A 53,963-nucleotide genomic window follows, 5' to 3' on the forward strand; every position below is an offset into this window, starting at 1 on the left:
GGCCGATGCCGCGCTGCTGCTCGGCGCTGCAAGCGAGAGCGAGCGGCCGCGTCTGCTCGACGATCTCGCGCGCGCGTTCCCGAAGCTCAACATCGAGACGCACGCGCCCGGCACGGTGAGCGTCGCCGCGGAGAGCGAGGGCCAGCATCTGCACGGGATGCGCCGTCATCTCGGCCGCGGCTACAGGGTGGTGCAGCTTGCGTCCGCCGACGGCGGCCCGCACCGCATCGGCGTGGAATTACCCGACGGCACCGTGATCGCGGGCCAGGTCGGCAACGGCTCGCGCCCGTGGTTCTGGGGCGCGCCGTGGCTGACGGCGCTGATGTCCGCTTTCATCTGCGTCAGCGTGCTCGGCCTGTGGGCCGCGCGGGCGCTGGCGGCGCCGCTGTCGTCCTTCGCCACGGCCGCCGAGAATTTCAGCCTCGACGGCGCCGCCGATCCGCTGCCGGAACGCGGCCCGGAAGAGATCCGCTCGGTCGCGCGCGCGCTCAACCGCATGCATGAACGGATCGCGGGGCTGATGTCGGATCGCACCAGGATGCTGGCGGCGATCAGCCACGATCTGCGCACGCCCATCACGCGGCTGCGCCTGCGCGCCGAGTTCATCGAGGACGAAGGCAACCGCAAGCGCATGCTGATCGATCTCGACCAGATGCGCTCGATGCTGGAATCCGTGCTGTCGCTGTTGCGCAACGATCGCAAGATCGAAGCCGTGACGCTGGTCGACATCGCAAGCTCGCTGCAGCTCGTCGCCGACCAGTTCGGCGACATGGGCCATGTCGTGCACTATGACGGCCCGCTGTCGGCGACCGCCGCCGCGCGTCCCGACGATCTGCACCGCGGCATCACCAACCTCGTCGAGAACGCGGTGCGCTTCGGCGCCGAGGTGACGATCCGCCTCGCTATCGCGGGCACCAAACTGATCATCGACGTCGAGGACGACGGCCCCGGCATTTCCGACGCGCGCAAGCAGGCGATGCTGGAGCCGTTCGTGCGCGGCGACGATGCCCGTACCATGGACGAGTCCACCGGCTTCGGCCTCGGCCTGTCGATCGCGCGCGCGATCGCGATCGCGCATGGCGGCGAGCTGTCGCTCCACGACCGCGCGCCGCACGGTCTCATCGTGCGGATGCAATTGCCGGTATCGCAGCAGCCGCGGCTGGCGGCGTAATCTTAAGCCGCGAGCGGCGGGTGCACGATGGGAACCTCGTCAAAAATCGCCACCGCCTCGAAGCGATATCCGCAGGCGCGGCAATTCCAGAGATAGGAAATGCGCCCCTCGCCCGGCTCGATCCAGTCGGGCTGTGCGATCGGTGTGCCGCATTGGGCACAGGGGTTCTGCCTGGGAATGTCGCCGGTGCGTGCTGTGGCCATGCTGGTTTTTGTCATGGCACCTCTCCCGATTTTGCGGTGTTTTCTTACTCGCTTTCGCGCTCGCGCGCGAATGGACAGGCGTGCTGCCGCGAGCGGGGTTCGTTCGCCCAACGGGACCGGTACGCCAACATTGAGACGTAACCGCGGCTCGGCACCGCAAAATCCTCACGAGCGGCGTCTCGCCACATCATCGCCGTGTTCCCCGGGCCTAACGGCAGCCGGGCGCAGGTCACCCAGGACCCGGGATTTCTGATGAAAATTTTACGCATTGCCGCGCTGCTCGCGGCTGGACTGACGTTGCCGCAGGCCGCATTCGCGGGCCAAGCCGAATATGCCGAGATGGTCGCCGCCCATGCGCGCGCCAACGGCGTGCCGGAGGCGCTGGTGCATCGGGTCATCATGCGCGAGAGCCGCTATCAGCCCGGCCTCGTCGGCCATGGCGGCACCATCGGGCTGATGCAGATCAAGCTCGCGACGGCCCGCGGCCTCGGCTACACCGGCGATGCCGCCGGACTGCGCGACCCCGACACCAATCTCACCTACGCGGTCAAATACCTCGCCGGCGCCTATCACGCTGCCAATGGCGACCACGCCCGGGCCGTGCGTTATTTCGCGGGCGGTTATTACTACGCCGCAAAGCGGCAGCGCCAGGAGATGGTGCAGCAGGCGAGCTTCGAACCCCAGCTGGAGCCGAACGGCAACCCGCAGCCGATGTTCGGCGCAGCCCCGCATCGCAAGCTGGCGCAGCAGCTCCGCAACGCCCGGGCGCAGGTTCCGCGCTAACCGTCGTTCCGGGGCGATGCGTGAGCATCGAACCCGGAATCTCGAGATTCCGGGCTCGGTCCTGCGGACCGCCCCGGAATGACAAGGTCTGCGGCTAACGCGTTGACCACCCCGTCCCACTGGCCTACATTAGAGCCGTTCCGAGGGGTGCTCCGAGGAGGAGCTGAGATACCGCTAAATGGGCAAAGGAGCCTAGGACCGCGGTGACCCTTTGAACCTGATCCGGGTCATGCCGGCGAAGGGACAGGGATGTTGCAGACGACCAAACGACCGGATTCCCCGGTATCCATCATCGGCGCAGGCATCGCCGGAGCCTGGCAGGCGCTGCTGTTCGCGCAGGCCGGCCATTGCGTGACGCTGCACGAGCGCGGCGACGCCGCCATGACCGATGCCACCAGCCATTGGGCCGGCGGCATGCTCGCGCCCTATTGCGAGGCGGAAGTCTCCGAACCCATCATCTCCAGGCTCGGCCTGCGCTCGCTCGACATCTGGCGGCGCGAATTGCCGGACACCCCGTTCAACGGCTCCCTCGTGGTCGCCCACCCGCGCGAGCGCAACGATTTCGAGCGCTTTGCCCGCATGACAGAGGGCCACCGCCGGCTCGATGCCGCGGCTTTGGCGCAGCTCGAGCCGTCGCTGGAGGGCCGCTTCCGCGATGCGCTGTTCTTCCCGACTGAAGGCCATGTCGAGCCGCGCCGCGTGCTGCCGAAACTGCACGAGCGCATCAAAGCTGCCGGCGGCACCATCAAGTTCGACAGCGACGTCACGGCGGCCGATCTCGCGAATCTCAATCCTAAAAACCTCGTGATCGACTGCCGCGGCCTCGGCGCGCGCGACGAGCAACCGCAGCTGCGCGGCGTCAAGGGCGAGATGATTTTGATCGAGACCGACGAGGTGCAGCTGGCGCGCCCGGTGCGGCTGATCCACCCGCGCTGGCCGCTCTACGTGATTCCGCGCGCAGACAATCTGTTCATGCTGGGCGCGACCTCGATCGAGGCCGAGGACACCGGCGTCAGCGTGCGCTCGGCGCTGGAGCTCCTGGGTGCGGCCTATGCCGTGCATCCCGCTTTCGGCGAGGCGCGCATCGTCGAGTTCGGCTCCGGCCTTCGCCCCGCCTACCCTGATAATTTGCCGCGCATCGGCGTTCGCGGCGACAGCATCGCCGTCAACGGCCTCTACCGCCACGGCTTCCTGATCGCGCCGGCGCTCGCCGAGCTGACGCTTGCCTATGTCGAGCGCGGCCAGATCGACAATGAGGTGATGCAATGCGGGTGATCGTGCAATGCGTTTGATCATCAACGGCGAGCAGCGCGAGGTCAATTCCGCCAGCGTCGACGCGCTGCTGAGCGAGCTCGACTACGAAGGCACCCATTTCGCCATCGCGCTCAACTACGACGTGGTGCCGAAAAGCCGCTGGGCCGAGACGCATCTCAAGGCCGGCGACGAAATCGAGATCATCACCCCGCGGCAGGGAGGGTGAGGATGATCGCACACTCTTTCCCCTCGTCGTCCTGGCCTAGTGCGCAAGTTGCGCACGGGGGGCCGGGACCCATAACCACAAATCTTCATTGTGGTGAAAGGTCTCTGCCAAAGTGCCCCAAGAGAAATCACGCAGTATGGGTCCCGGCCTTCGCCGGGACGACGGCCTTGTTGTTCGTGCCGTCACCACACACTCCGCTGTCATCGCCCGGCTTGACCGGGCGATCCAGTACGCCGCGGCTTCTCGGCTCTAGCCGCGCGGCCGCGGCGTGCTGGATCCCCGCCGGAGCCTGTCATCGGGCTCGCCGAAGGCGAGACCCGGTGGCGGGGATGACAGTGTCAATCACGGAGACACCTCCCACATGGTGACCTTCTACAGCAAATCCTTCCCCTCCCGCCTCCTGATCGGCAGCGCGCTGTATCCCTCGCCTGCGATCATGCAAGGCGCGATCCGGGCCTCCGGCGCCAACATCGTCACGGTGTCGCTGCGCCGCGAATCCGCCGGCGGCAAGACCGGCGATGCGTTCTGGAACCTGATCCGCGAGCTCGACGTCACCGTGCTGCCGAACACCGCCGGCTGCCGCAGCGTGCGCGAGGCGGTGACCACGGCCAAGCTCGCGCGCGAATTGTTCGCGACCTCCTGGATCAAGCTGGAAGTGATCGCCGACAACGACACGCTGCAGCCCGACGTGGTCGGCCTGGTCGAAGCAGCAAGCCTCCTGATCAAGGACGGTTTTGAAGTGTTCCCCTATTGCACCGAGGATCTTTCGGTCGCCAACCGCCTGGTCGATGCCGGCTGCAAGGTGGTGATGCCGTGGGCGGCCCCGATCGGCAGCGCCAAGGGCATCACCAACCGGGATGCGCTCAAGCTGATGCGCGAGCGGCTGCCCGATATCACGCTGGTGGTCGACGCCGGCATCGGCGCGCCCTCGCACGCGGCCGAAGCCCTCGAGCTCGGCTATGACGCCGTGCTGCTCAACACCGCGATCGCGAAAGCCGCCGATCCTATCGCCATGGCCAACGCCTTCCGCCTCGGGATCGAGGCCGGCCGCACCGCATACGAAGCCGGGCTGATGAACGCCCGCGATTTCGCCTCTCCTTCCACCCCTGTCGTTGGGACCCCGTTCTGGCATGCCGTATCCTGATCGCAACGCGTATCCTGATCGATTTTATCCCGTCGTCGACAGCCTCGCCTGGGTCGAGCGCCTGAGCAAGCTCGGCGTCGGCACGATCCAGCTGCGCGCAAAGGACCTCAACGACGCCGAGGCGCTGCAGATCGTCACCGACGCGCTGGAGATCACCAAGGGCACGCCGGCAAAACTCGTGGTGAACGACTATTGGCGCGCGGCGATCGTCGCCGGCGCAAAGTACCTGCATCTCGGCCAGGAGGATCTCGCCGACGCCGACCTCAAGGCCATCCGCGACGCCGGCCTGTCGCTCGGCATCTCCACCCATGACGACACCGAGCTTGAGACGGCGCTCGCAGCCCGGCCCGACTACGTCGCGCTCGGCCCGATCTTTTTCACCACGCTCAAGTCGATGCGCTTCGAGCCGCAGGGCGTCCCGAAGATCACGCAATGGAAGAGCCGCATCGGCCCCATCCCGCTGGTCGCGATCGGCGGCATCAAATTCGAGCACGCCGCGGAGATCTTCGCCGCGGGCGCGGATTCCATCGCCGTCGTCAGCGATGTGACGCAAAACGCCGATCCGGATGCGCGGGTGCGGCAATGGCTCGGCCTATCCGCGGAGGCCGCGTGATGCACGCTATCGCCACACACTCCGCCGTCATCGCCCGGCTTGACCGGGCGATCCAGTACGCCGCGGCCTCTCCGTATCTCACGACAGCCTCTGGAATACTGGATCCCCGCCTTCGCGGGGATGACAGCGGAATTTGTCTCTCGCGCAGCGACGCCAACGAACTGAATTAAGGAGGATCCCCATGAACATCCGCTCCAATCCCGACAAGACCATCCCCGCCGTCACCACCGGCCCGCTGCCCTCCTCGCGAAAGATCTTCGCGTCCCCTGACGCCGCGCCCGATTTGCGCGTGCCGTTGCGCGAGATCATGCTGTCCGAAGGCGCGGGCGAGCCGAACCTGCCGGTGTACGACACCTCCGGCCCCTACACCGACCCGTCCGTCACCATCGACGTCAACGCAGGGCTCGCGCGCAACCGCAAATCATGGGTGCTGGAGCGCGGCGGCGTCGAGGAATATGCGGGCCGCCAGATCAAGCCGGAGGACAATGGCAGCCTCTCCACCGACAAGGCCGCGCGTGCCTTCTCGGCCTATCACCAGCCGCTGCGCGGCCTCGACGGCCACAAGATCACTCAGCTCGAATTCGCCCGCGCCGGCATCATCACCAAGGAGATGATCTACGTCGCCGAGCGCGAAAACCTCGGCCGCAAGCAGCAGCTCGAGCGCGCGGAAGCAGCGCTTGCCGACGGCGAAAGCTTTGGCGCTTCCGTGCCGGCCTTCATCACCCCGGAATTCGTGCGCTCCGAGATCGCGCGCGGCCGCGCCATCATCCCCTGCAACATCAACCACTCAGAACTCGAGCCGATGATCATCGGCCGCAACTTCCTCACGAAAATCAACGCCAATATCGGCAACTCGGCGGTGACGTCGTCGGTCGAGGAAGAGGTCGAGAAGATGGTGTGGGCGATCCGCTGGGGCGCCGACACCGTGATGGACCTCTCCACCGGCCGCAACATCCACACCACCCGCGAATGGATCTTGCGCAACGCGCCGGTGCCGATCGGCACCGTTCCGATCTATCAGGCGCTGGAGAAGTGCAACGGCGATCCGGTGCAGCTGACCTGGGAGCTCTACAAGGACACCTTGATCGAGCAGTGCGAGCAGGGCGTCGACTATTTCACCATTCACGCCGGCGTGCGCCTGCAATACATCCACCTCACCGCCAACCGCGTCACCGGCATCGTCAGCCGCGGCGGCTCGATCATGGCCAAGTGGTGCCTGGCGCACCACAAGGAGAGCTTCCTCTATACCCATTTCGACGAGATCTGCGACCTCATGCGCAAATATGACGTCTCGTTCTCGCTCGGCGACGGCCTGCGCCCGGGCTCGATTGCGGATGCCAACGACCGCGCCCAGTTTGCCGAGCTGGAGACACTCGGCGAGCTCACCAAGATCGCGTGGGACAAGGGCTGCCAGGTCATGATTGAAGGCCCCGGCCACGTGCCGATGCACAAGATCAAGATCAACATGGACAAGCAGCTCAAGGAGTGCGGCGAAGCGCCGTTCTACACCCTCGGGCCCCTGACCACCGACATCGCGCCGGGCTACGACCACATCACCTCGGGCATTGGTGCCGCCATGATCGGCTGGTTCGGCTGCGCCATGCTCTGCTACGTCACGCCGAAGGAGCATCTGGGTCTCCCCGACCGCAACGACGTCAAGGTCGGCGTCATCACCTACAAGATCGCCGCGCACGCGTCCGATCTCGCCAAGGGCCATCCGGCAGCCCAACTGCGCGACGATGCGCTGTCCCGCGCGCGGTTCGACTTCCGCTGGAGCGACCAGTTCAACCTCGGCCTCGACCCCGACACCGCGAAGAACTTCCACGACGAGACCCTGCCCAAGGAAGCCCACAAGGTCGCCCATTTCTGCTCGATGTGCGGCCCGAAGTTCTGCTCGATGAAGATCACCCAGGACGTCCGGGATTATGCGGCAACGCTGAACGATCCGGCGGCGGTCGGCATGTCGATGAGCGGCACGGCTGAGGACGGCATGGCCAGGATGAGCGCGAAGTTCAAGGAGATGGGCTCAAGCGTTTATCTGGATGCGGAGAAGGTGAAGGAGAGTAATCGGGTGTTGTGAGGGCAACCTAATTCTGTCAGCGTGGGCTTCGGCCCGGTCGCATTTGAGGGGGCGAAGCAAGGCTTCGCCCCCTTATACGTTTGGCGCATTTACAAGTAACTACCTGTAGTAGAGCTTTACCCGCCTTCTCATTTTGTTCAGTCATTCCACGAGAATTTATATGCCTTGGTCCGATGGGCTCGTCGCCGGAACCCCCGCGCACAGCATTGCCTCATCTGCGAATGCTCGCATTCGGGTTGTCGCTGGACCGGGCACCGGAAAATCATTCGCAATGAAGCGTCGCGTCGCCCGCCTCCTAGAGGCAGGGGTCGATCCGACTACTATACTTCCTGTAACGTTCACTCGCGTAGCTGCGGAGGACCTACATCGCGAGCTAGTCGGAATGAATGTTCCTGGATGTGATGAGTTGAACGGGGTCACTCTTCACAGCCTTTCGCTGAAGATTCTGATGAGGAATCACGTCTTGCAGGCGACTGGCCGAACTGCCCGCCCGCTTAATGAATTTGAAATCGCCCCGCTTGTCAGCGACTTGATGCAGGCCCATGGCGGCAAAAGAGGCGTCGAGCGTCTTAGAATGGCGTACGAGGCCGCATGGGCCCGACTGCAACACGAACAACCTGGGTATGTCCAGTCTCCGGCGGACGCGGCCTTTACAACCGACCTCCGGTCTTGGCTGCTGTTTCATGAGGCGATGTTGATCGGGGAGGTAATTCCTCAACTTTACGAGTATTTGAGGTCAAATCCCGCAGCCCCCGAGCGCACTGAGTTCAATCACATTCTAGTCGATGAATTCCAAGATCTGAACAAGGCGGAACAAGGCGTTCTTCATTTGCTATCGAACAACGCGGACGTTTGTATCGTCGGTGACGACGATCAATCGATATACAGTTTCAAACACGCTCACCCAGAAGGCATCCGAGATTGGATTACAATTAACGCAAACGCGGACGACCTCCAGCTAAGCGAATGTCGCCGATGTCCCACAACCGTGGTGCACATGGCAAATAGCCTTAAGCGCGGACACATTGGTGACTTTCAGCCTATCGAGATGCCCCTCCACCGCCTCCCCGACCAGCTCCGCCCCGACCTCCGCCTCGTCTTCGTCGGCACCGCCGCCAGCACCCGCTCGGCCGAGCTCGGGCACTATTACGCCCATCCCGGCAACCGCTTCTGGGGCGCGATCCATGAAGCCGGGATCACGCCGCGGCGTTATCAGCCGGGCGAGTTCGCCGCGCTGATCGAGCTCGGGATCGGATTCACCGATCTCTCCAAGTCCGGCGCCGGGATGGATCACCAGATCGCGGCGGAGACGATCGACGTGGCGGGGTTCAGGGCCAAAATCGAAAAGTATCGGCCGAGGACGATTGCGTTCACGAGCAAGAAGGCTGCGAGCTTGTTTTACGGCAGGCCGTCAGCTGCGATTTCGCTGGAGCGGCAACCGCGCGATGCGAGCTTGCCGGAGATATTCGTGCTGCCATCGCCGTCGGGTGCTGCGTCCGGCCATTGGACGATCGAGCCGTGGCGGGAGCTTGCGAAGTGGATCGCGTCGTAGTGTGAGTTAACGATAGCGCGCCCAGTCGTCGTCCCGGCGAAGGCCGGGACCCATAGCCCCAGGCAGCGGTTTGGCGAAGACTCATCGTTCCGTACTTCTACCGGCCGCAACCGATACATCACGCGGTATGGTCCTGGCTTTCGCCAGGACGACACCGAGGAATTGACTCGCGGTCTCACTCAAATACGCAGTTTCGTAGGGTGGGCAAAGGCGCTCTTGCGCCGTGCCCACCATCTCGCCGCGAAACCGGAAGGACGGTGGGCACGGCGCGCGAAGGGCGCGCCTTTGCCCACCCTACGGCACCGTCGGCCACTCATCCCGCATACGCCCGATCCAACTCCGCAATCACGATCTTCCTCATCCCCATCATCGCCTGCATGACACGGTTCGCCCTGGTGCGGTCCGCGTCGCCGAGATAGCGGCCGAGCGCTGATGGGATCACCTGCCAGGACAGGCCGAACTTGTCCTTGAGCCAGCCGCATTTGGATTCCGCGCCGCCGTCGGCGGTCAGCGCTTTCCAAAAATAATCCACCTCGACTTGCGTCTCCACGCTGATGAAGAACGACACCGCCTCGTTGAAGCGGTACATCGGCCCGCCATTGAGCGCGTTGAAGCGCTGGCCTTCGAGTTCGAACACCGCCATGAAATCGCTGACGCTCTCCACCTTGGCATTGGGAAACACCGATTTGTAGAAGGCGACGGCTTCGGGGACGTTGTTGTCGAACCAGAGAAACGGCGTGATGGAGGTCATGGGCGGATATCCCGGGATGTGAAACGAGACGCGCCCGACACGAGCGGCCGCTCGAAGGACGAACGGGCGAGCGGCGATCCGACAGAGGGGGTCGCATTTTTCGCAAGGATCGGCCCATTCGGTGAGACCCACCCGGATTGTCGCGCAGACCAGGCTCCAGATCGCCCCCAATCGCCCGCTGATCGAACGACCCCGCGCACCAAGGTCATCGCTGTTGCAAGCCCGGCGCGGGAGCGATAACAACTTTGGGTGGAACAGCCGGGCGCAACCGGCATGATCTTTCCGGAAAACCGCGTCACACTTTGCGCCAGCGCGGCCCTTCGGGTCCGGATCATGCGCGTAAGGGAGCAACCATGCTGACCCTCTATTCCTACCCGGAACTGTTCGGCGTCCCCGACAACAATGGCTACGGCCTCAAGGTCTATGCCTTCCTGAAGCTCGCGCGCATGCCCTTCGTGCACGAGCATGTGTTCGATGCCTCGGCCGCGCCGCGCGGGCAGTTGCCCTATATCGTCGACGACGGCGAGACCATCGGCGACAGCGAGACGATCATCGCGCACGCGATCGCGAAATATCATCTCACCATCGATGCCGCGCTGTCACCCGAGCAGCGCCGCACCAATCATCTCGTCACCCGCATGCTGGATGATCTCTACTGGGTGATGTCGTATTCGCGCTGGAAGGACGAGCGCTATTATCCCGCGTTCCGCGACGGCTTCATCGCGCAGCATCCGCAGATCGACGCTGCCGGCTTCGAGAAGGCCAAGGCCTACAATGCGCAGCGTTATCAGTTCCAGGGTATCGGCCGCTACACGCCGGAACAGGCCTACGCGCGGGGGCTTGCCGATTTGCAGGTGCTGGCCGAGATCGTGCCCGCGGCGGCCTTCGTGCACGGCGAGCGGCCGACCAGCTGTGATGCCGGCATCTACGGCTTCATCGCGAATATCCATTACTTTCCGATCCCGACGCCGCTGAAAGCGTTTGTCGAGGCGCACAAGAATCTGGTCGCACATTGCGATCGGATTCATGCGATGGTGAGCGCGTAATCCGCAGGTCTCGTAGGGTGGGCAAAGCGAAGCGTGCCCACCAACTTTTCGTATGCCGCTTGCACCATGGTGGGCACGGCGCTTGCGCGCCTTTGCCCACCCTACGGCACCGAGTCCTCCGGCACCCGCCCCTACCGCATCGTGATCGCAAGCCCGCTCAGATCCGCGTTCGCCATCAAGCCGACCTGCGTGCCGCTCAGCTCCAGCACCGCGCCCTTCTGGTTGGTCAGCACGATGGCGCGGGCGCCGCGGCCGACCGCAAGGCCGGCACCGGCGGCGCCGTAGACGCCGGCGACATCCGAGGGACGGTTGATGTTGGAGACGCGGCCGCGCAGCACGGTCTTGGAGCCGCCGAACACGAGGCCGTAATCGAGCCCGCCGGTGGAGAGCGAATAGGAGCGGCCGCGGAAGCTGAGCACGCCGCCGCCGCCCGAGCCGCCGATGATCCAGCCGGCCTTGTAGATCGTCAGCACCACCGTGCCGCCGTCGGCGCGCGCCGCGGTCGAGAGGCCGGCCAGGGCCGCAATGGCAACGAGCGCGGCGCGCAAGGTGGTAGCGATCTTCATGGGGCGTCTCCGGGGGCTATGGTTCAAGGATGAAATCGAATCAGCTGCGGCAAATCTATCCGATCGATCGCGGCGGCAACATGATCGCGCGGGCGCGAGTCGTAGCGCTCGTCATGCCCGGGCTTGTCCCGCCTGCGCGGCCGAAGCCGCTTCGGCGAGGCGAAGGCCCGGGCATCCACGTTCTTGTGTGCCGTGGATCAAGGCGTGGATGCCGGGACAGGCCCGGCCATGACGGTGCGGATGCCTGGTGCGCCACCGAAAATGCCATCGCGATCATGCCATTCTGCTCCTGTTTTGCCCGACGGAGCAAACGAATATTTTGCTTTTCCCGAACTCAGAAAAAGATCAATGATTTCTGCTTGATGTCTACTGTGCATGGGGTTGTTTTCGTATATTTCGTTGGAGCGACCCTGACGGGCCGCTACGCTCAACCAAGCCGGGCTGACATATCCGTGATCGGCCATGGAGCGGCTTGCAAGCTGTGCAATTTTGACGCACCAGTTTCCTTCTCGCATTCCCATCAGGAGATTTTCATGCATCGCGTTCTCGCCCTTTGTGCCGTTGCCGGCATCGCCTCGTCCGCATTTGCCGTGCCGGCCTCGGCGGCAGCCGGCTATTACGTGATCCGCTGGGACAACACCGGCATCTGCCAGGTCTGGAACGAGGACCTGCGCTACAAGCCGTTGCAGTGGGGCGTGTCGACCTACAAGGTCGTCAGCAAACCGCTGCCGACCTTCACCGCGGCCTCCGATCTCCAGATCAAGCTGCGCGCGGAGCGCCGCTGCACGCTCTGAGCAGGCTCACAGCCGATCGAATTCGAGGGCGGGTTGCGCGAGCGGCCCGCCCTTCATCTTGACGACCACGACGGCCGCTCACGCGTCCTTGTGGACGCCTGGGTGGATGAGGATGTCGCGCGCGGCGGCGAGCTCGATGAAGGCTTGCGCGCTGCCGCCCTGGTCGGGATGCTTGCCCTTGGCAGCGCGGCGATAGGCCTGGTTGATATCATCACAGGTCAGTTGCACGGCGAGCGGCAGGCCGAGCATCCTGCGCGCGCGGTCTTCGCTCGACAGCTTCTTCGGCATGACGTTGCGGCGGCCGAAGCGCGGCGCGGTCAGATCGTGGAGGACCTCGAGGATCACGCCGATCCGGCGCTGAGCGGCCAGGATGATGGTGGGATCGTCGTTGATCACGGCCTGGCGCAGCACGGGCAGCGCCTGGTCGGCGGCCTGCCGCAGCGTCGCCTCGGAGCTGACGCGGGCGATCTCGGCCACGAGCCGGCCCGCCTCGGCCCAATCGGCGGCGTCGGCCGACCGCAGGCGCTCCAGCGCCAGTTTCCAGGATTCAACTCGTTCCATCATGCGCGCAACGTTTAGCAATCAACATCAGTATGCCAAGGCCGCCGTTTCCGACCGCTTAATTTCGAGTTAGCCTTTCATGAAACTTCGAAATGAATCCGGGAGGAAATGTCATGGCCTTGCTCGCAGATCACCTCGCCGTCGTTACGGGCGCCGGTTCCGGCATCGGCCGGGCGATCGCGGCCGGCTACGCGCGCGAGGGCGCGCAAGTGGTGCTACTCGACGTCAACCCCGATACGGTCGCGGAGGCAACCCAGGAGATCCGCAAGGCCGGCGGCAAGGCCGAGAGCTTTGCGCTCGACGTCACCAAACGCGACGATTGCTTTGCGCTGGCCAAGCAGGTCGCCGACAAGGTCGGACAGGTCTCCATCCTGGTCAACAATGCCGGCATCACCCGCCGCAATGCCTTCACCGCCGACATCGAGACGGTCGCGAAGGACTGGAACGACATCATCGCGCTCAATCTCAACGGCGTCTTCAACGTGACGCAGGCCTTCCTCGCCCCGTTGCGCGCAGCCAAGGGCCGCATCGTCAATATCGGCTCGATCCAGTCCTTCATGCATCTGCGCACGCCGAGCTCGGCGGCGTATACGACCTCGAAGCACGGCGTGCTCGGCTTCACCAAGGCGCTCGCGGTCGAGCTCGGCAAGGAGGGCGTGCGCGTCAACGCGATCGGGCCGGGCTTCATCGAGACCAACCTCAACGCCAATGTGCGCGCCACCAATCCGGCGCTGGTGCAGGCCTTCGTCGATCACACCCCGCTCGCGCGGGCGGGCAAGCCGGAGGACATCGTCGGCCCCGCGATCTTCCTCGCGTCCGATCTGTCGGCTTACGTCACCGGCACGATCGTGATGGTCGATGGCGGATATCGGACGGTGTGAGCGCGCGGCGCGACGCCCGGCTGCGGGTTGTGCGATCGGCATCGGTCCGCATCGCCATGCATCCTGTGCCAATCGCGGCGGCGCTGCGGCATTCCCAAGGTCAATTGGTGCGAACACCCGGCAATTAACCTTTCATTAACCAAACCCGCCCACCGTAGATCTACGGCTTGGGGGTCGTTTGTTCTCGATCCGCTTCCAACGATGGAAGCGGGCGTTGATCGGGGAGTATGTTGATGACCACTGTTCATGTCGCGGTGCCCGACCAGGGCGCGCAATTCCTTGCCCCTCACCAGATCGTTCCGCTGCTGATCGGCGCGACCGTCGACGAGGTCGAGCGCGAGCTCGTGCTCCAGACGCTCGCGCGCTGCGACGGCAACCGTACGCGCGCATCGCGCGTGCTCGGCCTGTCGGTGCGCACGCTGCGCAACAAGATCAGGATCTATGCTGCCTCCGGCATCGACGTGCCCGCCTATCACGATTGACGCGCGAGGCCGCGTGCCGCAGCGCCGATTGATGTTGATCACGCCCCGCGGCATGCGCGGGCGGAATTGCTGCTGTCGTCAAACGCCGCTAAGTAGCTTGCGTCCGTAAAGGGAGCAGTGGCGTGGCAGACGATCAGGGACGGCAGGGACCTCCGGGTCCGCGCGGGCGGCAGGGCGAGCCGGGACGGCCGGGGCCGCAGGGTCACCCGGGCAAGCGCGGGCCGGACGGCACGCGCGGCAAGCCCGGACCGCAGGGCAAGCCTGGGCCGGCCGGAAAGGCCGGAGCGCAGGGCAAGGCCGGTCCGCCGGGCGAGGCCGGCCCGCGCGGACCTGCCGGACCGCAGGGCCCCGCCGGGATGCAAGGTCCCGCCGGTCCACAAGGCCCGCGCGGCGAGGCCGGTCCGCCCGGCCAATTGCCCTCGATCGAGCAAGTGCTGCCCTGGCTCGATCAGCTGTTCGACGCCTGGGACGAACGCCGCCGCCAGCGCGAGCAGGAAGCCGCCGAGCGCGCCGCGCTCGAGGCCGCCGTGCATGAGACCGACGAGGCGATCGTCGATGACGACGGCGACGAGAGCGAAGGCGATGAGCACAGGAAAAAGAAGAAAAAGAAAAAGCACGGCCAGAAGGAGTAGCGGTTAGTTCGCCTGATCGTCGCGCCGCGGTAGCATGCCCATGCGCTCGAACTGCCAGCGCATGGCGCGGTACCAGAGATAGCCGACCGCCGCGCCGCACAAAGCGAGGATCACTGCGTTCGCGCTCGAGAACGAGCTGCTCCACCACATCATCCACGCCGTCCACAGCAGCGTGAAGACGATGGCACCTGCTTTCAGCGGAAGAAGGGGGCGGCTCATTCTCGTGCTCCGGGTTGTCAAAACCCCGGTGAGCATCATCGCGCGCCAAGACCGCTGTTTCCGTGAGCCGGATCACGGAGCGGATTGTTGCGGAACAGCTAACCGAAGCGCAGCCGCGAACGCTCCTTGGCCTTTTCCGCCTCGATCTCACGGTCGCGCGCCGGGGCACTGGTGTGCAGCGACGTCAGCAGCTTTCGCGCCGCCTCCGACACCTCCGCCACCGCGCGATCGAACGCGGCCTGGTTGGCCTGCGACGGCCTGCTGAAGCCGGATAGCTTCCGCACAAACTGCAGCGCGCTGGCATGGATCTCATGTTCCGTCGCCGGCGGATCGAAGTTGAACAGCGTCCTGATGTTGCGGCACATGCAGTCTCTCCCGATGTTCCCTCAAAGACGATTGGCTGAGGCGAAATTCTACATCCTCCGGGAAGTTCTGCTAAGGTCCGCGTAACGCGGCCGCCGATCACGAGCCGCATGGGGAGAGACACATGAAACCTTCTTGCGCGGTACTGTCGGCCATACTGCTGTCCATTTCAACGTTGGCCACCTCTGTATCGGTCATGGCCGCTGATTATCCTGCACCGAAGCAGGGCGACTGGGTCGCCAAGGACTTCAAATTCCACACCGGCGAGACGATGTCGGAACTGCGGCTGCACTACACCACCGTTGGCGAGCCGAGCGGCCAGCCCGTGTTGGTACTGCATGGATCGGGGGGCTCGGCCGCGAGCATGCTGTCGGCTAGCTTCGCAGGAGAGCTGTTCGGCGCCGGGACAGCCGCTCGACGCCTCCAAATATTACATCATTATTCCCGACGGCATCGGCCACGGCCGATCGTCAAAACCATCCGACGGGATGAAGACGAGCTTTCCGAAATACGACTATGACGACATGGTCGAGGCGCAATACCGGCTGGTGACGGAAGGTCTCGGCGTCAAGCACCTGCGGCTCGTCATCGGCAATTCGATGGGCGGCATGCACGCCTGGCTATGGGGTGAGAAACATCCGAAGGCCATGGACGCGCTGGTCCCGATGGCCTCGCAGCCGACCGAGATGGCATCGCGCAACTGGATGCTGCGGCGGATCATGCTCGATACCATCCGCAACGATCCCGATTACAACGGCGGCAACTACACCAGCCAGCCGCGCATGATGAAATACGCAATCACCGCCTACGGCATCGCGAGCATCGGCGGAACGTTGGCCTATCAGTCGCAAGCGCCGACGGCGGCGAAGGCCGACAAGACCGTCGACGAGCGGCTTGCGACCCCGATCACGGCCGATGCCAACGACTTCGTCTACCAGTGGGAGGCTTCGCACGATTACAATGCCGCTGATGGGCTGGAGCAGATCGAGGCGTCGCTGCTGCTCATCAACTCCGCCGACGACGAGCGCAACCCGCCCGAGACCGGCGTCACCGACGCTGCGATGAAACGGGTCAAGAACGGGCATCTTTACCTGATCCCTGCGAGCACCGAAACGCGCGGCCACGGCACCACCGGCAACGCGAAATTCTACAGCGAACAGGTCCGGCAGTTGCTGCAAACTGCGCCGCAGCGCACGATGTAAAGACAGCGCGCGCGCCCTCATATCGCAATGCATCATGTGCGGCGCATATTATTTGAGCATGCAATGCGCTGACGGCTCGGGCTTAATTGGAGCAACGATACGAATCGACACGCGACGCGATCTCGCGCCGTTGGCACGAGACGCGGTGAGGAGGATCGCATGCGCAAGCTTGCGCTGTTCGCCCTGCTAGCCGCAATGCCCGCGCTTGCGAGCGCCGCGCTCGCATTCGACAACGGGCAATATGACAACGTCGCGCCTGACATCCGCGCCTGGTTCAAGAGCGTGATGGCGCCGAACGGCGTACCCTGCTGCGACATTTCCGACGGACACCGCACCGACTACGACGTGCGCAACGGGGCCTATTGGGTGCCGATCGAGGGACAATGGATGGCAGTGCCCGACCGCGCCGTCATCCGCGACCGCGGCAACCCGGTCGGCCAGGCCGTCGTATGGTACGTCCACCACCGCGGCGCCATCATCATCAGCTGTTTCGTGCCGGCCGACGCGGTGTAGGCCCGCTCTACTAGTACGCCTCTACAGGGCCGCGGAATGATATCCTCAACCCTTCAATCAGGGAGACCTTCGTGACCGAGATTTGCGCCGAAGACCTCGCCGCCATCTATCCGAAGCCGACCCCGCGCGTGATCGCGAAGGCGAGGCCCGCGATCGATGCGCATGCGAAGAAATTCATCGAGATGTCGCCGTTCTGCGTGCTCGCGACGTCCGGCGCGGACGGCAGCGTCGACGCTTCGCCGCGCGGCGGCAGCGTTGGCTTCGTCCATGTAGCCGGCCCGAACCGGCTGCTGATGCCCGACCGTTCCGGCAACAACCGGATCGACAGCTTTCGGAACGTCGTCGAAGGCTCCGGCTTCGTGCATCTGTTGTTCTTCGTCCCCGGAATCGACGAGACATTGCGCGTCGGCGGACGCGGCACGCTGTCGGCCAACCCGGATCTGCTCGCCTCGATGGTGGAATTCGGCAAGCCGCCGCGCGCGGTGCTGAGCGTCGACGTCAGCGAAGTCTATTTCCACTGCGGCAAGGCGCTGATGCGCTCGAACCTGTGGTCGACGGAGAGGGTGCAGCGCTCGGTGATGCCAAGCATCGCTGAAGTCATCCACGACCAGACCAGCCTTGGTGAGCCGGAACCGCAGGACGTGGTTGAAGCGCGGTACAAGACGCAGCTTTAGCTATCGCAACGATACAAATTATCGTCCCGGGGCGGGCCGGGACGACGCCGGATGTGTGGGGCCGACGCTTAGTGCGCGTCGCCCTCGAGCCCGCCGACATGCTTCTGGGTGTAGAGCTCGAGGCCGATGCGGCCGATCAGATCGAGCTGGGTCTCGAGGAAGTCGATGTGGTGCTCCTCGTCGCTCATCAGCTTCTCGAACAGGTCGCGCGTGACGTAGTCCTTGACGCCGTGGCAGTAGGTCGCCGCTTCCTGGTAGAGCGCCCGCGCGCTCATCTCGGCGGCGAGATCGCACTCGATGATTTCCTTGACGTTCTGGCCGATGCGCAAGGGATCGAGCACCTGCATGTTCGGGAAGCCGTCGAAGAACAGGATCCGCTCGGTGAGCTTGTCGGCATGCTCCATCTCCTCGATGGATTCCTTGCGCCAGACCTTGGACATGTCTCGCAGGCCCCAATTGTCGAGGAAGCGATAGTGCAGCCAGTACTGGTTGATCGCAGTCAGCTCGTGACGCAGGGCCTTGTTGAGGTAGTCGATGACTTTCGCGTCGCCCTGCATGATTCACTCCAGCTTTTTGCGGTTCGATCCGGCCGGCAACCGAATTTAGAAGGCTTCTAAGACAGTTCAGGAACGGGAGCAACCGGCGAACAGGAACGCAGTCCGGGATAAGCTCAAACGGTGATGCGGAGGGCTATCAGCAGGCCGCGAGCGCGAACTGGGCAGGCTCGGCCGACTCATCATTGGCGGCGACGGTGTTGTTGTGCGGGCAGCCGGAGCAGCAGGATTTGGCGCAGGGGCCGAGCGCTTCGTCGATAATGGTTTTGATGGTGCGGGCGCAGCGGCCGCATTCGGCGCTGCAGCCAAGGCATCCATAGATCTGCTTGGCGTGACGCACGGCGTCGTCGGACTCGGCGACGGCGGCGCGGATGTCGTCATCGCTCAGCACGTTACAGGAACAGACGATCATGGAAAGCAGCAGGCCCTTTGGTGATGCGGCAATATCGATATTTAAGGGACCGGCCGGATGCAAAAGGAAAAACCGGAATTTGAAGCTATTCCAAACTGGCCCGGGAGCAGCCTAGAACGGCTCTAAATTCGAGCGTTGCGCTGGATCAAGATTGAAGCAGCCTAGTCGCCGCCAGCGCCGCCCCCACTGTCGCCGCCGCAATCTCCGCCGCCGCTATCGCCAGTCGAGCAGCTGCTGCCGTCCGTCGAGCTCCCCGAACTGTCGCTGGAAAACCAGCTTCCCGGTGAGAAGCCGTCATTCGTCCTGTCCGAATAGCTGTCGCCACCGCCGCGATCGCCCCCGGCCCCTGCGCGCGAGCGCGGACCCCGGTGCTGCAGATGGGTGATCAGGGCATAGCCGATCACGCCGATCGCCCCAGCCGCGATCAGGGCATTGGTCAGGACGCCGTTCATGATCGTCTCCCAGGCTTGAAAACCGCGATTTCTACCCATTGGTCGCAGCCGGCAATTGTGCCGTTCATTGATCATTCAAGCGAAGTATGGAACCTTGGCCGCAACGGTTCCGTGTTGGTGTGTGAAAGGTCGAGCCCATGAAGAAAACGCTCCTGGCAGTCGCCGCCGTCGTCACCCTGGTCCTGACCGCCGGAACGCCGGCCCATGCCCAGCGCGGTGTCGCCGCTGGCGTCGCCGCCGGCATTATCGGCGGCGCCATCGTCGGCGGCGCACTGGCCTCTCCGTACTATTACGGACCAGGTCCCGGCTATGCATATGGTCCGGGCTACAGCCCGGGCTATTACCCGCCCCGCTATTACGCGCCGGACCCCGGCTACGCCGCCGACGAGTATTACGGCGACGGCTGTGTCTGGCAGAAGCAACGCTTCTGGGACGGCTATGCGTGGCGCGTCCGCCGCGTCCGGGTCTGCGGCTGAGACACGCCGGACCGCTTCAGCCGACCGGTTATCACAGGCGCGCCGTTCATCTCGGGGCCTGAAAAAGACCGCTTTTTCTCGTCACAGCTCCCGGTGCGTTTACTGAGGATTGACCATTTGCGCGCTTCCTAGCTGCAAGACCAATTCCATCAGAGTCTGCGTGAACCTTTGAACCCCGGGCGCTTCTAACAAGGTGCGTCCATCTCTCAGGAGAGCCAAGAGCATGAAGAAGACTTTAGTTGCCGCCCTCACGGTTGCGACGATCGCCGGTTCGCTGGTGACCGCCACTCCGTCCGCGCAGGCCCATGACGGCGTCGGTGTCGGTATCGCTGCCGGCCTGCTCGGCGGCGCGATTATCGGCGGCGCCATCGCGTCGAGCCGTCCGGCCTATGGCGGACCGGTGTATGTGGCCGAGCCCGGCCCGCCGCCCCCGCCCTGCTACTGGCAGCGCCAGCGCTATTGGGATGGTTACGGCTGGACCGTCCGCCCGGTTCGCGTTTGCTACTGATCTGATCGTAACGCGCGCGCAAGCGCCGCGATCGAAGCCCGGCCGAGAGCATCGGCCGGGCTTTTTTCTTTTGCGAGGCTTGTTCAGCGCGCGGCCTGGATCGAATGCAGCACCTCCTCGCTCGGCCAACAGTCGACCTTCAGGCCTGCCGACTTCTGATAGGCGCCGAGCGCTGCGCGCGTCTGCATGCCGGCCTTGCCGTCGATCTTGTCCTTGTAGAGCCCGACGCGCGTCAGCCCGCGCTGCATCGCCTCGACGTCCTTGGTCCGCAATTGCTTCGATGCGGACCATGGCGTCGCGAATGGCAGCGGGCTCGTCATGCGGTCGCTGAGATGGCCGACGAACAGCACGTAGAGATCGGAGAAATTGTATTCCTTGATGACGAAGTAGTTCTTCGTGGTCAGGAACGACGGGCCGTAAATGCCTTCCGGCTGCAATAGCGACGCGGGCTGCGCCTGCTCGGCGGCGCTGAGCTTTTGTCCCCGAACCGGCACGAAGCCGTCGCGCAGCCACTGGCCTATTGGCTTCGTCACTTCCGGCACGCCAATCGTGCAATCGACTCTCGCCGGCGCCTGAACCTCGTAAGCCCAGCGTACGCCGCTCTGCCAGCCCTTGTTGACGAGCTGCTGTGCAGCCGAGGCCAGCGCATCCGGCACCGAATGCCAAATGTCGATGCGGCCATCGCCGTCGAAATCGACACCGTGCTTGTAATATTCGGAGGGCAGGAACTGCGTGAGCCCGGTGGCGCCGGCCCAGGACGAGCGCATCTCCTTGCGCGTCACCACGCCCTCGCCGAGAATCTTCAGTGAGAGAATGAACTCGTTGCGATAGGTGTCCTTGCGCCGGCCGACATAGGCCTGCGTCGCCAGCACGCGCACGAGATCATAAGGCAGCGTGTAGCGGCCGTAATCGGTCTCGCGGCCCCAGATCGCGAGCATGACGGGCGCGGGCACGCCGGAGCTTTTCTCGATCTCGGTGAGCGCTGGCCGATATTTCTGCAACAGCCGCTGGCCCTCGACGGCAAGGCGCGCGACCGAGGCTTCCTTGACGTAATCGGCCGGCACCTGCACGAATTCTGCCTGCGACGGCGCACCGGTCGCGGGCCGTCCCGGCAGGAGCAGGTCGGGCAGCTTGTAGTCGGGCTCGAGCCCGCGCGTCTGCTCATCGAAGGTCGCGCGCGACACGCCGGCCGCCTGCGCCTCCGGCCACAGCGAGGCAATGAATTGCGAGAAGGCGACGTCGGCGGCGCGGGCGGGCGACCAGCCGCAGGTGATTGCAACCACCGTAGCAATGAGCGCCCGTCGCATCATGCCGGCATCACCGCGTCAGCTTCTTGTACTTCACGCGGTGCGGAATGATGCTGTCCTGTCCGAGCCGGCGCATCTTGTCGTTTTCGTAATCCTGGAAATTGCCCTCGAACCATTCGACATGGCTGTCGCCCTCGAAGGCGAGGATATGGGTCGCGATGCGGTCGAGGAACCAGCGATCATGGCTGATGATGACGGCGCAGCCGGCAAAATCTTCCAGCGCCTCTTCAAGCGCGCGCAGCGTGTCGACATCGAGGTCGTTGGTCGGCTCGTCGAGCAGCAACACGTTGGCGCCGGATTTCAGCATCTTGGCGAGATGCACGCGGTTGCGCTCACCGCCGGAGAGCGCGCCAACCTTTTTTTGCTGGTCGGCGCCCTTGAAGTTGAAGGCTGAGCAATAGCCGCGCGAGTTCACTTCCTTCTTGCCGAGCAGGATCAGCTCGTTGCCGCCGGAGATCTCCTCCCACACGTTCTTGCTGCCGTCGAGCGCGTCGCGCGATTGGTCGACATAACCGAGATGCACGGTCTCGCCGACCGTGATGGTGCCCTTGTCCGGCTGTTCCTGCTTGGTGATCATCCTGAACAGCGTGGTCTTGCCGGCGCCGTTGGCGCCGATCACGCCGACGATGCCCCCGGGCGGCAGCTTGAAGGTAAGATCGTCGATCAGCAGGCGATCGCCAAAGCCTTTGCTGAGGCCTTCGAAATCGACCACATTGGCACCAAGCCGCTCGGCGACGGGAATGACGATCTGCGCGGTCTGAGTCTGCTTCTCGCTAGCCTGCTTGAGCAGGTCCTCGTAGCGCTGGTAACGCGCCTTGGACTTGGCCTGCCGCGCCTTCGGCGAAGAGGCGACCCATTCCTGTTCGCGGGCGAGCGTCTTCTGATGCGCGGCGTCCTCGCGGCCTTCCTGCTCCAGCCGCTTCTGCTTCTGCACCAGCCAGGATGAGTAATTGCCCTCGTAGGGAATCCCCTTGCCGCGGTCGAGCTCGAGAATCCAGCCTGTGACGTTGTCGAGGAAGTAGCGATCGTGGGTGACGATCAGGATTGCGCCCGGATAATTGCGCAGATGGCCTTCCAGCCACGACACCGACTCGGCGTCGAGATGGTTGGTCGGCTCGTCCAGCAGCAACAGCTCGGGCTGGTCGAGCAGCAGCTTGCATAGCGCGACGCGGCGGCGCTCACCGCCGGAGAGTTTCGTCACGTCGGCATCGTCGGGCGGACAGCGCAGCGCGTCCATGGCCTGGTCGACCTTGCTGTCGAGATCCCAGAGGCCCTGGGCCTCGATCTCGTCCTGCAGCTTGGTCATTTCGTCGGCGGTTTCCTCGGAATAATTCATCGCCAGCTCATTGTAGCGATCGAGGATGGCCTTCTGCTTGGCGACGCCCAGCATGACGTTCTCGCGCACGGACAAGCTGGCGTCGAGATGCGGTTCCTGTTCGAGATAGCCGACGCGGGCGCCCTGAGCGACCCAGGCCTCGCCGTTGTACTCCTTGTCGAGCCCGGCCATGATCTTGAGCAGTGTCGATTTGCCCGAGCCGTTGACGCCGAGCACGCCGATCTTGGCGTCCGGGTAGAAGCTCAGATTGATGTTGTCGAGCAGCTTGCGCGTCGGATAGCTCTTGGTCAGATCCTTCATGAAATAGATGAACTGGCGCGCCATCGGTCCCGAAAACCTTCGATTTGAGGAAATTTGCTTGCCGCCGATGTAGCGATCCCGCCCCCAAAGGGCAATGTTTTCCCTCCGTTCACCACGGATGAATACGGAACGGACACCATCCGGCCCCCGATCCGGACAATTGAAACCATCTTTTAATAAATCAGGCCAAAGCTCGGTTTCGCGCGGAAACAGCGCCACCCGCTCAGAATGAACGGGGAGCACAGCGAGGCCGATCATGGCTCTGACCGAGACCAATTCCATTGCCGTTCCGGGCGAAGCCGGACGCGCCTCCAGGCTCGTCTCGGAGATCAAGGGCTTCTGGAAGCACTTCTTCGCCACGGCCTTCAACCCCTACCGGCCCGAGCTGCACTACATGCGCGGCCCCGGTCCCGCCTGGCGGGCCAAGCACGGCATGAACGCACCGCTCCGGCTGAAGCCCCGCGACCTCTGACTGTTCCCTCCCTGTCGAATTTTTGAAGAGCTGGGCGGCTTGCGCGCTGGGTGATTGCAAGCAACCATGGCCGGGTTCCGACGACGGCGTTCCCGCTTGCGCCGTCCCCTCTCGCCATGGATGAACGCCGATGACGCGGCTGCGCTGTGCAGTTCTCGACGACTATTTCAATCTCGCGCTGAACGTCGCGGACTGGCCAAAGCTCGCCGACCGCCTCGACGTCACCGTCTTCAGCCATCCCTTTGCCTCGGAGCAAGCCGCCGCCAGCGCGCTGGCCGACTTCGACATCGTTTGCGCCATGCGCGAGCGCACCGCCTTCCCGAAGAGCCTGTTCGCGGCCCTCCCGAAGCTGAAGCTGCTGCTGACCTCCGGCATGCGCAACGCCTCGATCGACATGGAGGCCGCGAAGGCGCGCAATGTGGCGATCGGCGGCACGCAATATTCGCGCGACCCCACCGCCCCGCTCGCCATGGGCCTGATCCTGGAACTGACCCGCGGCATCGGCCGCGAAAATGCGCGCATGCATGCCGGCGAGCCCTGGCAGAGCTTTGCCGGCGTTGAGATCGAAGGCCGCACCCTCGGGATCGTCGGGCTCGGCAAGCTCGGCAGCAAGATGGCGGCCATCGCGAAAGCGTTCGGCATGAATGTGATCGCCTGGAGCCCGAACCTGACGCCGGAGAAGTGCAAGGAGGCCGGTGTCGGTTACGCCAGCAAGGAGGACTTGTTCGCCAACGCCGACATCGTCACCATCCACGTGGTGCTGAGCGAACGTTCGCGGGGCCTGGTCGGCCGCGACGATCTCGCGCGGATGAAGCCGACGGCCTTCCTGATCAACACCGCGCGCGGGCCGATCGTGGACGAGCAGGCGCTGCTCGAGGCGTTGCGGCAGAAGAAGATCGCGGGCGCCGGCATCGACGTGTTCTCGGTCGAGCCGCTGCCCACTGATCATCCGTTCCGCAAGCTCGACAATCTGGTGCTGACCCCGCATCTCGGCTACGCGACCGAGGATGGGTTGCGCATGCATTACGGCCAGATGGTCGAGGCGATCGACGCCTGGACCAACGGCGGCGAGCTGCCGCGGCGGCTCGCCTGAGGCCTCAGGCGGCCGAGCGCTGGCTGGCGGGCTGGCTTGCCGCATCGGCAAAGCCATCACGCCAGGAAGCATGCGCCGGCAGCCAGCCGAGCTCGCGCTTGGCCTTGGCGTTGGATGCTCCGCGCACCTCCGTCATCATCGCAACCATATGCTCACCCGCAAGCAGGCGCGCGAGCCAGGCGGGGATATGGCGCGGCGGCTTGGCACCGAGCAGTTCGGCCAGCGCAGGCAGCCAATCCTTCACCTGCGCCGGATGATCGTCGACGATGTTGTAGATGCTGCCCGCGCGTCCGCGTTCAACCGCGGCAAGCGTGGCAGAGGCGGCATCTTCGGTGTGAATGAACGACCACGTTCCGCCACCATCGCCGATCACCGGTACACGCCGGTGGCGCAGCTGATCGATCATGGCCGGCGAGAGCGTGCCGGTCTCAGGTCCATAGAAGAATCCATAGCGCAGCACGATGCCCTCCGGCATCGTGGATGCGGTGACGCTTCGCTCCAGGTACCGGATCGCCTCGAGCGTGCGTCGCAGCTCTTGCGGCGGATGCAGGTCGAGTTCATCGGTCTCGGTCTTCACCGCTCCGCCGGTGCGACTGAAAGTCCAGCCGCAGAAGCTTTGCGCGATGAAGCGCCTGGCGCCCGCTTCGCGTGCGGCGGCGAGCAGAATATCGGTTCCGCGCGTGCGGAGTTCGTTGGTCCGCGCGAAAGCCCGATCGAAATGACGCAGATCGGTGGCGGCTGCGAGATCCGTCATCTGATGGATGACGATTTCGGGCTTTGCCGCAATGACCGCAGCGCGCATGCTATCGGCATCGAGGCCATCGGCGACGACCGGCTCCGCACCCAATCGACGTACGACGTCTCTTTTTGCCTCACTCCGTGTCGTGCCAGTCACGGAATGGCCCGCGGCGACCAGCGCCGGAACCAGATATTGCCCGACCGCGCCGGTCGCGCCCGCAACAAGGATGCGCATCGTGTGCTCCTCAATTCGTTGCAATCCTCCCGGACGTAGTCGAGGTGTGGAGCGGTTCAAGTGAGACCTGCGCGCAAGTGAGACATGCGCGTCAAATGACAACGGCGCGTGACCGAGGTGCACGCGCCGTCATCAGATCAATTCTTGCGAGCCGGTTCAGCGCACCGTGACTGGCGCCGGCAGCGGCGGCACCACGGTCGGCTGGGTGCCCGGGACCGGACCGGCCTGGGCGGCCATCGGAGCGGGACCAGCGGCACCGGGCATCGGCGCGGCGGACGCGGTCGCCGTTCCCGGCGGCGGGCCACCCGGCATCACCACCACGCGGGTGCCGACCTTGACCCGATCGAACAGGTCCGAGACGTCCTCATTCAGCATGCCGATGCAGCCGGAGGAGACGAACTTGCCGATGGTCGAGGGCTGGTTGGTGCCGTGGATGCGGTACACGGTTGAGCCGAGATACATCGCGCGGGCGCCAAGCGGATTGCCGGGGCCTCCCGCCATGAAGCGCGGCAGATAGGGTTGGCGCTCGATCATTTCCGCCGGCGGATGCCAATCGGGCCACTCCGCCTTGCGGGTGATCTTCTGCACGCCGGTCCAGGTGAAACCATCGCGGCCGACGCGAACGCCGTAACGGATCGCCCGGCCATTGCCGAGCACGTAATAGAGATAGGTGTTCGGGGTATCGACGATCAGCGTTCCGGCCGGTTCCTTGGTTGCCAGCGAGACTTCCTGGCGGCGCAGGTTCGGCGGCAGCTGCGCGGGGGCGGCGTCGGGCTGCTCCTCGGGCGGCAACGAGGCGATCGACATCGGACGGCCATCGGCGCCCATGGCGGGCTGCTGCGAGACCGTTCCGGTCTCGCCCGGACCACTGACTGCCTCCGGCGGACGCAGGCCATCGCTGCCGGGCGCCTGACCCGGACGGTCGGCATAGATCACGGCCGGCGGACCGGCGGGACGACCGTAGCGGGGATCATCGGGCGACATCACCGGGCCTTGCGGCGGGGCGGCGGAATAGACCGGCGGAGCGCCAGCCGGACGACCATAACGCGGATCATCCGGCGACATCACCGGGCCCTGCGGCGGGGCAGCGGAATAGACCGGCGGAGCGCCGGCCGGGCGTGCGTAGCGCGGATCGTCGGCCGGGCCGGGCGGCGGCAGCGACGCCTGCGGCATCGCGCCGTCGTCATCTTCCAGCGCGTCGAAATTGGGCGTGCGGTCGCCGGGGCGATATTCGGCCGGGGCACTGTAGCTTGGCGCCTGCTGCACCGGATAGGACTGGGCGTGCACGAGCGAGGTTCCCGCCGCAGCGACTGTTGCGGCAGCGCATATCGTCAGAAAATGTTTGATCATCATCGCTCTTGTATGGTCCCCAGGCCCTATCGGACCGCTGACGGCCAGATGACCGAAGATAGCGGCACATTCAAGACATGACAGGCCGAATTGCGCCGATTTGGCGATTTGTGATGTCAGCGCACACCGTTGCTCCGTTGCATCACGGGGCGAAAATCGCAATTCGCCGTAAATTGCCGGAGTCCTCGACCGTGAATTTTAGGGAGCGGCGCGGAGACGTTGCGATATGGTCGAATCAGCCTGATTCGCCATCGATTTGAGCTCCGGATTTCCGCTTGGCGAATGCGGCGATCAGTACCGTCACCGCGTTCAGATGGCTCATGGGCCCTGGCCACACCCCGCCGGGGCGGAAATTCGTAATCCGTCAATGCTTCCCGGCTTTCGCTTCCTGCTTGCCGCGATCCTGCTGTCAGCCTCCATCCTGGTGTTCGGCTTAGGGGCCGCCGCGCTGCTGCGGGCGACCCATGAGCAATATGTCAGCAACCCGTCCTGGCGGAACGGGCCGCAGGAGCAGGTGTTCGCGCAGGCTCCCGAGCCGGCCCAGCCTGTGCTCGCCGCCCTGCGCGTGGAGCAGGTCGCGCCGGCCGCCGATGACGCCACGCCTGCGATGCGGGACCAGGTCCCGAGCATCGGGATGCCCGCGGTCGAGACCGCGCCCGAGCAGATGGCCGCCGTGACCCTCGATGGCAACGTCCAGCCTGAGCCTCGGGTCGCAGCTCTCGGGGCTGCTGTAGAAGCGGCGCCGCCCGCCACCGAAGCACCAGCCCCCGAGCCAGCCAAGAGCGAGCCGGCCCAGAGCGAGGCTGCGGCTTCCGCGCCCGCCGACACACTCACCCCCGCCGACACGACGGCTTCCATCGCCACGATGACGCCGGCACCGGCAGCCATCGCCTCCGAACTGCCGCGCAGCGCGACAGCGCTGCCGGCATCGCGCGTCGCCGACATCGCAGCGGCCAGGATGGCTGCGCTGAACGAGCTCGCGCCGGCCAAGACCCTTACGCCGAAGGCCAAAGCCGCCGGGACGACGCCCGAGAGCAAGCCGCGTGCGCACAAGCCGAAGAAGCGTCACCGCATCGTGCGGCGCCCGCCGCCTCCGCCGGTACAGCAGGCACTTGATCCCTTCACGCAACAGCCGACGCTCGCCGCGGCGGCGACGACGCGCAAGCGTCAATAGGGTTTACGCCGGCCCGGTTGCGATTTGCGGGCCTTTTTCCTGGCCCCATTCCGACCACGAGCCGTCGTAAAGCGCGGTGTCGGTGATACCCAGTCGATAGAGCGCGAGCGTCAGCACGCCGGCCGAGACGCCGGAGCCGCAGCTGGTCACGATCGGCGCGTCGAGCTTCACGCCTGCGCTCGTGAAGGCGGCGCGCAGATCGTCGAGCGGCTTCATCACCCCGGTGTCGGCATCGAACAGCTGATTGTAAGGCACGTTGCGCGCGCCGGGGATGTGGCCGGAGCGGATGCCCGCGCGCGGCTCGGGCGCGCGGCCTTCAAAGCGGTCGGCGGCGCGCGCGTCGATCACCTGCTCGGCGCGGCTTTCGAGATTGGCGATCAGCTGCTGCATGCTGCGGACGCGCTTTGAATCGTAGCTCGCCTTGAACGTCGCAGGCTTTGGCTTCACCTCGCCACTCGCGAGCGGACGTCCCTCGGCACGCCACTTCTTCAACCCGCCATTGAGGATTCGCACGTTGTCGTGCGCGAAGGCCAGGAACATCCACCATGCGCGGGGTGCTGCGACCCAGCCGCCGGCATCATAGAGCACGACGGTGTCGGCATTCGAGATGCCGAGTTGGCCTGTGTCACGGCCGAATTGCTCGGCGCTCGGATACATGTGCGGCAGCGGATTGGAATGATCCGACACCGCATCGACGTCGAAGAACACGGCACCCGGCAGATGCGCGGCGAGATAGTCGTCCTTCGGCAGCGGCAGCACGCCCGGCAGCTTGAAGGTGGCGTCGAGCACTTTGACGTTAGCGTCGTTGATGTGGGCGGCGAGCCATTCGGTGGAGACGAGGGGATCGGTGGTCATGCGAGGTCTTTCTTGTCATTCCGGGACGAGCGCAACGTGAGCGAGGTTGAAGCAGCGCGCATCCAACTCCGCTGTCATCGCCCGGCCAGTGCGCAATTGCGCACTAGGAGCGGGCGATCCAGTATTCCAGAGGCGATTGTGATTGAGCCGAGAGGCCGCGGCGTACTGGATTCCCCGCTTTCGCGGGGAATGACGCCGGAGATTGGAGCGGCAGCGCAGCACCCTCACCCCTTCTTCTTCGGCTCCCATTGCTCGACTGGCCCGCCGGCATCGCGCCAGGCGGCGTAGCCGCCGGCGATGTGGGCGACGGGTTTCAGGCCCATGTCCTGCGCGGTCTTGGCGGCGAGTGCCGAGCGCAGGCCGCCGGCGCAGTGGAACACGAACTTCTTGTCCTGCTGAAACACCGGCTTGGCATACGGGCTCTGCGGATCGATCCAGAATTCGAGCATGCCGCGGGTGCAGGCGAACGCGCCGGGGATGCGGCCGTCGCGCTCGATCTCGCGGGGATCGCGGATGTCGACAATGACGACGTCGCCGTTCTTCGATATCTCGATCGCGTCCTTGGCGGTGAGCGTCTCGATCTCGGCATTGGCCTCGTCGATCAGCGCCTTGATGCCGCGGCTGATGTTTTGGGGCATGTAGTTCTCCCTCTTGTTGTCATTTCGGGGCGCGCGGAGCGCGAACCCGGAATCTATTTCTCGGCTGATCTTGCGGCCTAATGGATTCCGGGTTCGATGCTTCGCATCGCCCCGGAATGACGGCGCGAGTCAGTGCGTCAATTCCTTCATCGCACCCTCCAACCCCTCGATCGTGATCGGGTACATGCGGTTGGCGAAGATGCGTTTGATGATGGTGGTGGATTCCGAATAGTCCCAGTGCTTCTGGGCGACCGGATTGAGCCACACCGAATGCGGATAGGTGCGGATGATGCGATCGAGCCAGACCGAGCCGGGCTCCTCGTTGACGTGCTCGACCGAGCCGCCGGGCACCATGATCTCGTACGGCGACATCGAGGCGTCGCCGACGAACACGACCTTGTAGTCGTGCGGGTATTTGTGCAGCACGTCCCAGGTCGGCGTGCGGTCGGTGAAGCGGCGCTTGTTCTGCTTCCACACGCCTTCATAGAGGCAGTTGTGGAAGTAGAAATACTCCATGTGCTTGAACTCGGTCTTCGCCGCCGAGAACAATTCCTCGACCTGCTCGATATGCGAATCCATCGAGCCCCCGATGTCGAAGAACACCAGCAGCTTTACCGCGTTGCGCCGTTCAGGGCGCATGTGAACGTCGAGATAGCCGTGATTGGCGGTCTCGCGAATGGTGGTGTCGAGATCGAGCTCGTCCGGCGCGCCGGTGCGCGCGAATTTGCGCAGGCGCCGCAGCGCCACCTTGATGTTGCGGATGCCGAGCTCGACATTGCCGTCGAGATCCTTGAACTCGCGCTTGTCCCACACCTTCACGGCGCGATTGTTGCGGTTCTTCTCCTGGCCGATGCGGACCCCTTCGGGATTGTAGCCGTGGGCGCCGAACGGCGAGGTGCCGGCCGTGCCGATCCATTTCGAGCCGCCTTGGTGCCGGCCCTTCTGCTCCTCGAGCCGCTTTTTCAGGGTCTCCATGAGCTTGTCCCAGCCCATGGCCTCGATCTGCTTCTTCTCTTCCTCGGAGAGGTATTTCTCGGCGAGCTTCTTCAGCCACTCCTCGGGGATCTCCGCCTTTTCCATGGCGTCGAGCAGGCTTTCCAGCCCCTTGAACACCGTGCCGAAGACGCGGTCGAACTTGTCGAGGTTGCGCTCGTCCTTCACCAGCGAGGTGCGCGACAGATAGTAGAAATTCTCGACCGAATAGTCCGACAGATCAGCGTCGAGCGCCTCCATCAGCGTGAGGTATTCGCGCAGCGTCACGGGGACCTGCGCATCGCGCAGAGAGGTGAAGAATTGCAGGAACATGGATGACAGATTGCCCGTCGGATGACGGACGTCAAGGGGCGGAGATGCCGCTTGCGCGCTGGACCGGGAGGCTTTTTGCTCTAGAATTGGCGCCTCACGGGGTTGTCTTGGGGACGTTTACAATGGGAATTCTCGCAGCACTCATCATTGGTGCGATCGCCGGCTGGCTTGCCGGCAAAATTGTCCACGGCGCGGGATTTGGCCTGCTCGGCAATATCGTGGTGGGCATCATCGGCGCGCTGGTCGCAGGCTGGGTGCTGCCACAGCTTGGCGTCGCGCTGGCCACGGGGACGCTCGGCTCGATCCTGGACGCCACCATCGGCGCGGTGATTGTGCTCGTCATCCTTTCGCTGATAAAACGGGTCTGAAAGCCTGACCGAACCAGGAACGGCCGCCTCGCGCGGCCGTTCCTTTTGTCGGACCGCGACAGCGGCCGACCAACAAGGACGCGCGATGAAATTTACCGGCACCAAGGACTATGTTGCGACCGACGATCTCAAGGTCGCCGTCAACGCCTCGATCGTGCTGGAGCGTCCGCTGCTCATCAAGGGCGAGCCCGGCACCGGCAAGACGGTGCTGGCTGAGGAAGTGGCGAAGGCGCTGAACGCGCCGCTGCTGACCTGGCACATCAAGTCCACCACCAAGGCGCAGCAGGGCCTCTACGAATATGACGCGGTGTCGCGCCTGCGCGACAGCCAGCTCGGCGATGCGCGTGTGTCCGACATCAAGAACTACATCAAGCGCGGCAAGCTCTGGGACGCCTTCGCCGCCGAGCAGCGTCCGGTGCTCTTGATCGACGAGATCGACAAAGCCGACATCGAATTCCCGAACGATTTGCTGCTCGAACTCGATCGCATGGAATTCCATGTCTACGAGACCGGCGAGACCATCAAGGCCAAGCAGCGCCCGATCATGATGATCACCTCCAACAACGAGAAGGAGCTGCCGGACGCCTTCCTGCGCCGCTGCTTCTTCCACTACATCAAGTTCCCCGACGCCGACACCATGGGCCGCATCGTCGACGTCCACTTCCCCGGCATCAAGAAGCGCCTGGTGGAGGAAGCCCTGCGCATCTTCTTCGAGGTGCGCGAAGTCCCCGGCCTGAAGAAGAAGCCATCGACCTCCGAGCTGCTCGACTGGCTGAAGCTGCTGCTCAACGAAGACATGAGCGTGGAGCAGCTCCGCGAACGCGACCCGCGCAAGCTGATCCCGCCGCTGCACGGCGCGCTGCTCAAGAACGAGCAGGACGTGCATCTGTTCGAGCGGCTGGCGTTTTTGAGCCGGCGGGAAGTTTAGAGTCACTGCCTTCCTGCGTCGGCGCGCTGCCGCCGCTCCGATCACCGCCGTCATTCCCCGCGAAAGCGGGGAATCCAGTACGCCGCGGCCTCTCGGTTCAATCACAACCGCCTCTGGAATACTGGATCGCCCGCCTTCGCGGGCGATGACGGTGAGAGTATGGTGCGAGCCTCCCTCCACCTCGTCATTGCGAGCGCAGCGAAGCAATCCAGAGTCTTTCCGTGGAGGGACTCTGGATTGCTTCGCTGCGCTCGCAATGACGGAGCAAGGGGCAACTGCATCAATCACCAACTTGCATTTCAGTCGCAGACACGCCTTCGCATCCTCGCGGCGCATTCCGCCCGAGCTATGCTCTCTCCTTCACACCCCCCAAAAAAGAGGGCGCAGGGAAGGCCGGGTGCCGGCTGGCACCCACGGTCCGCTGTGCGCAAATAGCGCAAAAGGACTGCACAGCGGCATACAGGTGAAGCCAAACACACGGCCTTCCCTGCGCGATGGTTGGACGGCTTATGCCGTGCTCTCCCGGGAGCCGAGTTCGTTCTGGCCTCCCTCGCCCCGCGAATTGGATGATGCAGTCTGCCCGGTTGGGCTCGCTCGCACCTCCGCGACAGGCTTGACCGCAGCAACGACGGCCAGGACCACACGGTTTTGCCGTACGCGTTCAGCGTCGTCCGTCTACACGCGGCCGCGAACTCACAGGGACTACCCGCCCTGCCCGCACCTCTCGTGCCGACGCTGCCGCGTCCACCGCAACCCGGCCCGCGTTTCGAACGACTCGCGAACCGCCCCTCTTCCGTAGGCCGGGCTGTTTCGATTTATGCCGCAATTCCGAATTTCGGTAAAGTGGAATGTTTTTGCGGTGAGGGATTGACGAGATGGCGGGTGTTTTGCCCGACGGCCAAGTAGCCCGGATGGGGCGCAGCGAAATCCGGGTAAGTCGTGCAAACCGGTGCAGTCATCCCGGATTGCGCTACGCTCCATCCGGGCTACAGGACCATCCGGTCTACCTTGCCGATTTCTACGCCACCGCGGCATCCGGCACGCGCGCGGCTTCCATCGGCTGTTTGCCGCGGAGCAGGTCGGAGGCGCGGTCGGCGATCATCATCGTGGATGCATTCAGGTTCGCCGAGATCATGCGCGGCATCACTGAGGCATCGATCACGCGCAAGCCTTGGAGGCCGTGGACGCGGAGCTGGTCGTCGACGACCGCCCAGGTGGAGTCCGCCGGACCCATGCGGCAGGTGCAGCCGGGGTGGAAGGTGGTGGTGCCGCGCTCGGTGGCTGCCGCCAGGAATTCGTCGTCGGTGTTGATGTTCGGGCCCGGGAAATCCTCGTAGGCGTAATAGGGCGACAACGGCGCCGACTTCAAAAGGCGCCGTGCGAGCTTCATGCCTGCGACGATGACGCGGCGGTCGAGCTCGGCGTCGAGATAATTGGTCTGGATGATCGGCGGGGCAAACGGATCAGCCGAGCGGATGCGGACATAGCCGCGGCTCTCGGGGCGCTGCTGCCAGGACGCGACCGTCATGCCGGGTTCGTCCTCGAGCTGACCCTGCACGCCTTCCTTGTAGCTGGCCGGCGTGAAGGTGAGCTGCAAGTCCGAGCTCTCCGCGCTCTCGCCGGAATGCCAGAAGCAATAGACCATGGTCGGCGACAGCGAGAGCAGCCCGCCGCGCGTGGTGGCCCATTTCAGCGCTTCGACCCAGAGCGACAGCCCGCGGCGGAGCTCGTTGATGGTCCTGATGTCTTTCACACGCGCCACCGTGCGCGGGGCGTAATGGTCTTGCAGTCCTTCGCCCACGGGAAGTGCGTGACGCACCTGGATGCCATGGGCCTGCAACAGGTCCGGCGAGCCGATGCCGGAGAGCTGCAACAGCTGCGGCGAATTATAGGTGCCGCCCGACAGGATCACTTCCTTGTTGGCGCGCACCTCGACCGGCGTACCGCCACGGCCGCCCTTCATGTAGCGCACGCCGACGGCGCGCTTGCCCTCGAAAATGATCTCGGTCGCATGCGCGTGGGTGTGGACATGCACGTTCGGCCGCTTCATCGCGGGCTTGAGGAACGCGGTCGCGCCGGAGACGCGCAGACCCTTGTCGATGGTGCGCTGGCAGTAAGAGACGCCTTCCTGGGTCTTGCCGTTGTAGTCGGGGTTGCGGGGAATGCCGAGCGAGACCGCTCCTTCCATGAAGGCTTCGCACAGCGGATCGCGCCAGTTCATCGTCGTGACGATGAGATTGCCGTCGCGCCCACGATAAATCTCCTCGCCCTCGCCGACCCGCTTCTCCAGCCGCCGGAAATAGGGCAGCACGTCGGCATAGCCCCAGCCGCGATTGCCCATCTGCGCCCAGGTGTCGAAATCCATGCGCTGGCCGCGATTGTAGATGTGGCCGTTGATCGAGGACGAGCCGCCGAGCGTCTTGCCGCGCGGCGCGTAGATGCTGCGGCCGCCGGTCCAGGCCCCGACCTCCTGCTGGTAGGCCCAGTTGATGCTCTTCATGTGGAAGGTCTTGATGAAGCCCGCCGGCAGGTGGATGTAGGGATGCCAGTCGGAAGGGCCCGCCTCGAGCACGCAGACGCTGGTGCCGGGATCTTCGCTCAGCCGGCTGGTGAGCACGCAGCCGGCCGAACCCGCGCCGATGATAACATAATCAAATCTGTCCATGGTGCCTCGGCCGCTTTAGCGCGGCTTGTCGTTGAGTTGATAATTCAAATGCGTTTTCACCGTCGGCCATTCGGCGGCGATGATGCTGTACACCACGGTATCGCGCAGTGCGCCGTTCGGCGCGACCTGGTGGCTGCGCAAGATGCCGTCCTGCTTGGCGCCGAGGCGCTCGATGGCGCGGCGGCTCTGGTGGTTGAAGAAATGCGTGCGGAATTCGACCGCGATACAGCTCAGGGCCTCGAAGGCGTGGGTGAGCAGCAGCAGCTTGCATTGCGTGTTGAGCGGCCCGCGCTGCGCGCCCTTGCCGTACCAGGTCGAGCCGATTTCGACGCGGCGGTTGGCGGCATCGATGTTCATGTAGGTCGTCATGCCGACGATGTTGCCGCCGCCGTCGAACACGGTGAACGGCAGCATGGAGCCCGCGGCCTGGAGGCCCAAGCGGCGGTCGATCTCCTTGCCCATGTTCTCCGGCAGAGGGATCGCCGTGTACCAGAGTTTGGACAGCTCGCCGTCTTTCACCGCCTTCGTCAGCGCCTCGCGATGATCATGCGACAACGGCTCCAGACGCGCGTGCTGTCCGCGCAGGGTGATGGGATCGGGCCAGGGCATTGAACTCTCTCCTTACGTCATTGCGGGGAGCGAAGCGACGAACCAATCCAGACTGTCTCCGCGGACCGCATTTCTGGATTGCTGCGCTTCGCTCGCAATGACGACAACTAGCACCGTTTATTTGTTTAGGAAATTGAGAGGCAAACCGCCGCGCGGCCAGTCCATCGCGATCAGCTCGCCCTTGCCGGAGAGCGTGATGTAGGCGGTCTTGAGCCCGGGGCCGCCGAAGGCGATGTTGGTGGTGACGCGGTCGCCGGTCGGCACCTGCTCGACCAGCGCGCCATCAGGCGCAATCACCGAGATGCAGCCGGAGACGAGCGTGGCGACGCAGATATTGCCGCTCGCTTCCACCGCGAGCGAGTCGAACATCTGGTAGCCGCCGAGCCCGCAGATCGGCTTGCCCCGCTCGCCGCGATAAATCGCGTCGCGCGGCTTGAGCGTGCCGGGCGCGGAGAGCTCATAAGCCCAGAGCCGCCCCGTCGGCGTCTCGGCGATGTAAACCGTGTTCTCGTCCGGTGACAGCCCGATGCCATTGGCCGGCAGCACGCCGTGCACGACCTCGACGATCTCGGTCATGCCGGGCTTGAGATAATACATGCCGCCGACATCCATCTCGCGCGCGCGGCGTTTGCCCAAATCGGAGAACCAGAGACCGCCGTGCTTGTCGAACACCAGATCGTTCGGCCCGCGCAGCTCGTGCTCGCCGCATTTGGTCACGACGGTCTCGATCTTGCCCGATTGCAGATCCACCCGCTGGATCGAACCGCCCAGATAATCATCCGGCTGCGGGCCGGGCATGATCATGTTGCGGGTCGGGATCCAGGAGAAGCCGCCATTGTTGCAGATGTAGATCTTGCCATCGGGCCCGAGCGCCGCACCATTCGGGCCGCCCGGCACCTTGGCCACGATCTCCTTGCGGCCATCAGGATACACCCGGGTTAAACGCTGGCCGCGGATTTCCACCAGCACGACCGAACCATCCGGCATCACCACCGGCCCTTCGGGAAATTCGAGGTCGGTGGCGAGAACACGGACGTTGGACGTGACATCGGACATGGAGACCCTCCCGGCTGCTTGTTATGGCTTGCGCGGGATGTCCGGCATGGGCCTCGCACACAAGATTTGCCTGCGGTTATGGCAAAGCAGGTCCGTCTTGCCAAGCAACCGGGAAGGTATGCCAGCGTTGCGCGCTAGTCCTTCACCGGCACCCAGATCTCGAAGCCGCCATTGCCGGTCATGGGATCGAACGCCTCGTCATAACGCTCGAAGTTCGGCGCATCCGCGGCCTTGAGGCCAGAGGCAGGCAGCCATTGATTCCAGATCGTATTGACGGTGCGGCGGATCGAGGCAACGTGATCGGAATGGGTGAACACCGCATAGCGCTGCTCGGGGATGCGAATGCGACCGAAGCGGCGCGGCAGATCCGAGAAGTCGGCGACTTCCACACCGGCGATGTAGTCGAAATTGCCGGCATCATCGCCATTGCAGCAGATGCCATAGGCCACCTTGCCAATGCGCGCGGGAATGTCGGCGACCTCCTGGTGGAAGCGGTGCCACATCCCGGGGATGATCGCACCGTTGTCGCAGGCAATGCGGTCAGTGAGGCCGGCGACAAGAAAGGCCTTTGCGGTTTCGAAACGGGGCGGGACGAGGTTGTCTGATGCGGTGGAGTCCATGAGGATCGGCTCCTGAAGCTTGAGATGGCTGATGCACGTCGCCGCCCTCACCGCTTCTGGTGTGGTGCCAAAGTGGTCGCGGAACGCGCGGGTGAATGCTTCGTGCGAGCCGTAGTCCGCCTCCAGCGCGAGGCTGAGAATGTCCGGCGCGCCCCTGGCAAGGCTGCGCGCCGCCTCACTCAGCCGGCGTGCGCGCACGTACCGCATCACCGGCAAGCCGGTGGCCGCGGCAAACGCGCGCACCATGTGGAACCGCGACACGCCGCCGATCGCAGCGATCTCGTCGAGCGTCATCGGCTCGGTCAGATGGCTTTCGATGTACCAGAGCGCGCGCTGGGCTGGGTTCATGGGTTGCGCCTCTCATTCGAAGCGGGGCGATCATGCGCCGTCCCCGCGCGCTTCGCTTGATCAGGATTGCTCCCGCACGGTTCGCTTTGCCAGCCTACAAAACCTACTTCGCATCCTTCGGCGCCGGCGCGTCCTGCTTCTTCTTCACATCCTCGATGATCTTCGTCTGCGCCGCCTGGAGATCGCCGATGGTCTTCTGCAAGCCGGCAAGCGTCACCTTCAACGCATCGATCTGGCGATTGGCGGCATCGAGCTTCTGCTGATGATCGAGGTTAAGTTTCGTGATCGTCTTCTGGAGGAAATCGACATTGCTCTGAAGGCAGCTGGTGCGACGCTCCATGGTCTTTTCGACCGTGCAGATCTCGATGCCGGGCACGTCCTGCGCATGCGCCGGCGTGACGAGCGGTAAGATCGCGAAACAAACGGCAGCCAACGTGCGCGGCATCCAGGTTCCTTGCCAAATTGATCACGGCAATTTGCGCCGATTGGGCGCGCCTTGGCGAAGCTACCACACTCGTACCGCATTCTCGCGTTGAGCTTGGCATGTTCCCTCGGACAGGGAGCAATGAACCGTACGCGGAAGAAGTGGGCGCTCGTTCCGCAGCTTTGATGAGGGGAGATTATTGGAATGGCAACGCGCGACAGACGTCTGGCGGAATTCGATGGCGCCGGAGAACCGCCACCCGGCCTGCCGGTCGAGGTTTTGTGCGAGGACCACAGCGGTACGTATCAGCTGCCGTTCGCATGCCGTTATGTCGAGGGGCGCTGGCAGAATGACGCGGCCGGGGTCGCGGTGGAAGCAACCGTGATCGGATGGCGGCTGCCGCGCATGAAGCACACCGGGGTCGCCTGAAAGCTCGCACCTGTCCCGAAATGCGACGGCGACGCGTGGCACCTTAACCTTCGGAACGCGGTTCGAACGAATCGCGTCCGAATCAGCCTGATGGCTCCGTCCACGCCTGTTCACGGCTAGATATCGAAGTCAGCCCGTGCGCGCGTACCACATCTGCGAGAGGCGCGGGCGGGCCTGAGCACATCGCCGACTGCAAACGTTAATTCCCGAGGCGCAGCCCTGCACGCCCCAGTTCCGCCGCCGAAACGGGCAGGACGGGGCGCGGCTGCCTAATATTCGACCTCCAGCTCCTCGATCTCGGCCGGCTCGTCCTTGGCTGCCGCGATCCATTCCTTCATCTCGGGCATGGCCATGATGACATCGGCATAGGCCTTCAGCTGCGGCTCGAGCTTGACGTCATAGGTGACGAAGCGCGTCACCACCGGCGCATACATCGCATCCGCCATGGTGCGCTTTTCGCCGAACAGGAACGGGCCGCCGGACTTGTCCAGGCAGTCGCGCCAGATCGCCCAGACGCGATCGATATCGGCCTGCGCGCGCGACCAGATCTTGAAGGCCGGGAAGTGGCCCTTCAGGTTGACCGGCAGCGAGGCGCGCAGCGTGGTGAAACCGGAATGGATTTCGCCGCAGATCGAGCGGCAATGCGCCCGCTGGACGCGATCCGCCGGCAACAGCCCGGCATCCGGCATCGCCTCGTTGAGATATTCGGCAATCGCCAGCGTATCCCAGACCGTGGCGCCGTCGTGCCGCAGGCATGGCACCAGGATCGAGGACGACAGCAACAGGATTTCGGCGCGCGCCGATGCGTCGTCCGGCGCGGTCACGATCTCCTCGAAATCGAGCCCGGAAAACTTCGTCAGCAGCCAGCCACGCAGCGACCAGGATGAGTAGTTCTTGCTGCTGATGGTCAGTGTCGCTTTCGCCATATGGCCGTTCCCTCACGCCTGTGATGCACCCCCGCCGGGCCCACCGGCGTGCCCATTGCCTGTGCTTCCCGAGTGGCTCGCTCAGCTTGAATAGCAAGCGATGTGCCAGTTTTCCGGGCGATTTGGCCCAGCTTTGGCTTCGATATTGCATGGCAACATCGGACAGGTGGGCACTTCAGTATGATGTCGATGTTTTATCAGACCTTTCAGAACCAGATGGATCTGACGGCGCCGTGGCGGGCGGGCGCCTCGTCCGCGCTCAAATTCCTCCATCTGGTGCCACGGGGCATGTCGGATCAGGTGGTGGGCCGACTCTCGGCTGCCCTGGAGCTGATCTCGCGGTCCACCCTCACTTACCATCGCCCGGCCTACGGCATCGACAGCGTCATGGTCGGCAATCGCGAGGTTGCGGTTACCGAGGAGATCGCCTACGCGACGCCGTTCGGCTCGCTGCTGCGTTTCAAGAAGGAGGGCGTCGGCGAGCAGCCGCGCATGCTTCTGGTGGCGCCGATGTCCGGCCACTTCGCCACGCTGCTGCGCGGCACCGTGAAGACGCTGCTGCAGGATCACGACGTCTACATCACCGACTGGCACAATCCGCGCGACATTCCGCGCAGCGAAGGACGCTTCGGTCTCGACGACTACACCGAGCATCTGATCGACTTCCTCGGACAGCTGGGGCCGCGGCCGCATATGGTCGCGATCTGCCAGCCGTCGGTCTCGGCGCTCGCCGCCGCCGCGATCATGTGCGAGGGCAATCACCCCTCACGGCCTGCGACGCTGACGCTGATGGCCGGCCCGATCGACACCCGTATCCAGCCGACCAGGGTCAACGAGTTCGCCAAGAGCAGGCCGATCGACTGGTTCGAGAGCAACCTCATCAACTATGTGCCGGTGCAGTGCCGCGGCGCGCTCCGCAAGGTCTATCCGGGCTTCGTGCAGCTCACCGCCTTCGTCTCGATGAATCTCGAGCGGCACATCAAGCAGCACATGGATCTCGCCAATCACATCGCCAAGGGCGAGAAGGAGAAGGCCGCCAGCATCAAGACCTTCTACGACGAATATTTCGCCGTGATGGACCTGCCGGCGGAGTTCTACATCGAAACCGTGCGCGACGTGTTCCAGGAGCACCTGCTGCCGCAAGGCAAGCTGATGCATCGGGGCCGCCCGGTGGACACCAAGGCGGTCAGCCGCATGGGGCTGATGACGGTCGAGGGCGAGAAGGACGACATCTGCTCGATCGGCCAGACGCTCGCAGCCCAAGACCTCTGCACCGGCGTGCGCGCCTATCGCCGCGTCCACCACATGCAGGCCGGCGTCGGCCATTACGGCGTGTTCTCGGGCAAACGCTGGAACAACGAGATCTATCCGCTGCTGCGGGATTTCGTGCACGTCAATTCGTGAGGGTCACTTCGTAAGGTGCATTCGTCGCGGCGCGCGCCGCGACGGACACCACAGACGATCTGATGCAACGAAACGGCGCTCCAGGGAGAGCCGAGGCACATACAACCTTGTGAGGCGCCCCAACTTCTGAAAATATGCGCCGCATGCACGACAGATCGCCTGCCCGACGAGAGAAGACTTCGGAAGCGCCCGGAAACGAGGGTGCAATTTCGCGCAAAGCACCAACGAAATCACGGCGGCAGCCGCGGACTGGCCGCGCGGGTGACGATGCCATCATTGTCGAACTCGGCGGCCGGGTGAAGCGATTGCGGACCCAGGCGGGCCTGACGCTGGAGGAATTTGCGGCGCAATCCGGCGTCAGCCGTGCCATGCTGTCCAAGGTCGAACGCGGCGAGAAGAGCCCGACACTCGCGATCATCGTGCGTATCGCCAAGGGACTCAACGTCTCCATGTCCACGCTGATGGGCGCGGAGCCCGATCCCGCCCAGGTCGCGGTGATCCGCCGAGCCAACCGATTGGCTTTCAAGGACCCCGAGACCGGCTTTGAGCGTCACAATTTGTCGCCGTCCCATCTGGACAACGACCTGGAGTTCCTGCTGCATCGCATTCCGCCGGGCGAATCCTCCGGCGAGCTGCCGCCCTACAAGGTGGCGACGGAAAAATATCTGGTCGTGCACGAGGGCCAGCTGACGGTGCATACCGGCGAGGCGAATTACGTCCTCGATACCGGCGACTCCTTCTACTTCGATGTGCGCGAATCCTACCGCTTTATCAACGCGGGCGGGACTCCATGCGCGTACTATCTCGTCATCCGGCGCCGTCGCGCCTGACCCGAATTGCTTCCGTCCTACTGCAACGTAAACGGATTGGAGATCGACGGCGTCGGATTGATAAAGACGCTCTTCGGTTCCAGATATTCGTAGATCGCATCGAGCCCGTTCTCGCGGCCGATGCCGGACTCCTTGAAGCCGCCGAAGGGTGAGAGATAGCTGACGACGCGATAGGCGTTGACCCAGACCGTGCCTGCCCGCAGCCGCTTCGGCATCGCGATCGCGCGACCGAGGTCGGTGGTCCATAGGCCCGCCGCAAGGCCGAACGGCGTGTCGTTGGCGAGCGCGACCGCCTCGTCGTCGGAATCGAATCTGATCACGCTGAGAACCGGACCGAACACCTCCTCGCGCGCGATCCGCATGTCGTTGGTGACGTCGGCGAAGATGGTCGGCTCCACGAACCAGCCGTCGCCGCATTCCGGCCGAAAGGCCCGCCGGCCTCCGAGAACGCAGCGAGCGCCTTCGAGTTTGGCGAGTTCGATATAGTGAAGCACCTTCTGCAATTGCTGCTCGGTGGCAACCGGCCCGACGTCGGTCTCGGGGCTGTTGGGATCGCCGAGACGCGCCACCTTCATCACCTCGACGAGACGCGAAAGGAACGCGTCGTAGACCGAGGAGTGCAACAGCAGCCGCGAGCCGGCCATGCAGGTCTGCCCGCTTGCGGCGAAGATGCCGGAGATGACGCCCTTGACTGCATCCTCGATGCTCGCATCTGCGAATACGATGTTCGGCGACTTGCCGCCGAGTTCGAGCGAGACGCGCTTGAACTGCCGCGCCGCCGCTTCATAGATCTTGCGACCGGCAAGATTCCCCCCGGTGAAGGCAATCCGGTCGACGAGGGGATGCTCGACAAGGGGCTCCCCGGTCTCGGCGCCGAGGCCCGTGACGACGTTGATCACGCCTTTCGGGAAGCCTGCCTGTTCGAACAGCTCGACCAATGCGAGCAGAGACGTGGACGCGAATTCGGACGGCTTGATGACCACGGTGTTGCCGGCGGCAAGCGCGGGTGCGAGTTTCCAGACCGTGAGCAGCAGCGGCGAATTCCACGGCGTGATCGCGCCGACGACGCCGACCGGCTCGTAGGAGACGTAGTGGAGCATGCCTTTCTTGTCGGTCGGCGGCATGCGGCCCTCGATCTTGTCGGCAAGGCCGCCGTAATACTGAAACCAGCGCGGCAGATATCTCATCTGGCCGAGCATCTCCACCTTGAGCTTGCCGTTGTCGCGCACTTCCAGCTCGGCCAGGCGCTCCGCGTTCGCAGCGATCAGGTCGGCAAGCCGATTCAACAGCGCGCCGCGATCGCTCGGATGGGTGCTGGCCCAGGGACCGGCAACGAAGGCTCTGTTCGCCGCCTGCACGGCCCTGTCGATGTCCTCCGCATTTCCCCTGGGAATGACGGCCCATGGCTTTCCCGTGAACGGGTTTTTAGTCTCCAGCCAGCGGCCCGAAGCGGATTCGCACCATTCACCATCGATGTACATTTTGAAGACTTCAAGCTCGTGCGGGACGTCGCCCCGCACCTCGACAGGCGACGACGTCGCGCGCTTCGAGCCTTCAGTATTCATACCAACACTCCGATTCCAACTTTGTTCTTCTCACCGCACGGCGAGATAGGGACATCCGCTCTTCTCAGCGGAGACGAACAGGCCATCACCCGGGAGGGTCGCGACCAACCTGTAGAGATCCGCGGGGCTCTTGGAGTCCTGCGGACTCTTCACCTCGAAAATGTGCATGTCGGAGACCACCCGGCCATTGGGCTGGATATGGGCGTGCTGGATCAAATTGCCTTCGATCGGCTGCTGCAGCATCTTGGCCTGCACTTGTGCGGCATCGTCGGAGCCGATTGCGGCGACCGCCTTCAGGTAGTGGGTGGTGGCGAGATAGGCCAGCACGTGCCCCATGGTCGGCACCGCGTTGCCGTTGCGGGCCATGAAGCGCTTCGACCAGGCGCGGGTCTCGTCATTCAGATCCCAGTAGAACGAGGCGGCGAGCCGCAGCCCCTGCGCGGTGGAAAGCCCGAGCGCAGTGACGTTGTTCTCGAACACCAGCATGGTCGCGAGCTTGGCGCTGACGCCGAATTCCCTGGCTTGCTTGATCGCGAGCACGAGATCGGGCCCGGCATTGGCCAGCCCGATCACGTCGGCACCGGAGCCCTGCGCCGCCAGCAGTTGCGAGGCGAGATCCGTGACATTAAGGGGATGCAGCACCTGGCCGACGACCTGCCCGCCGGAGGCCTTGACGGTCTCGCCGGCATCGGCCGCGAGATTTTTGCCGAAGACATAGTCGGCGACGATGAAGAACCACTTCTTTCCGCCAGCATCGACGATGCCCTTGGCGATGATCTTGGAGAGCTCGCTGGTCGATGGCGCCCACTGCGTGCCGTAGGGCGAACAGCCGTCGCCGCTGAAATTCGAGGCATAGCCGCCGCTGACCAGCGTGGTCTTCTTCAGCGAGCGCGCAATGGCCTGCACCGCAAGCCCAACCGAGCTCGCACCACCCGGAATGATCGCGCTCACGCCCTGCTGCTCGATGTATTGGCGCGCGAGCGCCGCGCCGATGTCGGGCTTGCTCTGATGATCGGCCGAGATGACCTCGACCGGACGACCCAGCACCTTGCCGCCGAAATCCTCCACCGCCATTTTGGTGGCCAGCACGGTGCCAGGCCCGCCATTGCCGGAATAGACGCCGGACATGTCATCGATGACGCCGATCCGGAACGGCGCATCTTCGGCGAGCGCCGCGGCAGGAGCGGCGCCCAGCAGCATTGCAAGCGCAGCCGCGCGAAGCAGTGACAAGGTCATAATTCCCTCCCTGAGATATCGCTGATTTTTCATTCTCATCGTCATTAGAAAGCTACCTTGACTGCGCCTTGCAGCGCGAATTGCGGATTGCTGGTGCCGAACGTTCCGGCCGCCGTGAGCATGGCGTTGATGTTGCCCGACACAGCCGTGCTGAGGCCGCCCACCACCTTGCCATAGGTGCGATCAGGATTGCCCTGGACGACGGTGTAGATCGGCAGAGCAAGCGCGACCGTTTCCGCCGCAAGCAGCGTCCGCGCGCCGCCGAGGAAATCGTGCTCGGCGGTCAGGTTGAGGAAGGAGTTGATCGGGCGCGTAGCAACCACGAAAGGCGCACGAAACTGCACGCCCGCGCTCCCGGTGAGCCCTTCGAGCTTCTGCCGCGCGACCGCCTGGGTGATGATGGGATCACCGGTCTCGGTGTACGGATTGACGTTGGTGTAATCGTAGACGAGCCCCGCCAGCGGGCCGACCCGGACCGCGCCGACATCGAACAGATAGGCTGACTTGGCGCCGATTGTGACGGTGTTGCCGCTGGTGCTGCCGCGGATCGTATCGACGACCCCGGGACGATCAATCCGGTAATTGTTGTAGCCGTAGGTCGCGACGACATCCGTCAACAGATGCGCGTAGGTGAAGGATGCATAGCCGCCGATCTGGTAGCTGTCGAGATTGAGATGACCGGTGCCGCCATGCAGATTCGCGATCGGATTGGTGTAATTGAGCGCGCCTCCGATCCGGATGTTCGGATCGACCTTGTAGTCGGCGCCGAAGGTGCCGCCCGCGAGCGTGTAGTCGAAACCGACGGCGTTGCCATCGGCGCTGAAGCGGTCGCCGCGACTGCCGCTACCATAGGCTGCGGCCAGATAGACCGAGAGCGGCAGTTCGGGCGCAAGACGCGGCGGTGCCTTGGTGCTCATGCCGGGCCGGTCCATGAAGGCGAAGGCCTGAGATGGTGGCGCCGCCCCAGTTACGCGCGGATCGTTGGCGCGAAAGGCGTCGAGCCGCGAGAAGATCGAGTTCGAGAAATTTTGTGCGGTGAGCTGCGCGACGTCGCCCTGCGCGGCGATGCCGTCCTGCGCCGCGAGCAGATTGGCCTCGTAGCGTGCAATCACCGCGTAGCCCGCATCGGTCGGATGAAGATCGAACATGAAATGCTGGTTCTGCACGTCCTTCGACGCCGTCAGGCAGCTGCCGTCGAAAATGCAGGCGGTACCGGTCTTGAATCCAAGGCTGCTCGGGTCGGTGTAGGCCTTGGTGTAGATTGCGGCGAGATCGACAACGTGAATGCGCACGCCCGGCCGCGCCAGTGGCGCGAGAGTTGCCGCGAGATTGTCGTTGACCAGTTCGAAGAACTGACGAGCGATCGGCAGATCCGGAATCTGATTGTAGGGCGGCCCAAAGGGGTAAAATCCACCGACGTTATACCAGTTATAGGTCGACGAGCTAAACATGTTCTCGGCAATGAAATTGTGCCCGCCCGCTTTGATCAGTTGCGAGATGTTATTGTATTGCTGAGACAATGTAGCCGCCGACAGCGTTTGCGGCGTGTAAGGCGCCCCGTTCGGATCGGGAATCCCGAGGAACATGGCTGCCCAGTTGTTCGGCATTCCGCCGACCACGATGAGGTCATTCGGCTGAAAGCTCCGCCCCCCGCTCGTGAACTCCACGATTTGTTGCGCCACTGTCGGGCCGCCGTTGAATGCGGGGAAGACGCCGTTGCCTACGCCGTTGTAGGCGTAATCGTTGGGCTTGCTGAAGCTGTAGCTGGTCAGCATTGACAGCCATTGCAGCGAGCCGCGTCCATTGCCGCAGGCGCCGTAGGGCGCCGATTGCGGAAACGCGATCGGGCAATTGCGCGATACGTCGAGCAGGCTGTCGCCGAATCCGTAGATCGTTCCGAACTGCTGCGCCTGCGCGCAGGCAACAGGCATTCCCGCGGCCAGCAGCAATGCTGCGGCCGGTACCGCTGACTTCAGTCTCACGGCGACCCCCTGTTTACGTTGTCGTCCCTGCGTGGCGTCTTTGACTGCGCCTTCACAAAACGAAGCCTAGCAGAAATTTTCTATTATAAAAGACAAATCTTCTATAGGAGATTTCCCGGCACGGACGGTCCGCTCAGCGCCGTCCGCGTGCCCGAGCCTGGCACGCTGATAGCGGCTCCAGTTTTCGGCGCGGCTGTCCGTCGCGTTCGCGTGGAGATGATCAAGATCGAGCAACCAACGGCGGTGTGGTCGCCTCAACAACCGGCTCCGCGCCTCAGGCCGACCACTCCGCGCCCCAGACCTGCACGACGTGACCCGGCGACACTTCGCGGTATTGCCGCACCGGCGGCTGGTAATCCGGCGCGCGCACCGGACTTCTGATTTCGTCGTTGGCGGCCTCGCGCCTGGTGCCGCGCCGAGCAGGATCGGGCACCGGCACGGCGGCCATCAGCTTCTTCGTGTAGGGATGCTGGGGATTGCCGAACAGGGCCGCACGCGGACCGGTCTCGACGATCTCGCCGAGATACATCACCGCGACGCGATGGCTCATGCGCTCGACCACCGCGATGTCGTGGGAAATGAAAAGATAGGCCAGGCCCATGCTGGCCTGTAGGTCGAGCATGAGATTGACCACTTGCGCCTTCACCGAGACGTCGAGCGCCGAGACGGCCTCATCGGCGACGATCAGCTTCGGTCCGAGCGCCAGCGCACGCGCGATGCAGATGCGCTGACGCTGGCCGCCGGAGAATTCGTGCGGGAAACGCGCGGCCATGTCAGCCGTCAGGCCGACGCGCGTGAGGAGATCGGCGACTTTGTCGCGCGCCTGAGCGGCGGTGGCGACACCGTTGGCGAGCAGCGGCGCGGCGATCGCCGTTCCCACCGACATGCGCGGATTGAGGCTCGCGAACGGATCCTGGAACACGATCTGCATCTTCTTGCGGAAGTCCCGCAAGGTGCGGCCGTTCATGGCGAGCACATCCTGGCCCTCGATCAGAACCGTGCCGCTGTCCGGCTCGATCAGCTTGAGGATCGAGCGGCCCGTCGTCGACTTGCCGCACCCGGACTCGCCGACCAGCGCCAGCGTCTCGCCGGCGCGTAGCGTAAATGAGATGTTCTCGACCGCGTGGACCCGGCCGGAGACCTTTCCGAACAATCCCGACCGGATCGCGAAGCGCGTGGTGAGATTGGACACCTCGAGCAGCGGGCGTTCGGCGGTCGAGACCGTATCAGGCGTTTCCGTCGGATCGTCGGACGTCCCCGTCATCTTGTCGACGATCGGAAAACGCATCGGCCGCGCGCGTCCGTCCATCGAGCCGAGGCGCGGCACGGCCGCGAGCAGCGCGCTTGTGTAGGGATGCGAGGGTGATGCGAAGATGTGCGCAGTCGCGTCGGTCTCCACCGCCTGGCCGGCATACATCACCACGGTGCGATCGGCGATCTCGGCGACCACGCCCATGTCGTGGGTGATGAAGAGGATCGACATCCCCTCCTCGCGCTGGAGCTCTTTCAGAAGCTCCAGGATCTGGGCCTGGATGGTGACGTCGAGTGCCGTGGAGGGCTCGTCGGCGATCAGGAGTTTGGGCTTGCAGGCGAGCGCCATCGCGATCATCACCCGCTGGCGCATGCCGCCCGAGAAGCGATGCGGATACTCGTGGAAACGCGACTTCGCTGCGGGGATGCGGACACGATCGAGCAGACGGATGGTCTCGGTCTCGGCAGCGGGGCGCGACAGTCCGCGATGCTGAATCAGTGCTTCCGCAATCTGGAAGCCGATGGTGAGCACCGGGTTGAGGCTCGTCATCGGCTCCTGGAAGATCATGGCAATCTCGTTGCCACGAATATCCTTCATGCCCGCTTCGGGCAGCGTCAGCAGATCGCGGCCGGAAAGCGCGACGCGGCCCTCGATACGGCCGCTCTCCTTCGGAATGAGGCGCATGATGGAGAGCGCGGTGACGCTCTTGCCCGACCCGGACTCGCCGACGATGGCAACGGTTTCCCGCGCGGCAATGTCGAACGAGACGTTGCGAACGACCGGGACCCATTGCTGCTCGCGCATGAACGAGGTCGTGAGGCCTGCGACCGACAGCATGGGACACTGTGCTTCGGCGACGACCTGCTCGGATGCATTTGCGCCGGTGTTCATGCGAAGCACCTGATGCATGCCGCAACGAAGGTGCGCTCCCTCCCCCGCTTGCCGGGAAGGGTTGGGGAGAGGGTGCTTCCACGATCGAGGACCTCCAAGAGGAGAGAACCCTCACCCGGCGCTGCGCGCCGATCTCTCCCGCAAGCGGGAGAGGTGAACTGAGCTCGTGGCTGCACTGATGTCACCATTGCCATTGCGCCCTCAGTAGCCGCGACTACGATCGACACGCCCCGGCAGCTCTTCGCCGCGGCGGTGCCGTGCGATGACGTCGAGCACGTAATCGACCGCCGTATCCGGCGTCGTCATGCTGGCATTGTGCGGGGTCAGCAGGATGCGCGGGTGGCTCCAGAAGGGATGACCGGCTGGCAGCGGCTCGGGTTCGGCGACGTCGAGCACCGCACCTGAAAGCGCGCCACTATCGAGCGCGGCGAGGAAATCCGCTTCGACCAGATGCGGGCCACGGCCGACGTTAACGAGAGAGGCACCGCGCGGCAGCCGCGCGAACAGGTCCGCGTTGAGGATACCGCGAGTGTCGTCGGTCAGCGGCAGCAGGGACACCAGAATGTCAGCCTGCGCGAGAAATTTTGGGAGTGTCTCCGCGCCGGCATAGCAAGCAACGCCTTCGATATCGCGCGGCGAGCGATTCCAGCCGAGAAGCGGAAACTCGAACGCCTTGAGGCGTTCGAGCACGGCCTGGCCGAGCTGCCCGAGCCCCATGACGCCGACGCGCCGACGCTTCGCCGGCGTGATCCGGATCTCGCGCCAGACCTGCGCCTTCTGCTGGCTGATGAAGTGCAGGAGATCACGATGCAGCGCCAGCACGGACATGGTGACGTATTCCACCATCGTCTCGGCAATGCCCGGCTCAAGCATACGGACGAGCGGGATGTGGCGCGGAACTTTCGTGGTGTCGAACTGATCGACGCCGGCGCCGACCGAGAAGACCAGCTCGAGATTGGGAAAGGTCGCCGCGATGTCATCCGGCGGCACCCACGCCACCAGGTAACGCACCTCCGCGGGATCGCCGATGTCGGGCCAGAGCCGGAACGGCAGGTCGGGCGCGCGCTCCGCGAAGAAGCGCGCCCACTCCGCGCCGCGCACCATGTTGGCCTTGTAGAGAACCGTCATACTGTCAAAGCCTCAGAACGGGCTGACCGGCGCGAGCCGGCGGCCGTCGATCATGCGCGTGTGGCTGTAAGCTGCCGGATCGACCAGCGGCGTCGACCCCGTCACGATATCGGCGGCGAGCTTGCCGGCCGCAGGGCCGATGCCGAAACCGTGGCCGGAGAATCCGGTGGCGAGGAAGAAGCCCGGAAGCGCGTCGACCTGCGAGATCACCGGAATCGTGTCCGGCGTGCAGTCGATGGTGCCACCCCAGGCTTCTGCGATCTCGATGTCCTTCAGCTCGGGGTTCGACTTGATCAGCGAAGCCAGCGCCGCATTGACCAGCGACATGTCAGGCTCGGGATTGCGCACACGCTCGGTCTCGAACGGCGACGGCTTGTCAAAGCCCCAGCTCGTGCCGCGCGCGAGCTGGTCGAAGAACGACTTGCCGAACGACATCTTCAAGCCGTTGCGGCGATGCAGGTAGGTCGGCCAGAAGGTGCGTGCGTAGCGGAACAGGTCGGGCGACAGCTCGACCGTGCCGCGGTTGCGCAGCGCGAGCGTGAAGCCGCCGTCGAGGCGGCGGCGGATGCAGTAGAAATCGGTGCCAAGCGCACCCGACGTGATCTCCGGACCCGGCGTGGTCCGGCATGCGGTGGCGTTGACGAGGCCGATCGGCAGCTCGATGCCATGGCGGCGGCAGAACAGCGACGACCACGCGCCACCCGACAGCAGGGCGGATTGGGTGCGAATGGTCCCCTTCTCGGTGACGACGGCGCTGACGCGTCCGCCCTGCGTCTCCAATCCGCGCGCGGCGCAGCCCTGGTGGATGGTGACGCCGTGTTTTCGCGCAGCGGTCGCAAGCGCGGGCACGGCCATCGAGGGCTCGGCGCGCCCGTCGCTCGGCGTGTGCAGGCCGCCAACCCACGTCTCGGCATTGCCGGGCAGGCGCTCGGCGATCTCGGCCGGCGTCAGCACGGTGGAGTGAACCTGTTGTTCGCGCGCCATCGCCGCCCAGCGCTCCCAGCTGGCGAGCTCGTCCTTGCTCTTGGTCAGGAACAGCACGCCGGTGCGGCGGAAGCCGGCATCGACGCCGGCGTCGTTCTGCATGTCCTCCCACAGTCGCAACGCTTCGCGCGCCAGCGGAATCTCCTCCCGCGCGCGGCCCTGCTGCCGGCACCAGCCCCAGTTGCGGCTCGACTGCTCGCCCCCGACATGCCCCTTCTCGACCAACGCGACGGAAAGCCCCTTCTTCGCGAGATGATAGGCCGCCGAGACGCCGATCACGCCGCCGCCGATGACGACGATGTCCACCTGCGCCGGCAGGCGTTCGTCGCTGTTTATACGGTTGAGCGGCGGGGACATAGGACACTCCTGGAAGTCGGTTCGATCGATGCAAGCTTGCTCGTCGCTGGTTTGCAGATCATGGGATGTTCATCCGCGGGTCGAGCGCGTCGCGCAGCCCGTCGCCGAGGAAGTTGAAGCTCGTCACCGCGAGCGTGATGACAACGCCCGGCGCAATGGCAAGCCAGGGCGCACTGGTGAGATAGATCTGCGCGTTGTTGAGCATGTTGCCCAGGCTCGCGGCCGGCGGCTGAATGCCGTAGCCGAGATAGCTGAGATAGGATTCCAGCAGGATCGACTTGGCGACGTTCAGCGTCGCTGCCACCACGATCGGCGCCATCGCATTGGGCACGAGCTCGCGGAACATGATCCGCAGGTTCGACGAGCCGAACGCGAGCGCGGCCACCGCAAACTCGCGCTCCCGCAGCGAGCGCACCTGGGCTTCGACGACGCGGGCCACCCACATCCAGGCGGTCGCTGCGATCAGCACGGTGGTGGTGACGACGCCGGGCTCGGTGAGCGCCGCCAGCGCGAGCAGGAGAAAGATGGTCGGAAAGCACAGCACGCCGTCGACGAGCTGCATCAGGACCGCGCCGACCACGCCGCCGTAGAAGCCGGCGAAGGCGCCGACGGCGATGCCCACCGCCATCGCGATCACCATCGCGACGATGCCGATCGACAGCGAGACGCGCGCGCCCATCATCAGCCGGGCCAGCACATCGCGGCCAAGCTCGTCGGTGCCGAGAATGTGCGCGCCCGACAGCGGCGGCGCGAACCGCTTCATGATGTCGATATACGTGTCGTCGAACGGCAGCAGATAAGGGCCGAGCGCCGAGCCGAGAACAAGGACGAGAATGATGACCGCGCCCGCGAGCGCAAGCCGGTGTCGGCGGAATCGCTGCCACGCGGCCTGGCCGGGTGCGGGTTGAGCGGTGGACACGACTACAGTCGCCATCGCCTAGCCCACCCGGATGCGCGGATCGACGACCGCGTAAAGGATGTCGGCAAGCAGCGAGCCGATCAGCACCATGGTGGCCGAGAACATCAGGATGCCCATCACCACGGGATAATCGCGATAGCCGATGGAATCGAGGAACAGCCGGCCCATGCCGGGCCAGGTGAACACGGTCTCGGCAACCAGCGCTCCTCCAAGCAGCGTCGGAAATTGAAGCCCCGCAACGGTGATCATCGGCAGCAACGCGTTGCGTAGCGCGTGCACGGTGAGGATGCGCCATTCCGGCATGCCTTTGGCGCGCGCGGTGCGGATGTAGTCCTGGTTGATGACTTCGAGCATCGCGGAGCGCATGAAGCGCCCCCACATCGCGGTCTCGACCAGCGCCAGCACCAGCGCCGGCGCGATCAGATGATGCAGCAGGTCCAGCGGCGACCCGTCGCCGATGGTCTCGCGATTACCGGCCGGCAGCCAGCCGAGCTTCACCGAGAAGACGTAGATGGTGACGAGGCCGAACCAGAAGGTCGGGATCGACAGCGCGATCATGGCCCCGACGGTTGCGAGCGTATCGAACAGCGAATAGCGGCGCAGCGCACCGAGCACGCCGATCCAGCAGCCGAGCAGCACCGCGATGATGGTCGCCGTCGCCATCAGTTCCAGCGTGGCGCCGAGATGCGAGGAGATCACCGAGAGCACCGCCTCGCCGTCGCGGTACGAGCGGCCCCAGTCGCCTTTCAGCATGCGGCCGAACCAATCGAGGTACTGGATCGGCAGCGAGCGATCGAGGCCGAGCTGCCTGCTGACGCGCTCGAGATCCTCCTGCGTCATCTGCGCGGAGGCGGCAAATTGCGACAGCGGCCCGCCCGGCGCCAGGTGCACGACGGCAAAGCCGATCGCGGAGACGATCACCAGCAGCATGATCGCCTGCGCCAGGCGATTGGCGACGTAACGGACCATCTCAGGCGATCCCGCGGATCGGATGCATCAGGCCCAATACCACTCGCGGATGTTCCAGCAGTTGATCGACATGTTGATGTTGGGACGGAAACCCTGGAGCCCCTCCTTCACGCCTTCGGCGATGAAGCCCTGGAACAGCGGCAGGATGGCGAGGTCGTTGCGCACGAGCTTTTGCAGTTCGCCATAGGTGGTCTTGCGCTGCGCGAGATCGAACTGCCTGGCGCCCTGGGCAAGCAGCCGGTCGGCTTCCGCGCTCTGGTATTGATAGGTGTTGTAGCCGCGGCCGCCCTTGGCGGGAATCGCACCAGAGCCGAACCGCGGCGTCACGTCGGGGTCGCTGCCCAGCATGAAGTTCACCCCCACGATCACCGAGTTGAACTTCGACTGCTGCCAGAAATCACCCCAGATCACCGCGGCGGGCATGTTGTTGACGCGCATCGCAGCACCAATCGCGCGCCAGTCCTGGATCAGGAGCTGCTGGGTCTGCTCGCGGACCGCATTGCCGGATGTCGTAGAATTGGTGAATTCGAGCTTGACGCCGCCCTTCTCGCGCACGCCGCCCGCGCCGCGCACCCATCCGGCGGCATCGAGCAGCGCATTGGCTTTTGCCGGATCATATTTGTGTTGCGGCAGGCCCTGCTGGAACGACCAGGCCTGCTGCGGCACGAAACTTTCGGTCTGGGTCGGCAGGCCGTAGTTCAGTGCATCGATGATCGCCTGCTTGTTGATCGCGAGATACAGCGCCTCACGCACCGTGCGGTCGGCGAACGCACCGAACTCCAGATTGGGCGCGATGTGCTCGACCGAGGACGTCGAGGAGACGAAGATCTTGCGCCCCTTCAACGTCTTCGCCTCCTGCACGAAGTTCGGCAAAATGCCTTGCAGGCCGGTGTAGTCGACCTGGCCGGTGCGGAACTGGGTGTAGAGAACGGTGAGATCCGGGATGTATTTGAAGACCACGCGTTCGACGTAAGGTCCTTTGCCGTGGTAGCCGGCATTTGCATTCAACTGGATGTGGTCGCCGGGCACCCGCTCGCCCCAGCGGAACGGACCGGTGCCGACCGGCGCGTTGTGGAACGGTGAAGCGTTCGGATCGGTCACCTTCTCCAGGATGTGCTTGGGCACGATAAAGGTCAGCGCCGCCAGGATCGACATGTA

57 protein-coding genes, 2 pseudogenes and 1 riboswitch (2 of these 60 running past the window's edge) are annotated in these 53,963 nt (G+C 64.4%); of the genes and pseudogenes, 27 read left to right on the forward strand and 32 right to left on the reverse strand.

What is annotated here, in order from left to right; genetic code table 11:
* Window positions 1-1,171: the 3' portion of an ATP-binding protein gene (locus tag AC0L2O_RS06140; protein WP_473369068.1), read on the forward strand. It extends 158 nt beyond the left edge of the window; only the last 1,171 of its 1,329 coding nucleotides appear in the window; its start codon lies off the left edge, out of view; its stop codon occupies window positions 1,169-1,171.
* Window positions 1,172-1,173: 2 nt separating this feature from the next.
* On the opposite strand, the gene AC0L2O_RS06145 is transcribed toward AC0L2O_RS06140, so the two are convergent.
* Complete coding sequence (locus AC0L2O_RS06145) at window positions 1,174-1,389, reverse strand: hypothetical protein (protein ID WP_369721687.1); 216 nt, start codon at window positions 1,387-1,389, stop codon at window positions 1,174-1,176.
* A 237-nt stretch (window positions 1,390-1,626) separates the two neighbouring features.
* Here AC0L2O_RS06145 and AC0L2O_RS06150 point away from each other — a divergent pair, with 237 nt between their 5' ends.
* From AC0L2O_RS06150 to AC0L2O_RS06185, 8 genes and pseudogenes are all read left to right on the forward strand, one after another.
* The gene (locus tag AC0L2O_RS06150) at window positions 1,627-2,157 is read left to right on the forward strand and encodes a transglycosylase SLT domain-containing protein (RefSeq protein ID WP_473369069.1); all 531 of its coding nucleotides are present in this window, start codon (window positions 1,627-1,629) and stop codon (window positions 2,155-2,157) included.
* Between the two features lie 133 nt (window positions 2,158-2,290).
* A riboswitch (TPP riboswitch) is annotated at window positions 2,291-2,419 on the forward strand.
* Window positions 2,407-3,432: an FAD-dependent oxidoreductase gene (locus AC0L2O_RS06155; protein ID WP_473369070.1), complete on the forward strand. Its 1,026-nt coding sequence runs from the start codon at window positions 2,407-2,409 to the stop codon at window positions 3,430-3,432. It overlaps the preceding riboswitch by 13 nt.
* 7 nt (window positions 3,433-3,439) lie before the next feature.
* Window positions 3,440-3,637, forward strand: a complete 198-nt coding sequence (gene thiS / locus AC0L2O_RS06160; protein ID WP_473369071.1) for a sulfur carrier protein ThiS — start codon at window positions 3,440-3,442, stop codon at window positions 3,635-3,637.
* A 361-nt stretch (window positions 3,638-3,998) separates the two neighbouring features.
* On the forward strand, window positions 3,999-4,781 hold the full coding sequence (locus AC0L2O_RS06165) for a thiazole synthase (RefSeq protein ID WP_473369072.1): 783 nt from the start codon (window positions 3,999-4,001) through the stop codon (window positions 4,779-4,781).
* On the forward strand, window positions 4,768-5,394 hold the full coding sequence (locus AC0L2O_RS06170; RefSeq protein ID WP_473369073.1) for a thiamine phosphate synthase: 627 nt from the start codon (window positions 4,768-4,770) through the stop codon (window positions 5,392-5,394). Before AC0L2O_RS06165 ends, AC0L2O_RS06170 begins: the two co-directional genes overlap by 14 nt.
* Before the next feature lie 181 nt (window positions 5,395-5,575).
* Window positions 5,576-7,474, forward strand: a complete 1,899-nt coding sequence (thiC, locus tag AC0L2O_RS06175) for a phosphomethylpyrimidine synthase ThiC (RefSeq protein ID WP_473369074.1) — start codon at window positions 5,576-5,578, stop codon at window positions 7,472-7,474.
* 160 nt (window positions 7,475-7,634) lie between these two features.
* Window positions 7,635-8,381 (forward strand): annotated as a pseudogene (locus tag AC0L2O_RS06180) (UvrD-helicase domain-containing protein); the annotation flags it as partial.
* A 141-nt stretch (window positions 8,382-8,522) separates the two neighbouring features.
* On the forward strand, window positions 8,523-9,026 hold the full coding sequence (locus AC0L2O_RS06185; RefSeq protein WP_473369259.1) for a mismatch-specific DNA-glycosylase: 504 nt from the start codon (window positions 8,523-8,525) through the stop codon (window positions 9,024-9,026).
* A gap of 313 nt (window positions 9,027-9,339) precedes the next feature.
* Here the strand turns inward: AC0L2O_RS06185 and AC0L2O_RS06190 are convergent, their stop codons facing one another.
* Window positions 9,340-9,777, reverse strand: coding sequence for a VOC family protein (locus AC0L2O_RS06190; protein ID WP_473369075.1), 438 nt, complete (start codon window positions 9,775-9,777; stop codon window positions 9,340-9,342).
* Window positions 9,778-10,130: 353 nt separating this feature from the next.
* Between AC0L2O_RS06190 and AC0L2O_RS06195 the strand changes: the two genes are divergently transcribed.
* Entirely contained in the window at window positions 10,131-10,823 is a 693-nt protein-coding gene (locus AC0L2O_RS06195; RefSeq protein WP_473369076.1) for a glutathione S-transferase family protein, read from the forward strand.
* 131 nt (window positions 10,824-10,954) lie between these two features.
* Here AC0L2O_RS06195 and AC0L2O_RS06200 read toward each other — a convergent pair whose 3' ends face one another.
* Together AC0L2O_RS06200 and AC0L2O_RS06205 are read right to left on the reverse strand one after the other, a co-directional pair.
* Window positions 10,955-11,389, reverse strand: coding sequence for a hypothetical protein (locus AC0L2O_RS06200; protein ID WP_473369077.1), 435 nt, complete (start codon window positions 11,387-11,389; stop codon window positions 10,955-10,957).
* Between the two features lie 197 nt (window positions 11,390-11,586).
* Complete coding sequence (locus tag AC0L2O_RS06205; protein ID WP_473369078.1) at window positions 11,587-11,928, reverse strand: hypothetical protein; 342 nt, start codon at window positions 11,926-11,928, stop codon at window positions 11,587-11,589.
* Between AC0L2O_RS06205 and AC0L2O_RS06210 the strand changes: the two genes are divergently transcribed.
* On the forward strand, window positions 11,923-12,183 hold the full coding sequence (locus tag AC0L2O_RS06210; RefSeq protein ID WP_473369079.1) for a hypothetical protein: 261 nt from the start codon (window positions 11,923-11,925) through the stop codon (window positions 12,181-12,183). The two genes, AC0L2O_RS06205 and AC0L2O_RS06210, sit on opposite strands and share 6 nt — an antisense overlap.
* 78 nt (window positions 12,184-12,261) lie before the next feature.
* Here AC0L2O_RS06210 and AC0L2O_RS06215 read toward each other — a convergent pair whose 3' ends face one another.
* Window positions 12,262-12,747, reverse strand: a complete 486-nt coding sequence (locus tag AC0L2O_RS06215; RefSeq protein ID WP_473369080.1) for a J domain-containing protein — start codon at window positions 12,745-12,747, stop codon at window positions 12,262-12,264.
* Between the two features lie 110 nt (window positions 12,748-12,857).
* Here AC0L2O_RS06215 and AC0L2O_RS06220 point away from each other — a divergent pair, with 110 nt between their 5' ends.
* The 3 genes from AC0L2O_RS06220 (at window position 12,858) to AC0L2O_RS06230 (ending at window position 14,739) form a co-directional block, all read left to right on the forward strand.
* Window positions 12,858-13,625: an SDR family NAD(P)-dependent oxidoreductase gene (locus AC0L2O_RS06220; protein WP_473369081.1), complete on the forward strand. Its 768-nt coding sequence runs from the start codon at window positions 12,858-12,860 to the stop codon at window positions 13,623-13,625.
* Between the two features lie 233 nt (window positions 13,626-13,858).
* A complete protein-coding gene (locus AC0L2O_RS06225; RefSeq protein WP_473369082.1) occupies window positions 13,859-14,107 on the forward strand; it encodes a helix-turn-helix domain-containing protein in 249 nt (82 codons plus the stop codon).
* A gap of 122 nt (window positions 14,108-14,229) precedes the next feature.
* Entirely contained in the window at window positions 14,230-14,739 is a 510-nt protein-coding gene (locus AC0L2O_RS06230) for a collagen-like protein (protein ID WP_473369083.1), read from the forward strand.
* Window positions 14,740-14,742: 3 nt separating this feature from the next.
* Here AC0L2O_RS06230 and AC0L2O_RS06235 read toward each other — a convergent pair whose 3' ends face one another.
* A complete protein-coding gene (locus tag AC0L2O_RS06235; RefSeq protein WP_369721671.1) occupies window positions 14,743-14,958 on the reverse strand; it encodes a hypothetical protein in 216 nt (71 codons plus the stop codon).
* Window positions 14,959-15,056: 98 nt separating this feature from the next.
* Entirely contained in the window at window positions 15,057-15,323 is a 267-nt protein-coding gene (locus AC0L2O_RS06240) for a DUF2277 domain-containing protein (protein ID WP_369721670.1), read from the reverse strand.
* A gap of 122 nt (window positions 15,324-15,445) precedes the next feature.
* Between AC0L2O_RS06240 and AC0L2O_RS06245 the strand changes: the two are divergent.
* The 3 genes and pseudogenes from AC0L2O_RS06245 (at window position 15,446) to AC0L2O_RS06255 (ending at window position 17,710) form a co-directional block, all read left to right on the forward strand.
* Window positions 15,446-16,523, forward strand: a pseudogene (locus AC0L2O_RS06245) (alpha/beta fold hydrolase).
* A 159-nt stretch (window positions 16,524-16,682) separates the two neighbouring features.
* A complete protein-coding gene (locus AC0L2O_RS06250) occupies window positions 16,683-17,036 on the forward strand; it encodes a hypothetical protein (protein WP_369721668.1) in 354 nt (117 codons plus the stop codon).
* Between the two features lie 71 nt (window positions 17,037-17,107).
* Window positions 17,108-17,710: an MSMEG_1061 family FMN-dependent PPOX-type flavoprotein gene (locus AC0L2O_RS06255; protein WP_473369084.1), complete on the forward strand. Its 603-nt coding sequence runs from the start codon at window positions 17,108-17,110 to the stop codon at window positions 17,708-17,710.
* Between the two features lie 68 nt (window positions 17,711-17,778).
* Here AC0L2O_RS06255 and bfr read toward each other — a convergent pair whose 3' ends face one another.
* From bfr to AC0L2O_RS06270, 3 genes are all read right to left on the reverse strand, one after another.
* Window positions 17,779-18,267 carry a bacterioferritin gene (bfr, locus tag AC0L2O_RS06260; protein ID WP_369721666.1) on the reverse strand — a complete coding sequence of 163 codons (489 nt, stop codon included), beginning with the start codon at window positions 18,265-18,267 and terminating at the stop codon, window positions 17,779-17,781.
* Window positions 18,268-18,403: 136 nt separating this feature from the next.
* Window positions 18,404-18,676 carry a (2Fe-2S)-binding protein gene (locus AC0L2O_RS06265; RefSeq protein WP_409192799.1) on the reverse strand — a complete coding sequence of 91 codons (273 nt, stop codon included), beginning with the start codon at window positions 18,674-18,676 and terminating at the stop codon, window positions 18,404-18,406.
* A gap of 161 nt (window positions 18,677-18,837) precedes the next feature.
* Window positions 18,838-19,128: a hypothetical protein gene (locus AC0L2O_RS06270; protein ID WP_369721665.1), complete on the reverse strand. Its 291-nt coding sequence runs from the start codon at window positions 19,126-19,128 to the stop codon at window positions 18,838-18,840.
* A 137-nt stretch (window positions 19,129-19,265) separates the two neighbouring features.
* On the opposite strand from AC0L2O_RS06270, the gene AC0L2O_RS06275 reads away from it, so the two are divergent.
* Window positions 19,266-19,604 carry a hypothetical protein gene (locus tag AC0L2O_RS06275; protein ID WP_473369085.1) on the forward strand — a complete coding sequence of 113 codons (339 nt, stop codon included), beginning with the start codon at window positions 19,266-19,268 and terminating at the stop codon, window positions 19,602-19,604.
* Window positions 19,605-19,827: 223 nt separating this feature from the next.
* Window positions 19,828-20,112, forward strand: coding sequence for a hypothetical protein (locus tag AC0L2O_RS06280; protein WP_200512390.1), 285 nt, complete (start codon window positions 19,828-19,830; stop codon window positions 20,110-20,112).
* 83 nt (window positions 20,113-20,195) lie between these two features.
* Here AC0L2O_RS06280 and AC0L2O_RS06285 read toward each other — a convergent pair whose 3' ends face one another.
* A complete protein-coding gene (locus AC0L2O_RS06285; protein WP_473369086.1) occupies window positions 20,196-21,422 on the reverse strand; it encodes a lytic murein transglycosylase in 1,227 nt (408 codons plus the stop codon).
* Between the two features lie 7 nt (window positions 21,423-21,429).
* On the reverse strand, window positions 21,430-23,079 hold the full coding sequence (gene ettA / locus AC0L2O_RS06290; RefSeq protein ID WP_473369260.1) for an energy-dependent translational throttle protein EttA: 1,650 nt from the start codon (window positions 23,077-23,079) through the stop codon (window positions 21,430-21,432).
* A gap of 232 nt (window positions 23,080-23,311) precedes the next feature.
* Between ettA and AC0L2O_RS06295 the strand changes: the two genes are divergently transcribed.
* Together AC0L2O_RS06295 and AC0L2O_RS06300 are read left to right on the forward strand one after the other, a co-directional pair.
* Window positions 23,312-23,527 carry a hypothetical protein gene (locus AC0L2O_RS06295; RefSeq protein WP_473369087.1) on the forward strand — a complete coding sequence of 72 codons (216 nt, stop codon included), beginning with the start codon at window positions 23,312-23,314 and terminating at the stop codon, window positions 23,525-23,527.
* A 130-nt stretch (window positions 23,528-23,657) separates the two neighbouring features.
* Window positions 23,658-24,620 carry a D-2-hydroxyacid dehydrogenase family protein gene (locus AC0L2O_RS06300; RefSeq protein ID WP_369721659.1) on the forward strand — a complete coding sequence of 321 codons (963 nt, stop codon included), beginning with the start codon at window positions 23,658-23,660 and terminating at the stop codon, window positions 24,618-24,620.
* Between the two features lie 4 nt (window positions 24,621-24,624).
* Here AC0L2O_RS06300 and AC0L2O_RS06305 read toward each other — a convergent pair whose 3' ends face one another.
* Both AC0L2O_RS06305 and AC0L2O_RS06310 read right to left on the reverse strand, forming a co-directional pair.
* Window positions 24,625-25,593: an NAD-dependent epimerase/dehydratase family protein gene (locus AC0L2O_RS06305; protein ID WP_369721658.1), complete on the reverse strand. Its 969-nt coding sequence runs from the start codon at window positions 25,591-25,593 to the stop codon at window positions 24,625-24,627.
* 156 nt (window positions 25,594-25,749) lie between these two features.
* On the reverse strand, window positions 25,750-26,943 hold the full coding sequence (locus AC0L2O_RS06310) for a L,D-transpeptidase (protein WP_473369088.1): 1,194 nt from the start codon (window positions 26,941-26,943) through the stop codon (window positions 25,750-25,752).
* A 367-nt stretch (window positions 26,944-27,310) separates the two neighbouring features.
* Between AC0L2O_RS06310 and AC0L2O_RS06315 the strand changes: the two genes are divergently transcribed.
* Window positions 27,311-28,117, forward strand: coding sequence for a hypothetical protein (locus AC0L2O_RS06315; RefSeq protein ID WP_473369089.1), 807 nt, complete (start codon window positions 27,311-27,313; stop codon window positions 28,115-28,117).
* A 3-nt stretch (window positions 28,118-28,120) separates the two neighbouring features.
* Here the strand turns inward: AC0L2O_RS06315 and sseA are convergent, their stop codons facing one another.
* The 3 genes from sseA to AC0L2O_RS06330 form a co-directional block, all read right to left on the reverse strand.
* Window positions 28,121-28,972 (reverse strand): 3-mercaptopyruvate sulfurtransferase, encoded by an 852-nt coding sequence (gene sseA, locus AC0L2O_RS06320; RefSeq protein ID WP_369721655.1) that lies wholly within the window; start codon window positions 28,970-28,972, stop codon window positions 28,121-28,123.
* Window positions 28,973-29,196: 224 nt separating this feature from the next.
* Window positions 29,197-29,610 carry a rhodanese-like domain-containing protein gene (locus AC0L2O_RS06325; protein ID WP_369721654.1) on the reverse strand — a complete coding sequence of 138 codons (414 nt, stop codon included), beginning with the start codon at window positions 29,608-29,610 and terminating at the stop codon, window positions 29,197-29,199.
* A gap of 129 nt (window positions 29,611-29,739) precedes the next feature.
* The gene (locus AC0L2O_RS06330; RefSeq protein ID WP_473369090.1) at window positions 29,740-30,915 is read right to left on the reverse strand and encodes a vWA domain-containing protein; all 1,176 of its coding nucleotides are present in this window, start codon (window positions 30,913-30,915) and stop codon (window positions 29,740-29,742) included.
* 122 nt (window positions 30,916-31,037) lie between these two features.
* Between AC0L2O_RS06330 and AC0L2O_RS06335 the strand changes: the two genes are divergently transcribed.
* Window positions 31,038-31,283: a GlsB/YeaQ/YmgE family stress response membrane protein gene (locus tag AC0L2O_RS06335; protein WP_473369091.1), complete on the forward strand. Its 246-nt coding sequence runs from the start codon at window positions 31,038-31,040 to the stop codon at window positions 31,281-31,283.
* A gap of 85 nt (window positions 31,284-31,368) precedes the next feature.
* Window positions 31,369-32,211: an AAA family ATPase gene (locus AC0L2O_RS06340; protein WP_027529387.1), complete on the forward strand. Its 843-nt coding sequence runs from the start codon at window positions 31,369-31,371 to the stop codon at window positions 32,209-32,211.
* Between the two features lie 1,018 nt (window positions 32,212-33,229).
* Here AC0L2O_RS06340 and AC0L2O_RS06345 read toward each other — a convergent pair.
* From AC0L2O_RS06345 to AC0L2O_RS06365, 5 genes are all read right to left on the reverse strand, one after another.
* On the reverse strand, window positions 33,230-34,876 hold the full coding sequence (locus AC0L2O_RS06345; RefSeq protein ID WP_473369092.1) for a GMC family oxidoreductase: 1,647 nt from the start codon (window positions 34,874-34,876) through the stop codon (window positions 33,230-33,232).
* Between the two features lie 15 nt (window positions 34,877-34,891).
* Entirely contained in the window at window positions 34,892-35,485 is a 594-nt protein-coding gene (locus AC0L2O_RS06350) for a GNAT family N-acetyltransferase (protein WP_473369093.1), read from the reverse strand.
* A 117-nt stretch (window positions 35,486-35,602) separates the two neighbouring features.
* Entirely contained in the window at window positions 35,603-36,541 is a 939-nt protein-coding gene (locus tag AC0L2O_RS06355) for an SMP-30/gluconolactonase/LRE family protein (RefSeq protein ID WP_473369094.1), read from the reverse strand.
* A gap of 134 nt (window positions 36,542-36,675) precedes the next feature.
* Complete coding sequence (locus tag AC0L2O_RS06360; RefSeq protein WP_473369095.1) at window positions 36,676-37,509, reverse strand: GyrI-like domain-containing protein; 834 nt, start codon at window positions 37,507-37,509, stop codon at window positions 36,676-36,678.
* Window positions 37,510-37,612: 103 nt separating this feature from the next.
* Window positions 37,613-37,954: a coiled-coil domain-containing protein gene (locus AC0L2O_RS06365; protein ID WP_369721648.1), complete on the reverse strand. Its 342-nt coding sequence runs from the start codon at window positions 37,952-37,954 to the stop codon at window positions 37,613-37,615.
* 183 nt (window positions 37,955-38,137) lie between these two features.
* On the opposite strand from AC0L2O_RS06365, the gene AC0L2O_RS06370 reads away from it, so the two are divergent.
* The gene (locus tag AC0L2O_RS06370; RefSeq protein WP_409192248.1) at window positions 38,138-38,362 is read left to right on the forward strand and encodes a hypothetical protein; all 225 of its coding nucleotides are present in this window, start codon (window positions 38,138-38,140) and stop codon (window positions 38,360-38,362) included.
* Window positions 38,363-38,631: 269 nt separating this feature from the next.
* Here the strand turns inward: AC0L2O_RS06370 and AC0L2O_RS06375 are convergent, their stop codons facing one another.
* Complete coding sequence (locus AC0L2O_RS06375) at window positions 38,632-39,288, reverse strand: glutathione S-transferase family protein (protein WP_369721647.1); 657 nt, start codon at window positions 39,286-39,288, stop codon at window positions 38,632-38,634.
* Between the two features lie 180 nt (window positions 39,289-39,468).
* Between AC0L2O_RS06375 and AC0L2O_RS06380 the strand changes: the two genes are divergently transcribed.
* Both AC0L2O_RS06380 and AC0L2O_RS06385 read left to right on the forward strand, forming a co-directional pair.
* Window positions 39,469-40,692 carry a polyhydroxyalkanoate depolymerase gene (locus AC0L2O_RS06380; RefSeq protein ID WP_473369096.1) on the forward strand — a complete coding sequence of 408 codons (1,224 nt, stop codon included), beginning with the start codon at window positions 39,469-39,471 and terminating at the stop codon, window positions 40,690-40,692.
* A gap of 143 nt (window positions 40,693-40,835) precedes the next feature.
* Entirely contained in the window at window positions 40,836-41,522 is a 687-nt protein-coding gene (locus tag AC0L2O_RS06385) for a helix-turn-helix domain-containing protein (RefSeq protein WP_473369097.1), read from the forward strand.
* 17 nt (window positions 41,523-41,539) lie between these two features.
* Here the strand turns inward: AC0L2O_RS06385 and AC0L2O_RS06390 are convergent, their stop codons facing one another.
* The 9 genes from AC0L2O_RS06390 to AC0L2O_RS06430 form a co-directional block, all read right to left on the reverse strand.
* The gene (locus AC0L2O_RS06390; protein ID WP_473369261.1) at window positions 41,540-43,003 is read right to left on the reverse strand and encodes an aldehyde dehydrogenase; all 1,464 of its coding nucleotides are present in this window, start codon (window positions 43,001-43,003) and stop codon (window positions 41,540-41,542) included.
* A gap of 114 nt (window positions 43,004-43,117) precedes the next feature.
* Entirely contained in the window at window positions 43,118-44,323 is a 1,206-nt protein-coding gene (locus tag AC0L2O_RS06395; RefSeq protein ID WP_473369098.1) for an ABC transporter substrate-binding protein, read from the reverse strand.
* Window positions 44,324-44,367: 44 nt separating this feature from the next.
* On the reverse strand, window positions 44,368-46,305 hold the full coding sequence (locus tag AC0L2O_RS06400; RefSeq protein WP_473369099.1) for an autotransporter domain-containing protein: 1,938 nt from the start codon (window positions 46,303-46,305) through the stop codon (window positions 44,368-44,370).
* Between the two features lie 274 nt (window positions 46,306-46,579).
* On the reverse strand, window positions 46,580-48,448 hold the full coding sequence (locus tag AC0L2O_RS06405) for an ABC transporter ATP-binding protein (protein WP_473369100.1): 1,869 nt from the start codon (window positions 48,446-48,448) through the stop codon (window positions 46,580-46,582).
* A 201-nt stretch (window positions 48,449-48,649) separates the two neighbouring features.
* Window positions 48,650-49,576 carry a 2-hydroxyacid dehydrogenase gene (locus AC0L2O_RS06410; protein WP_473369101.1) on the reverse strand — a complete coding sequence of 309 codons (927 nt, stop codon included), beginning with the start codon at window positions 49,574-49,576 and terminating at the stop codon, window positions 48,650-48,652.
* 12 nt (window positions 49,577-49,588) lie between these two features.
* On the reverse strand, window positions 49,589-50,917 hold the full coding sequence (locus AC0L2O_RS06415; RefSeq protein WP_473369102.1) for an NAD(P)/FAD-dependent oxidoreductase: 1,329 nt from the start codon (window positions 50,915-50,917) through the stop codon (window positions 49,589-49,591).
* A gap of 58 nt (window positions 50,918-50,975) precedes the next feature.
* Window positions 50,976-51,851 (reverse strand): ABC transporter permease, encoded by an 876-nt coding sequence (locus AC0L2O_RS06420; RefSeq protein ID WP_369721642.1) that lies wholly within the window; start codon window positions 51,849-51,851, stop codon window positions 50,976-50,978.
* A 3-nt stretch (window positions 51,852-51,854) separates the two neighbouring features.
* A complete protein-coding gene (locus AC0L2O_RS06425) occupies window positions 51,855-52,805 on the reverse strand; it encodes an ABC transporter permease (protein ID WP_473369103.1) in 951 nt (316 codons plus the stop codon).
* A gap of 27 nt (window positions 52,806-52,832) precedes the next feature.
* Window positions 52,833-53,963, reverse strand: partial view of a peptide ABC transporter substrate-binding protein gene (locus AC0L2O_RS06430; protein ID WP_473369104.1) — the 3' portion only. Its footprint extends 561 nt past the window's final position; 1,131 of the gene's 1,692 nt are visible here — the last part of the coding sequence; the start codon falls outside the window, past its right edge; it ends in the stop codon at window positions 52,833-52,835.

This window comes from Bradyrhizobium sp. Kon10 (assembly GCF_055807395.1).

Coding starts and splice junctions, on each gene's coding strand:
- AC0L2O_RS06225 (WP_473369082.1), top strand. CDS start 13,859: ATGACCACTGTTCATGTCGCGGTGCCCGACCAGGGCGCGCAATTCCTT.
- AC0L2O_RS06370 (WP_409192248.1), top strand. CDS start 38,138: ATGGCAACGCGCGACAGACGTCTGGCGGAATTCGATGGCGCCGGAGAA.
- AC0L2O_RS06340 (WP_027529387.1), top strand. CDS start 31,369: ATGAAATTTACCGGCACCAAGGACTATGTTGCGACCGACGATCTCAAG.
- AC0L2O_RS06195 (WP_473369076.1), top strand. CDS start 10,131: ATGCTGACCCTCTATTCCTACCCGGAACTGTTCGGCGTCCCCGACAAC.
- thiS (WP_473369071.1), top strand. CDS start 3,440: ATGCGTTTGATCATCAACGGCGAGCAGCGCGAGGTCAATTCCGCCAGC.
- AC0L2O_RS06405 (WP_473369100.1), bottom strand. CDS start 48,448: ATGAACACCGGCGCAAATGCATCCGAGCAGGTCGTCGCCGAAGCACAG.
- bfr (WP_369721666.1), bottom strand. CDS start 18,267: ATGCAGGGCGACGCGAAAGTCATCGACTACCTCAACAAGGCCCTGCGT.
- AC0L2O_RS06170 (WP_473369073.1), top strand. CDS start 4,768: ATGCCGTATCCTGATCGCAACGCGTATCCTGATCGATTTTATCCCGTC.
- AC0L2O_RS06420 (WP_369721642.1), bottom strand. CDS start 51,851: ATGGCGACTGTAGTCGTGTCCACCGCTCAACCCGCACCCGGCCAGGCC.
- thiC (WP_473369074.1), top strand. CDS start 5,576: ATGAACATCCGCTCCAATCCCGACAAGACCATCCCCGCCGTCACCACC.
- sseA (WP_369721655.1), bottom strand. CDS start 28,972: ATGACCACCGATCCCCTCGTCTCCACCGAATGGCTCGCCGCCCACATC.
- AC0L2O_RS06390 (WP_473369261.1), bottom strand. CDS start 43,003: ATGTACATCGATGGTGAATGGTGCGAATCCGCTTCGGGCCGCTGGCTG.
- AC0L2O_RS06350 (WP_473369093.1), bottom strand. CDS start 35,485: ATGCCCTGGCCCGATCCCATCACCCTGCGCGGACAGCACGCGCGTCTG.
- AC0L2O_RS06325 (WP_369721654.1), bottom strand. CDS start 29,610: ATGCCCCAAAACATCAGCCGCGGCATCAAGGCGCTGATCGACGAGGCC.
- AC0L2O_RS06395 (WP_473369098.1), bottom strand. CDS start 44,323: ATGACCTTGTCACTGCTTCGCGCGGCTGCGCTTGCAATGCTGCTGGGC.
- AC0L2O_RS06310 (WP_473369088.1), bottom strand. CDS start 26,943: ATGATCAAACATTTTCTGACGATATGCGCTGCCGCAACAGTCGCTGCG.
- AC0L2O_RS06345 (WP_473369092.1), bottom strand. CDS start 34,876: ATGGACAGATTTGATTATGTTATCATCGGCGCGGGTTCGGCCGGCTGC.
- AC0L2O_RS06360 (WP_473369095.1), bottom strand. CDS start 37,509: ATGAACCCAGCCCAGCGCGCGCTCTGGTACATCGAAAGCCATCTGACC.
- AC0L2O_RS06355 (WP_473369094.1), bottom strand. CDS start 36,541: ATGTCCGATGTCACGTCCAACGTCCGTGTTCTCGCCACCGACCTCGAA.
- AC0L2O_RS06215 (WP_473369080.1), bottom strand. CDS start 12,747: ATGATGGAACGAGTTGAATCCTGGAAACTGGCGCTGGAGCGCCTGCGG.
- AC0L2O_RS06330 (WP_473369090.1), bottom strand. CDS start 30,915: ATGTTCCTGCAATTCTTCACCTCTCTGCGCGATGCGCAGGTCCCCGTG.
- AC0L2O_RS06295 (WP_473369087.1), top strand. CDS start 23,312: ATGGCTCTGACCGAGACCAATTCCATTGCCGTTCCGGGCGAAGCCGGA.
- AC0L2O_RS06375 (WP_369721647.1), bottom strand. CDS start 39,288: ATGGCGAAAGCGACACTGACCATCAGCAGCAAGAACTACTCATCCTGG.
- AC0L2O_RS06305 (WP_369721658.1), bottom strand. CDS start 25,593: ATGCGCATCCTTGTTGCGGGCGCGACCGGCGCGGTCGGGCAATATCTG.
- AC0L2O_RS06200 (WP_473369077.1), bottom strand. CDS start 11,389: ATGAAGATCGCTACCACCTTGCGCGCCGCGCTCGTTGCCATTGCGGCC.
- AC0L2O_RS06300 (WP_369721659.1), top strand. CDS start 23,658: ATGACGCGGCTGCGCTGTGCAGTTCTCGACGACTATTTCAATCTCGCG.
- AC0L2O_RS06240 (WP_369721670.1), bottom strand. CDS start 15,323: ATGTGCCGCAACATCAGGACGCTGTTCAACTTCGATCCGCCGGCGACG.
- ettA (WP_473369260.1), bottom strand. CDS start 23,079: ATGGCGCGCCAGTTCATCTATTTCATGAAGGATCTGACCAAGAGCTAT.
- AC0L2O_RS06410 (WP_473369101.1), bottom strand. CDS start 49,576: ATGACGGTTCTCTACAAGGCCAACATGGTGCGCGGCGCGGAGTGGGCG.
- AC0L2O_RS06335 (WP_473369091.1), top strand. CDS start 31,038: ATGGGAATTCTCGCAGCACTCATCATTGGTGCGATCGCCGGCTGGCTT.
- AC0L2O_RS06235 (WP_369721671.1), bottom strand. CDS start 14,958: ATGAGCCGCCCCCTTCTTCCGCTGAAAGCAGGTGCCATCGTCTTCACG.
- AC0L2O_RS06165 (WP_473369072.1), top strand. CDS start 3,999: ATGGTGACCTTCTACAGCAAATCCTTCCCCTCCCGCCTCCTGATCGGC.
- AC0L2O_RS06265 (WP_409192799.1), bottom strand. CDS start 18,676: ATGATCGTCTGTTCCTGTAACGTGCTGAGCGATGACGACATCCGCGCC.
- AC0L2O_RS06250 (WP_369721668.1), top strand. CDS start 16,683: ATGCGCAAGCTTGCGCTGTTCGCCCTGCTAGCCGCAATGCCCGCGCTT.
- AC0L2O_RS06285 (WP_473369086.1), bottom strand. CDS start 21,422: ATGATGCGACGGGCGCTCATTGCTACGGTGGTTGCAATCACCTGCGGC.
- AC0L2O_RS06185 (WP_473369259.1), top strand. CDS start 8,523: ATGCCCCTCCACCGCCTCCCCGACCAGCTCCGCCCCGACCTCCGCCTC.
- AC0L2O_RS06315 (WP_473369089.1), top strand. CDS start 27,311: ATGCTTCCCGGCTTTCGCTTCCTGCTTGCCGCGATCCTGCTGTCAGCC.
- AC0L2O_RS06150 (WP_473369069.1), top strand. CDS start 1,627: ATGAAAATTTTACGCATTGCCGCGCTGCTCGCGGCTGGACTGACGTTG.
- AC0L2O_RS06190 (WP_473369075.1), bottom strand. CDS start 9,777: ATGACCTCCATCACGCCGTTTCTCTGGTTCGACAACAACGTCCCCGAA.
- AC0L2O_RS06415 (WP_473369102.1), bottom strand. CDS start 50,917: ATGTCCCCGCCGCTCAACCGTATAAACAGCGACGAACGCCTGCCGGCG.
- AC0L2O_RS06205 (WP_473369078.1), bottom strand. CDS start 11,928: ATGCATGAAAATCTCCTGATGGGAATGCGAGAAGGAAACTGGTGCGTC.
- AC0L2O_RS06145 (WP_369721687.1), bottom strand. CDS start 1,389: ATGACAAAAACCAGCATGGCCACAGCACGCACCGGCGACATTCCCAGG.
- AC0L2O_RS06275 (WP_473369085.1), top strand. CDS start 19,266: ATGAAGAAAACGCTCCTGGCAGTCGCCGCCGTCGTCACCCTGGTCCTG.
- AC0L2O_RS06365 (WP_369721648.1), bottom strand. CDS start 37,954: ATGCCGCGCACGTTGGCTGCCGTTTGTTTCGCGATCTTACCGCTCGTC.
- AC0L2O_RS06270 (WP_369721665.1), bottom strand. CDS start 19,128: ATGAACGGCGTCCTGACCAATGCCCTGATCGCGGCTGGGGCGATCGGC.
- AC0L2O_RS06220 (WP_473369081.1), top strand. CDS start 12,858: ATGGCCTTGCTCGCAGATCACCTCGCCGTCGTTACGGGCGCCGGTTCC.
- AC0L2O_RS06155 (WP_473369070.1), top strand. CDS start 2,407: ATGTTGCAGACGACCAAACGACCGGATTCCCCGGTATCCATCATCGGC.
- AC0L2O_RS06280 (WP_200512390.1), top strand. CDS start 19,828: ATGAAGAAGACTTTAGTTGCCGCCCTCACGGTTGCGACGATCGCCGGT.
- AC0L2O_RS06210 (WP_473369079.1), top strand. CDS start 11,923: ATGCATCGCGTTCTCGCCCTTTGTGCCGTTGCCGGCATCGCCTCGTCC.
- AC0L2O_RS06385 (WP_473369097.1), top strand. CDS start 40,836: ATGCACGACAGATCGCCTGCCCGACGAGAGAAGACTTCGGAAGCGCCC.
- AC0L2O_RS06425 (WP_473369103.1), bottom strand. CDS start 52,805: ATGGTCCGTTACGTCGCCAATCGCCTGGCGCAGGCGATCATGCTGCTG.
- AC0L2O_RS06380 (WP_473369096.1), top strand. CDS start 39,469: ATGATGTCGATGTTTTATCAGACCTTTCAGAACCAGATGGATCTGACG.